Annotated in this window: 53 protein-coding genes (2 of these 53 only partly in view); 40 read left to right on the top strand and 13 right to left on the bottom strand. The window is 71.8% G+C overall.

The window, feature by feature from the left end:
* A protein-coding gene (locus D1J51_RS06950) for a hypothetical protein (RefSeq protein ID WP_119074454.1) crosses the window boundary here: on the top strand, positions 1-1,460 show its 3' portion. Its footprint begins 112 nt before the window's first position; only the last 1,460 of its 1,572 coding nucleotides appear in the window; its start codon lies beyond the left edge, outside the window; the stop codon is at positions 1,458-1,460.
* Positions 1,461-1,498: 38 nt separating this feature from the next.
* Entirely contained in the window at positions 1,499-1,771 is a 273-nt protein-coding gene (locus D1J51_RS06945) for a DUF3039 domain-containing protein (protein ID WP_119074453.1), read from the top strand.
* A 25-nt stretch (positions 1,772-1,796) separates the two neighbouring features.
* Here the strand turns inward: D1J51_RS06945 and D1J51_RS06940 are convergent, their stop codons facing one another.
* Together D1J51_RS06940 and D1J51_RS06935 are read right to left on the bottom strand one after the other, a co-directional pair.
* A complete protein-coding gene (locus D1J51_RS06940; protein ID WP_119074452.1) occupies positions 1,797-2,546 on the bottom strand; it encodes a DUF3592 domain-containing protein in 750 nt (249 codons plus the stop codon).
* Positions 2,543-3,928, bottom strand: a complete 1,386-nt coding sequence (locus D1J51_RS06935; RefSeq protein ID WP_119074451.1) for a nicotinate phosphoribosyltransferase — start codon at positions 3,926-3,928, stop codon at positions 2,543-2,545. The genes D1J51_RS06940 and D1J51_RS06935 overlap by 4 nt, the downstream gene beginning before the upstream one ends.
* A 129-nt stretch (positions 3,929-4,057) precedes the next feature.
* On the opposite strand from D1J51_RS06935, the gene D1J51_RS06930 reads away from it, so the two are divergent.
* Genes D1J51_RS06930 through D1J51_RS06885 form a run of 10 tightly spaced genes read left to right on the top strand, consistent with a single transcriptional unit; the run spans position 4,058 to position 14,053 of the window.
* Positions 4,058-4,903: a GntR family transcriptional regulator gene (locus D1J51_RS06930; RefSeq protein WP_119074450.1), complete on the top strand. Its 846-nt coding sequence runs from the start codon at positions 4,058-4,060 to the stop codon at positions 4,901-4,903.
* Positions 4,821-5,882 (top strand): BMP family lipoprotein, encoded by a 1,062-nt coding sequence (locus tag D1J51_RS06925; RefSeq protein WP_119074449.1) that lies wholly within the window; start codon positions 4,821-4,823, stop codon positions 5,880-5,882. Before D1J51_RS06930 ends, D1J51_RS06925 begins: the two co-directional genes overlap by 83 nt.
* Positions 5,883-5,917: 35 nt before the next feature.
* Positions 5,918-7,471, top strand: coding sequence for an ABC transporter ATP-binding protein (locus tag D1J51_RS06920; RefSeq protein ID WP_119074448.1), 1,554 nt, complete (start codon positions 5,918-5,920; stop codon positions 7,469-7,471).
* The gene (locus D1J51_RS06915; RefSeq protein WP_240423008.1) at positions 7,468-8,598 is read left to right on the top strand and encodes an ABC transporter permease; all 1,131 of its coding nucleotides are present in this window, start codon (positions 7,468-7,470) and stop codon (positions 8,596-8,598) included. Before D1J51_RS06920 ends, D1J51_RS06915 begins: the two co-directional genes overlap by 4 nt.
* Complete coding sequence (locus D1J51_RS06910; protein ID WP_119074447.1) at positions 8,595-9,497, top strand: ABC transporter permease; 903 nt, start codon at positions 8,595-8,597, stop codon at positions 9,495-9,497. Before D1J51_RS06915 ends, D1J51_RS06910 begins: the two co-directional genes overlap by 4 nt.
* A gap of 12 nt (positions 9,498-9,509) precedes the next feature.
* Positions 9,510-10,091 (top strand): cysteine hydrolase family protein, encoded by a 582-nt coding sequence (locus D1J51_RS06905; RefSeq protein ID WP_240423006.1) that lies wholly within the window; start codon positions 9,510-9,512, stop codon positions 10,089-10,091.
* Positions 10,088-11,023: a carbohydrate kinase family protein gene (locus tag D1J51_RS06900; protein WP_119074445.1), complete on the top strand. Its 936-nt coding sequence runs from the start codon at positions 10,088-10,090 to the stop codon at positions 11,021-11,023. The genes D1J51_RS06905 and D1J51_RS06900 overlap by 4 nt, the downstream gene beginning before the upstream one ends.
* The gene (locus tag D1J51_RS06895) at positions 11,020-11,757 is read left to right on the top strand and encodes a nucleoside phosphorylase (RefSeq protein ID WP_119074444.1); all 738 of its coding nucleotides are present in this window, start codon (positions 11,020-11,022) and stop codon (positions 11,755-11,757) included. Before D1J51_RS06900 ends, D1J51_RS06895 begins: the two co-directional genes overlap by 4 nt.
* A gap of 53 nt (positions 11,758-11,810) precedes the next feature.
* Positions 11,811-12,599: a sugar isomerase domain-containing protein gene (locus D1J51_RS06890; protein WP_119074443.1), complete on the top strand. Its 789-nt coding sequence runs from the start codon at positions 11,811-11,813 to the stop codon at positions 12,597-12,599.
* Positions 12,599-14,053, top strand: a complete 1,455-nt coding sequence (locus tag D1J51_RS06885; protein ID WP_240423004.1) for an aldehyde dehydrogenase family protein — start codon at positions 12,599-12,601, stop codon at positions 14,051-14,053. The genes D1J51_RS06890 and D1J51_RS06885 overlap by 1 nt, the downstream gene beginning before the upstream one ends.
* 18 nt (positions 14,054-14,071) lie before the next feature.
* Here D1J51_RS06885 and D1J51_RS06880 read toward each other — a convergent pair whose 3' ends face one another.
* From D1J51_RS06880 to D1J51_RS06870, 3 genes are read right to left on the bottom strand one after another with little or no spacing between them, the layout of a single operon-like run.
* A complete protein-coding gene (locus D1J51_RS06880; RefSeq protein WP_119074442.1) occupies positions 14,072-17,539 on the bottom strand; it encodes an error-prone DNA polymerase in 3,468 nt (1,155 codons plus the stop codon).
* Complete coding sequence (locus D1J51_RS06875) at positions 17,539-19,170, bottom strand: DNA polymerase Y family protein (RefSeq protein WP_119074441.1); 1,632 nt, start codon at positions 19,168-19,170, stop codon at positions 17,539-17,541. Before D1J51_RS06875 ends, D1J51_RS06880 begins: the two co-directional genes overlap by 1 nt.
* A complete protein-coding gene (locus D1J51_RS06870) occupies positions 19,167-19,817 on the bottom strand; it encodes a hypothetical protein (protein ID WP_119074440.1) in 651 nt (216 codons plus the stop codon). Before D1J51_RS06870 ends, D1J51_RS06875 begins: the two co-directional genes overlap by 4 nt.
* Before the next feature lie 98 nt (positions 19,818-19,915).
* On the opposite strand from D1J51_RS06870, the gene D1J51_RS06865 reads away from it, so the two are divergent.
* Together D1J51_RS06865 and D1J51_RS06860 are read left to right on the top strand one after the other, a co-directional pair.
* Positions 19,916-20,239 (top strand): DUF2469 domain-containing protein, encoded by a 324-nt coding sequence (locus D1J51_RS06865; protein ID WP_119074439.1) that lies wholly within the window; start codon positions 19,916-19,918, stop codon positions 20,237-20,239.
* A 129-nt stretch (positions 20,240-20,368) separates the two neighbouring features.
* Positions 20,369-20,926, top strand: a complete 558-nt coding sequence (locus D1J51_RS06860; RefSeq protein ID WP_119074438.1) for a M23 family metallopeptidase — start codon at positions 20,369-20,371, stop codon at positions 20,924-20,926.
* A gap of 7 nt (positions 20,927-20,933) precedes the next feature.
* On the opposite strand, the gene D1J51_RS06855 is transcribed toward D1J51_RS06860, so the two are convergent.
* From D1J51_RS06855 to D1J51_RS06840, 4 genes are read right to left on the bottom strand one after another with little or no spacing between them, the layout of a single operon-like run.
* Positions 20,934-21,854 (bottom strand): tyrosine recombinase XerC, encoded by a 921-nt coding sequence (locus D1J51_RS06855; RefSeq protein WP_119074437.1) that lies wholly within the window; start codon positions 21,852-21,854, stop codon positions 20,934-20,936.
* A 4-nt stretch (positions 21,855-21,858) separates the two neighbouring features.
* Positions 21,859-23,157 carry a DNA-processing protein DprA gene (dprA, locus tag D1J51_RS06850; RefSeq protein WP_119074436.1) on the bottom strand — a complete coding sequence of 433 codons (1,299 nt, stop codon included), beginning with the start codon at positions 23,155-23,157 and terminating at the stop codon, positions 21,859-21,861.
* Positions 23,154-24,710, bottom strand: coding sequence for a YifB family Mg chelatase-like AAA ATPase (locus tag D1J51_RS06845; RefSeq protein WP_119074435.1), 1,557 nt, complete (start codon positions 24,708-24,710; stop codon positions 23,154-23,156). Before D1J51_RS06845 ends, dprA begins: the two co-directional genes overlap by 4 nt.
* A complete protein-coding gene (locus D1J51_RS06840; protein ID WP_119074434.1) occupies positions 24,707-25,090 on the bottom strand; it encodes a YraN family protein in 384 nt (127 codons plus the stop codon). Before D1J51_RS06840 ends, D1J51_RS06845 begins: the two co-directional genes overlap by 4 nt.
* 408 nt (positions 25,091-25,498) lie before the next feature.
* Between D1J51_RS06840 and rpsB the strand changes: the two genes are divergently transcribed.
* The 8 genes from rpsB to D1J51_RS06800 all read left to right on the top strand — a co-directional run bounded on the left by rpsB (position 25,499) and on the right by D1J51_RS06800 (position 31,241).
* Positions 25,499-26,392, top strand: coding sequence for a 30S ribosomal protein S2 (gene rpsB, locus D1J51_RS06835; protein ID WP_119074433.1), 894 nt, complete (start codon positions 25,499-25,501; stop codon positions 26,390-26,392).
* A 49-nt stretch (positions 26,393-26,441) separates the two neighbouring features.
* Entirely contained in the window at positions 26,442-27,272 is an 831-nt protein-coding gene (tsf, locus tag D1J51_RS06830; RefSeq protein ID WP_119074432.1) for a translation elongation factor Ts, read from the top strand.
* Positions 27,273-27,374: 102 nt separating this feature from the next.
* Entirely contained in the window at positions 27,375-28,094 is a 720-nt protein-coding gene (gene pyrH / locus D1J51_RS06825) for a UMP kinase (protein ID WP_119074431.1), read from the top strand.
* 104 nt (positions 28,095-28,198) lie between these two features.
* Positions 28,199-28,717: a ribosome recycling factor gene (frr, locus tag D1J51_RS06820; protein ID WP_371414080.1), complete on the top strand. Its 519-nt coding sequence runs from the start codon at positions 28,199-28,201 to the stop codon at positions 28,715-28,717.
* A gap of 4 nt (positions 28,718-28,721) precedes the next feature.
* Complete coding sequence (locus tag D1J51_RS06815) at positions 28,722-29,639, top strand: phosphatidate cytidylyltransferase (protein ID WP_119074429.1); 918 nt, start codon at positions 28,722-28,724, stop codon at positions 29,637-29,639.
* Between the two features lie 44 nt (positions 29,640-29,683).
* Positions 29,684-30,238, top strand: coding sequence for a DivIVA domain-containing protein (locus D1J51_RS06810; protein WP_240423002.1), 555 nt, complete (start codon positions 29,684-29,686; stop codon positions 30,236-30,238).
* Positions 30,239-30,310: 72 nt separating this feature from the next.
* Positions 30,311-30,937, top strand: a complete 627-nt coding sequence (locus D1J51_RS06805) for an aggregation-promoting factor C-terminal-like domain-containing protein (protein ID WP_240423000.1) — start codon at positions 30,311-30,313, stop codon at positions 30,935-30,937.
* 7 nt (positions 30,938-30,944) lie between these two features.
* Positions 30,945-31,241, top strand: a complete 297-nt coding sequence (locus D1J51_RS06800) for an ATP/GTP-binding protein (RefSeq protein ID WP_119074427.1) — start codon at positions 30,945-30,947, stop codon at positions 31,239-31,241.
* Here the strand turns inward: D1J51_RS06800 and D1J51_RS06795 are convergent.
* Together D1J51_RS06795 and D1J51_RS06790 are read right to left on the bottom strand one after the other, a co-directional pair.
* Entirely contained in the window at positions 31,238-31,762 is a 525-nt protein-coding gene (locus D1J51_RS06795; RefSeq protein ID WP_119074426.1) for a ribonuclease H family protein, read from the bottom strand. The two genes, D1J51_RS06800 and D1J51_RS06795, sit on opposite strands and share 4 nt — an antisense overlap.
* Positions 31,759-34,617, bottom strand: a complete 2,859-nt coding sequence (locus tag D1J51_RS06790; protein ID WP_240422998.1) for a hypothetical protein — start codon at positions 34,615-34,617, stop codon at positions 31,759-31,761. Before D1J51_RS06790 ends, D1J51_RS06795 begins: the two co-directional genes overlap by 4 nt.
* Before the next feature lie 265 nt (positions 34,618-34,882).
* On the opposite strand from D1J51_RS06790, the gene D1J51_RS06785 reads away from it, so the two are divergent.
* From D1J51_RS06785 to D1J51_RS06725, 13 genes are all read left to right on the top strand, one after another.
* Positions 34,883-36,808, top strand: a complete 1,926-nt coding sequence (locus tag D1J51_RS06785) for a DUF8094 domain-containing protein (RefSeq protein ID WP_119074425.1) — start codon at positions 34,883-34,885, stop codon at positions 36,806-36,808.
* 2 nt (positions 36,809-36,810) lie between these two features.
* On the top strand, positions 36,811-37,782 hold the full coding sequence (locus D1J51_RS06780; protein WP_119074424.1) for a tetratricopeptide repeat protein: 972 nt from the start codon (positions 36,811-36,813) through the stop codon (positions 37,780-37,782).
* An 8-nt stretch (positions 37,783-37,790) separates the two neighbouring features.
* Positions 37,791-38,993, top strand: coding sequence for a cysteine desulfurase family protein (locus D1J51_RS06775; RefSeq protein WP_240422996.1), 1,203 nt, complete (start codon positions 37,791-37,793; stop codon positions 38,991-38,993).
* 10 nt (positions 38,994-39,003) lie between these two features.
* Positions 39,004-40,170, top strand: a complete 1,167-nt coding sequence (gene mnmA, locus D1J51_RS06770) for a tRNA 2-thiouridine(34) synthase MnmA (RefSeq protein ID WP_240422994.1) — start codon at positions 39,004-39,006, stop codon at positions 40,168-40,170.
* On the top strand, positions 40,167-42,533 hold the full coding sequence (gene ligA, locus D1J51_RS06765) for an NAD-dependent DNA ligase LigA (protein WP_119074496.1): 2,367 nt from the start codon (positions 40,167-40,169) through the stop codon (positions 42,531-42,533). The genes mnmA and ligA overlap by 4 nt, the downstream gene beginning before the upstream one ends.
* Positions 42,534-42,679: 146 nt before the next feature.
* Positions 42,680-43,348 (top strand): DNA-3-methyladenine glycosylase I, encoded by a 669-nt coding sequence (locus tag D1J51_RS06760; RefSeq protein ID WP_119074422.1) that lies wholly within the window; start codon positions 42,680-42,682, stop codon positions 43,346-43,348.
* 47 nt (positions 43,349-43,395) lie between these two features.
* Positions 43,396-43,731 carry an Asp-tRNA(Asn)/Glu-tRNA(Gln) amidotransferase subunit GatC gene (gene gatC, locus D1J51_RS06755; protein ID WP_119074421.1) on the top strand — a complete coding sequence of 112 codons (336 nt, stop codon included), beginning with the start codon at positions 43,396-43,398 and terminating at the stop codon, positions 43,729-43,731.
* A 10-nt stretch (positions 43,732-43,741) separates the two neighbouring features.
* A complete protein-coding gene (gatA, locus tag D1J51_RS06750; protein ID WP_119074420.1) occupies positions 43,742-45,262 on the top strand; it encodes an Asp-tRNA(Asn)/Glu-tRNA(Gln) amidotransferase subunit GatA in 1,521 nt (506 codons plus the stop codon).
* Complete coding sequence (gene gatB / locus D1J51_RS06745; RefSeq protein WP_119074419.1) at positions 45,262-46,773, top strand: Asp-tRNA(Asn)/Glu-tRNA(Gln) amidotransferase subunit GatB; 1,512 nt, start codon at positions 45,262-45,264, stop codon at positions 46,771-46,773. Before gatA ends, gatB begins: the two co-directional genes overlap by 1 nt.
* Positions 46,774-46,848: 75 nt before the next feature.
* Positions 46,849-47,178, top strand: coding sequence for a putative quinol monooxygenase (locus tag D1J51_RS06740; RefSeq protein ID WP_119074418.1), 330 nt, complete (start codon positions 46,849-46,851; stop codon positions 47,176-47,178).
* A gap of 469 nt (positions 47,179-47,647) precedes the next feature.
* Positions 47,648-49,399 (top strand): ABC transporter ATP-binding protein, encoded by a 1,752-nt coding sequence (locus tag D1J51_RS06735; RefSeq protein WP_119074417.1) that lies wholly within the window; start codon positions 47,648-47,650, stop codon positions 49,397-49,399.
* Positions 49,389-50,177: an energy-coupling factor transporter transmembrane component T gene (locus D1J51_RS06730; protein WP_240422992.1), complete on the top strand. Its 789-nt coding sequence runs from the start codon at positions 49,389-49,391 to the stop codon at positions 50,175-50,177. Before D1J51_RS06735 ends, D1J51_RS06730 begins: the two co-directional genes overlap by 11 nt.
* Positions 50,174-50,734, top strand: coding sequence for an ECF transporter S component (locus tag D1J51_RS06725; protein WP_119074415.1), 561 nt, complete (start codon positions 50,174-50,176; stop codon positions 50,732-50,734). Before D1J51_RS06730 ends, D1J51_RS06725 begins: the two co-directional genes overlap by 4 nt.
* Before the next feature lie 43 nt (positions 50,735-50,777).
* On the opposite strand, the gene D1J51_RS06720 is transcribed toward D1J51_RS06725, so the two are convergent.
* Positions 50,778-51,227, bottom strand: coding sequence for a MarR family winged helix-turn-helix transcriptional regulator (locus D1J51_RS06720; protein ID WP_205547788.1), 450 nt, complete (start codon positions 51,225-51,227; stop codon positions 50,778-50,780).
* Between the two features lie 74 nt (positions 51,228-51,301).
* On the opposite strand from D1J51_RS06720, the gene D1J51_RS06715 reads away from it, so the two are divergent.
* The 5 genes from D1J51_RS06715 to ruvC all read left to right on the top strand — a co-directional run bounded on the left by D1J51_RS06715 (position 51,302) and on the right by ruvC (position 55,758).
* Positions 51,302-51,670, top strand: a complete 369-nt coding sequence (locus D1J51_RS06715) for a VOC family protein (protein WP_119074414.1) — start codon at positions 51,302-51,304, stop codon at positions 51,668-51,670.
* A 183-nt stretch (positions 51,671-51,853) separates the two neighbouring features.
* Positions 51,854-53,776, top strand: coding sequence for a threonine--tRNA ligase (gene thrS, locus D1J51_RS06710; protein ID WP_240423016.1), 1,923 nt, complete (start codon positions 51,854-51,856; stop codon positions 53,774-53,776).
* Positions 53,777-53,779: 3 nt separating this feature from the next.
* On the top strand, positions 53,780-54,349 hold the full coding sequence (locus D1J51_RS06705; RefSeq protein WP_119074412.1) for an HIT family protein: 570 nt from the start codon (positions 53,780-53,782) through the stop codon (positions 54,347-54,349).
* 36 nt (positions 54,350-54,385) lie between these two features.
* The gene (locus D1J51_RS06700) at positions 54,386-55,153 is read left to right on the top strand and encodes a YebC/PmpR family DNA-binding transcriptional regulator (RefSeq protein WP_119074411.1); all 768 of its coding nucleotides are present in this window, start codon (positions 54,386-54,388) and stop codon (positions 55,151-55,153) included.
* 2 nt (positions 55,154-55,155) lie between these two features.
* Positions 55,156-55,758 carry a crossover junction endodeoxyribonuclease RuvC gene (gene ruvC, locus D1J51_RS06695; RefSeq protein ID WP_119074410.1) on the top strand — a complete coding sequence of 201 codons (603 nt, stop codon included), beginning with the start codon at positions 55,156-55,158 and terminating at the stop codon, positions 55,756-55,758.
* An 11-nt stretch (positions 55,759-55,769) separates the two neighbouring features.
* Here the strand turns inward: ruvC and D1J51_RS06690 are convergent, their stop codons facing one another.
* A protein-coding gene (locus D1J51_RS06690; protein ID WP_119074409.1) for a trimeric intracellular cation channel family protein crosses the window boundary here: on the bottom strand, positions 55,770-56,089 show its end. The gene runs 469 nt beyond the window's last position; the window shows 320 of its 789 coding nt (coding positions 470-789); its start codon lies off the right edge, out of view; the stop codon is at positions 55,770-55,772.

Genomic DNA, 56,089 nt, shown 5'->3' with positions numbered 1-56,089 from the left:
CCGCGCTGCTCGCCTACCTGCCGGCGCGGCTCATCCCGGCCGGCGAGGATCGCGCGCTCGTCGACACGCTCATCGGTGCGATCCTGCTCGCGGCGGTCTTCGTGGTGCCCTTCTTCGAGAATCGGCGCCACCTCGAGCCGCGGCAGTTCGCGCAGCTCCCCACGAGCCCGGGCGCGATCGCCTTCGGACTGCTCGTCACATCGGTCGTGAGCTGGCCGTTCCTGCTGCTCGCGGTGTGGCTCGTCTCGCTCGGCGCGCTGCGACCCGAGTGGCGCGAACCGGGGTGGATCGCCCCGGCCGCGCTCGCTCTCGCCGCGGTGCTCGCGCTCTGCAGCGCCAGAGTGATGTCGGCGCTCTCCAAGCTGCTGGCCGGCCAGCGCTTCGCGGGAGCCCTGCACACCGCGGGGGCGGTGCTGTTCGTCGCGTTTCTGCCGGTCGCGGTGTTCGCCGGAGCGACGGCGTTCGGCCCCGACGGGCGCGACGCCGCGGCCGCCGCGGCCGACGCAGCCGCCTGGACCCCCTTCGGGGCTCCCTTCGCCGCGCTCTCCCTCGCCGCGTCCGGCGACGTGGACGGCGCCATCGTGCATCTTCTCGTCGTTGGGGGCGCGATCCTGCTCCTCGTGGCGCTCTGGATCCCGATCACGTGGGTGTCCAATCAGCGCGTGGCGCGTCCCGCGGATCCGGCCGTCGCGCGCGCCGGGCTCGGCTGGTTCGAGCGCTTCCCCGCCCGCCCCTCCCAGGTGATCGCGGCGCGCGAGCTCACCTACTGGGGGCGGGATCCCCGCTACCGCGTCGCGCTGTTCGCGATCCCGATCGCTCCGATCGTGATGCTGCTCGCCTTCTGGGTCGCGGGAGCCGACCTGCGCACGCTGTCGCTCGTGCCGCTGCCGATCATCCTGCTGCTGCTCGGCTGGTCCCAGCACAACGACGTCTCCATGGACTCCACCGCCATCTGGGAGCACGTGGCGAGCGGCATCCCGGGGCGTGCGGATCGCGCCGGGCGTCTCGCCCCGGTGATGCTGATCGGCGTGCCGCTCGCGCTCATCGGGTCGAGCATCACCGTCACGGTGCTGGGGGACTGGCGGGTGCTGCCCGCCGTGATCGGCATGAACGTGGCGGTGCTGCTCGTGGCGAGCGCCGTGTCGAGCGTCTTCTCGGCGCTGATGCCCTACCCCGCGACACGGCCGGGCGACAGCCCCTTCGTGCAGCCCCAGTGGTCGGGTTCGGGATCGGGCCTCGCGCAGACGCTCTCGATGCTGATCTCGCTCGTGCTCGCCGTGCCGCCCGTGTGGTTCTCGGTCACCGCCCTCATCGATGTCGAGTTCGTGCAGAACGTCTGGGCGCTGCTCTTCGGCGTCGGCTACGGTGCGGTCGCGCTGCTGCTCGGCGTGCTCATCGGCGGGTGGATCTTCGACCGCAGCGGGCCCGAGCTGATCGCGGTGACGCAGGTGTTCGACTGACCCCGGCCCCGGCGCGGCGCCGGGGTTACAATGGGCGCATGGGTATCTTCACGCGAAGCGATTCCGGATCCGCCGGGGGAGCCGATGTGCTCGACCGCGAACTCGAGAAGCTGCTCGAGGAAGAGCAGATCGAGGAGGGCGACCACGAGCGCTTCTCGCACTACGTGCCGAAGGACAAGATCCTCGAGTCCGCGGTGACGGGCAAGCCGGTGCGCGCGCTCTGCGGCAAGAAGTGGACGCCCTCGCGCGACCCCGAGAAGTTTCCGGTCTGCCCCGACTGCAAGCGGATCTACGAGCGCATGAAGAAGTAGCGCCGGGCGGTGCCCGGCCGGTTCGTCAGCGCGCCGCCTTCTTCGTCCTCGCCAGGTTCACGTGGATCGACGAGCGTCGGCCCGGGTGATCGGGGTCGTAGCGGATCTCGTACCCGTCGCCGATGCGCGGCATGACGCGTTCCTGGAAGCGGATGGAGGCCCGATGCCACCGCGTCCGGCCGGTGCGATCCTCGTAGCGCAGGGTGACCCTCCAGCGATCGATCCCGGCGACTGTCTCGACGTCGACCTTCGTCGCAACGGCATCGGCCGGAGCGCCGTGGGTCCTGGACCAGGCCCGACGTTCCGCACGCGTGGCGAGCGCGCGGCGGGTGATGGGGCGGATCACCAGGGCGAGCGCACCGAGCGCCGTGAGCAGCACGGGCAGCGCCAGGGATCCCGAACCCACGAGGGCGGCGAACGAACCGAGGCCGAGACCGAGCGCCGCCCAGCCGAATGCGGAGAAGATGCACCAGGCCGGGCCGGTGCGGCTCCTGGCGCGAGCGTAGCCGTCGACCGCACCGGCGACGATGATCAGCAACGGGAGGACGATCAGCGAGACCCGCGCGATCTGCTGCACCGTCTCCGAGGTGCCGTCGGTGCCGACGAGCCAGTCGGCCCCGGCCCAGCGCACCCACCGGCCGCCGCCGAGAACGCGCGCGTTCGACCAGCCGGTCACCAGCGATCCCGCGAACGTCGCGCACCACAGCACGGTCGATGTCGCGCGCAGGGTGCGGGCGTTCCTCCACCACCGCAGTTCGGGATCCACCGTGCTCATGACGTACTCCGTTGCGCCCGCCGGTACTCGGTCGGGATCGCCGGGTCGCCGCGGGTGAGCCGCATCGCGACGGGCGGGAGCTCGCGCACGCGCAGCGCGTGCCGCTCGCGGGCGGCCGCGATGCCCTCGGCGCCCGTGTGCCCCGGCTGCACCGAGCCGGCGACGACCAGCGGGGCGAGCACCGGGCGGGCGCTCCCGCACTCCGCGCCGGTGCCCTCCGCGCCGGTGCTCTCCGCGCCGGTGCCCGCCGCGCCCCCGGGCTCTCCGCCGGGGCCGTCGCCCAGGAGCATCAGTTCCGCGGTCGCGACGCCGCGTGCGCTGTACTCGCGGCGCACGCTCTTGCGACCGCCGACCGAGACCTTGTCGGCCGACTTCTTCGCCACCGACACCCAGCGGCCGGCGTCGTCCTCGCGGGCGACGAGCTTGTAGACCATGCCCATCGTGGGCGATCCGGATCCGACGACCACCGAGGTCCCCACGCCGAAGCTGTCCACCGGCGACGCCGCGAGCGCCGCGACGGTGTACTCGTCGAGGTCGTTGGTCACGGTGATGCGGGTGCGGGTCGCGCCGAGCTCGTCGAGCAGCCGCCGCACGCGCGCGACGACCACGGGCAGGTCGCCCGAGTCGATGCGCACCGCGCCGAGCCCCGTGCCCGCGACCTCGACGGCCGTGCGCACGCCCTGCTCGATGTCGTAGGTGTCGACGAGCAGCGTGGTGCCGGTGCCGAGCGCCGCGACCTGGGCCTCGAAGGCCTCGCGCTCGCTGTCGTGCAGCAGGGTGAAGCTGTGCGCCGCGGTGCCCATCGTGGGGATGCCGTAGCTGCGGCCCGCCTCGAGGTTGGAGGTGGCGCTGAAGCCCGCGATGTAGGCGGCGCGGGCGGCGGCGACGGCACTGCGTTCGCCGGTGCGGCGGGATCCCATCTCGGCGAGCGGCTTGCCGTTCGCGGCGTGCGCCATGCGGGAGGCCGCCGTGGCGACGGCGGAGTCGGCGTTGAGGATGCTGAGGGCGAGCGTCTCGAGCAGCACCCCCTCGGCGAAGCTCGCCTCGACCGTGATGAGCGGCGAGCCGGGGAAGAAGACCTCGCCCTCCGGATATCCCCAGATGTCGCCGCTGAAGCGGAAATCAGCGAGCCAGTCGAGGGCGGCGTCGCTCACGACGCCCCGCTCGCGCAGGAAGCCGAGCTCGGCCTCGGTGAAGCGGAAGCGCTCGATCGCCTCGAGCAGCCGGCCGGTGCCGGCGACAACGCCGTAGCGCCTCGCGCCCGTGAGGCGTCGCGCGAAGAGCTCGAAGACGCTGCGCCGGTGAGCGGTGCCGGCCTGGAGCGCGGCGTCGACCATCGTGAGCTCGTAGTGGTCGGTGAGGAGGGCCGTCGAGGTGTGCACGTCGTCAGCCTAGCCGGTCGGGTGCCGCTGAACGGGGACCGAGAGAATGCGAGATCTTCCTCCGGCGGCGACGATCTTGTGCCTATACTTGACCGGACAACAGGATAAGATGCGGAATAGAGGGCAGTGATGCGATTCGATCTCGACACCGAGCGGGGTGCGCAGCCGCTGTACATGCAATTGGCCAATGCGCTCGAAGCCCACATCGCGGATCAGCAGCTGTCGCCCGGCACCCAGCTGCCGAGCGAGCCGATGCTCGCAGCCGAGAACGGCCTCTCCCGCGCCACGATCCTCAAGGCGTTCGAGCTTCTCGTCGACAGAGGACTCGTCTCACGCCGGCGCGGCAAGGGCACCTTCGTGCGCGCGCGCCCGATGGAGCGCAAGCTGCCCGAGCTCACGAGCTTCAGCGAGCACATCGACAGCCTGGGCCTCGTTCCGGGCAACATCCTGCTCGACTACGCGGAGTTCGCCCCCGGTGCGCAGGATCGACCCGGCTCGCCCTTCCCCGAGGACGTCGGTCTGGTCGTGCTCGAGCGGTTGCGCAGCGTGGGCGGCAGCGCGGTCGGCCTGCAGCGGCTCATCGTGCCCGACTACATCGCCGCCCGGGTCGGACTCGACGAGTGGCGCGCGGCGCAGCTCGACTTCTCGTTCTACGGCGCCCTCCGTGCCGCCGGTCTCTCCCTCGCTGAGGGCGAGGAGACGCTGCGCGCAATCAACGCGGAGCCCGACGAGGCCGAGCACCTCGGCGTCGACCCGGGGACCGCGCTCATCGAGGTAGACCGCCGCTCCCACGACGCCTCGGGGCAGCTCCTTGAGCACGTGCGTGCCCGTTATCTCGGCACTCACTACCTCTACCGCGTCACCCTCAACAACCCATCCAACGGAGGATCTCATGAAACGAACCCGAGCACTGCTCGTCGTGCCGGCGGCGGCTACGCTCCTCGCGCTCACAGCCTGCTCGACGGGCGCGGCTGACAGCAGCGGTAAAGACGGGGGCAGGGTCGCCCTCGTCATCGCGCAGGGCGGCCTCGGCGACCAGTCCTACAACGATCTCGCGAACGCGGGCTTCGAGAGGGCGCTCGCCGACACCGGTCTCCAGGGCAGCACGATCGAGTCCGACGACGTCGTCGGTCAGGGCGAGCAGCTGTTGCGCCGCGCCGGCCAGTCGGGGGTCGACCTCGTCATCGACCTGGAGTTCTCACACAACCAGATCATCAGTCAGGTCGCAGCGGACTTCCCGGAGAGCGACTGGGTGATCGTCAACGCGGAGGCCAAGGGCGACAACGTGGCCTCGGTACTCTTCCAGGAGCAGGAGGGCTCCTATCTCGCGGGCGCCCTCGCGGCGATGCAGACGACGAACACCGAGGATCCGAGGATCAACGCGGACAAGGTGATCGGGGTGATCGGCGGTACCTCGGGCGTGGGCATCGACAAGTTCCTCGTCGGCTTCATCCAGGGCGCGAAGGACATCGATCCCGAGGTCGAGGTGCTGACCGCGTACTCCAACGACTTCGCGGACCCGGCCAAGGGCCAGCAACTCGCGCAGTCGATGTTCGAGCGGGGAGCCGACATCGTGTACTCGGTGGCGGGCGGCACCGGTGCCGGGGTGATCCAGGCCGCCGATGAGTCGAACCGCTACGCCATCGGCGTGGATGACAATCAGGACGGCGTCGCGCCGGGCTCGGTGCTCACGAGCGTGCTGAAGCGCACGGACCTCGCCGTCGAGACGGTGATCGGCGACTACGCGAAAGGCTCCTTCCCCGGCGGCAAGACGCTCACCTTCGGCCTCAAGGAGGACGCGGTGGGGCTGACCGACTTCGAGTTCACGAAGGACGCCATTCCGCAGGCCACGCTCGACCGGATCGAGGAGCTGAGGCAGGGCATCATCGACGGCAGCATCGACGTGTGGAACGTGGTGAGCGACGGCTACCCCGACTTCTACCAGGGCGGCTAGGCCGGCACGGACGCGTCGGAAGAGCTGAACAGGTGATGGAAGACGTGACCCAGGCGGAGCGCGACTCCCCGCCCCGGATCGAGGCGCGCGGGATCGCGAGGTCCTTCGGGCCGGTGCGCGCGAACCGCGACGTGTCGCTCGTCGCGCACCGCGGAAGAGTGCTCGCGGTCATCGGGGAGAACGGCGCGGGCAAGAGCACGCTGATGAGAATGCTCTACGGCCTCGACCAGCCCGACGACGGCGAGATCCTGGTCGACGGCGCGCCCGTGCGCTTCGCCGGCCCGCGCGACGCGATCAGGCGCGGGATCGGCCTCGTGCAGCAGGAACTCGCCATCGTGCCCGACCTCACGCTGCTCGAGAACCTCGTGCTGGGCCATGAGCCCTCCGACTTCGGCCGCATCGACTGGCGCCGGGCGCGCGAGGAGGCCGAGCGGCTCGCGCGGTCGGTCGGCACCGACATCGACTGGGGCCTCCGGGCCGCGCACGCGCCGATCGCGATCCAGCAGCAGATCGAGATACTGCGCTTGATCGGCAGGGGCGCCGACGTGCTCATCCTCGACGAGCCCACGGCCGTGCTCGCGCCGGCCCAGGCCACTCAGCTGCTCGGCCTGCTCCGACGGCTCGCCGACGACGGGCGGACGGTCGTGTTCATCAGCCACAAGCTCGGCGAGGTGATGCGGGTCGCCGATGAGATCACGGTGCTGCGGGCGGGGGTGACCCAGCCGGCCATCCCGAGCGGCGAGGCCTCGGTCGAGATGCTCGCCCGCCTCATCATGGGCGGGGAGCCCCTGCCCGCGGACGCGCCGAGGCCCGGGGAGCCCGGCGACGTGGTGCTCGAGTGCCGCGGCCTCGCCGCGCGGGACGACCGGGGGGTGGAGCGCCTGTCGGGCATCGACCTCGACGTGCGCTCGGGGGAGATCCTGGGCGTCGCCGCGGTCACCGGCAACGGCCAGGAGGAGCTCGCCGAGGCCCTCATCGGGCTGCGGAAGCCCGAGCGGGGCACGATCAGGCTGCGCGGGGAGCGGCTCGCGAGACCCTCCGTCCGCGCGCGGCGGCGCGCCGGGTTCGGCTACGTGAGCGCCGACCGCAAGCAGGAGGGCCTCGCGCTCGAGCTGTCGATCGCCGAGAACGCCATCGCCACGCCCGCCCTGGCGAAGCTCTCTCGCCTCGGCTGGCTCGTGCGCTCCCGGGTGCGGGCCGCGGTCTCCGATGTGCTGCAGTCGGGCGCCGTGCGCTACGGCTCAGATCGGGATCCGATGTCGAGCCTCTCCGGCGGCAACCAGCAGCGCGTGGTGATCGCCCGCGAGCTGCGGGAGAAACCCTCTGTGCTCATCGCGAGCCAGCCGACCCGCGGCGTCGACATCCGCGGGATCGGCTTCATCCACGAGCAGCTGCGCGAGGCGCGCGACGCGGGCGGCGCCGTCTTGCTGTTCAGCGAGGAGCTCGACGAGATCCAGGCGCTCGCCGACCGCGTCGTGGTGCTGCATCAGGGCCGCGTCGTCGGCGAGCTCGGGCGCGGCGCCGATCGCGTCGAGCTCGGCAAGCTCATGCTCGGCACCGGCACCGGGCGGCGGGAGGGAGAAGGGTGACCTTCCAGCAGGCGCCCGAGACGGGCGCGAACACGAGCTACGTACCCGTCCCCGTGCAGCAGCGCGGAATGCCCTGGCGGCGTATCGGCCGGTCGGCGTGGCGCATCGCAGTGCCGGTGGCGATCGCGCTCCTCGTCGGCGCCGTCGCGCTCCTGATCGGCGGCGAGAGCCCCGTCGAGATCTACGGCATGCTCGCGCAGGAGGCCTTCGGCGACGCGGCGAGGATCAACGCGACCCTCACCGCGGCCACCCCGCTGCTCTTCACGGGCCTCGCGGCGGCGATCGCCTTCCGTGCCGGCGTGTTCAACGTCGGCGTGGAGGGGAGCTTCGCCTTCGCGGGACTCGCCGCCTCCGTGGTGGGCGCCGGAATGACGGATGCGCCGCCCGCCGTCGCGATCGCCGCCTGCCTCGTCGCGGGCGGCCTCGCGGGCGCGCTCGTGGCGCTGATCCCGGCGGCGCTGCGCACCTGGCTCGGCGTGGACGAGGTCGTCTCGACCCTCATGTTCAATTTCATCGTCGCGGGCGTGACGGCCTGGCTCGTGCAGTCGTTCTTCCTGGCCCCCGGCCAGGCGAATTCGGCGACCGCCTACATCGCGACCCCGGCCGAGCTCCCGCTGCTCGCCCCTCCCGGTCAGCTCAGCGCGGGCTTCCTCATCGCGATCGCCCTCGTCATCGTCTACGCGGTCTGGACCAGGCGCACTCAGCTCGGCTTCGAGTTCGACGCGGTCGGCCGGACGCCGCGCTTCTCGGCGGCGCAGGGGCTCCGCGTTCGCCCGGTCCTGATGACGGCCATGCTCGCCTCGGGCGCGATCGGCGGCATCGGGGGAGCCGTGCACACCCTCGGCCTGGTCCACCGCTTCTCGGTCGGCTTCTCGGCGAACTTCGGGTTCACCGGCATCGCGATCGCGCTGCTCGCGCGTTTCAATCCGATCGGGATCGTGATCGGCGCGGTCGCCTTCGGTGCGCTCGCAGCCGCCGGCGCGACCGTGCAGCTCTTCGTGAACATCCCCATCCAGCTCATCGACATCCTGCAGGGCGCCGTCATGATGCTCGCGGTCGCGCAGTTCGCCATTCCGCGGTTGCGCAGGCGCAGGAGGTCCGCGGAGAACACGGAGGCGAGCGCATGATCGACAGCATCATCAACTCGACGCTATTGCTGGCGGTGCCGCTCGTGCTCGCCGCGCTGGGCGGCGCGATCCACCGCCGTGCGGGCGTGGTCAACATCGGCCTCGAGGGGCAGATGCTGGTCGGGGCGTTCCTCGGCATCCTCGCGAGCGCGGCGACCGGCAACTGGCTCGTCGGCGTGCTCGCGGGCGGTCTCGGCGGGGCGCTCGCCGGACTCGTCATGAGCCTGGTGATCACGCGGCTCTCGGCCAACGAGATCATCGTGGGGCTCGGCTTCAACATCGTCGCGCTCGGGATCGTCGGCTTCGTGCTCCGCGCGGTCTTTGGGGTCTCGGGCACACTGCGATTCCCCGATCAGCCCCGGATCCCGCGCATCTCGATCCCGGGTGTCGACGGGATCCCGGTCCTGGGAGCGATGCTGAGCGGAAAGGACGCGCTGTTCTGGCTCGCCGCGCTGCTCGTGCCGTTCCTGGCCTGGGCCTTCGCCAACACCCGGTGGGGCGTCCGCACCCGCGCGACGGGCGTGAGCGAGCGGGCGAGCGCGTCGCTCGGCGTCCGCACGCTCGGTCTCCGCGACACCGCGGGGATGCTGGCCGGCCTGCTCGCCGGCCTGGGCGGCGTCGCGCTCTCGCTGGGCGTGAGCGGTCTCTTCAACGAGAACATGATCGCCGGGCGCGGCTTCGTCGCGCTCGCGGCCTTCTACTTCGGCCGCTCCAAGCCGTTGGCGACGGCGCTCGCGTGCCTGCTCTTCTCCTTCTTCGACGCGCTGCAGATCCGACTCCAGACGAGCGGCGGATTCTCCGCGGACCTGATCCAGACCCTCCCGTACATCGCCGTCGTCGCGGTACTCGCCTGGGCAGGCTTTACCGGCCTGCGCAGGCGGGCGCGCGTGACCGCCTGACCCCTGAACACCGTGAAGGACACCATGTCGTACTCCCGCCGCCCCGACACCGCGCTGCTGCTCGTGGACGTGATCAACTCCTTCTACGATCCCGGTCACGCCAACTACTACCCCGAGGTCGAGGAGACGCTGCCGGCGCTCGCGTCGCTGCGCGACGCCGCGCGGGCCCGCGACGCGCTGCTCGTGCACGTCGTCGAACGGCACTATCGGGGGCTCGACGACTACGAGTTCGCGAAACTCCCGCGCCACCACCAGGACGGAGCGCGAGACGCGGCGTTCTTCCCCGGGTTCGAACCCGTCGACCGCGACCGGGAGATCGTCGTGCCGAAGCGCCGCTACTCGGGCTTCTACGCGACCGACCTCGACCTCCTCCTGCGGGAGCAGAGGATCACGCGGGTCGTCGTCGCCGGGGTGAAGACCAACGTGTGTATCCGGGCGACCGTGCAGGACGCGTTCGCGGGCGGTTTCGACGTCGTCGTGCCGCGCGAGGCGACGAACTCCAACCGCCCGCACCTCGCCGAGGCGAGCCTCGAGGACATCGGGCGCTACTTCGGCCGGGTCGTGCCGCTCGCAGAGGCCGAGGAGATGCTGTGACGGAGCATCTCCCGACCCTGGTGGTGAGCGGTTACGCGAGCGTGGACTACGCCATGCAGCTCGCGCCGTTCGAGGGACACCACGCGACGACGACAGTGCGCTCCCGCGCGGACGAGTGGCCGAGGTACGGCGGGATCGCCCACGTCACCCGCGCGGCGGCCCGCGCCGCGGGAGGCGCCGTGCGGGTCGCCGCGCTCTCGTGGGTCGGAGGCGACGCCGAGGGGGAGGCGTGGGTGCGCGCGGTGGAGACCGGCGGGGCCGACACCTCGGGCGTCGCGCGCTCGGGCTCGCGCAGCCCGAGCGCCCACCTCCTCTACCCCGAGGGCCAGGGGGCCATCTGCCTCTTCGACCCCGGGGACTGCCACGCCGACCGGCTCACCGCGGCGCAGCGCGAGCTGCTCGCCACCGCGGACGCCGCGGTCGTGACGGTCGGGCCGGAGGAGACCACCCGGGAGCTGCTCACCGCGATCCCGGCCGGCGCCCCCGTCTTCTGGATCGTCAAGCAGGATCCCGCCTCGCTCACCGCCGAACTCGTCGCCGAGCTCGCCTCCCGGGCGCGTCTCGTGACCCTGAGCGAGGGCGAGCGCGGATACCTCGAGACCGTCGCCGCGGCAGCGGCGCCCGGAGCCTACGTCGTCGTGACGCGCGGATCGGAGGGGGCCGAGCTGCTCCGCGTCGGCCCCGGATGCGAACTCACCGGCGTGGGGTCGGTTCCCGCACAGCCGGTGACGGGCGTCGACACGACCGGGGCCGGCGACACCTTCTCCGGCACTCTGGTGGCGCTCCTCGCGGCCGGGGGCGATCCCGAACCGGAGGAGATGCTCGCGCACCTCGCCGCGGCATCCGATGCCACCGCGCGGATGCTCTCCGAGAGACGCCCCGATCCCGACCTGCAGACCGATCACCAGCGAGACGAGAAGAGGAACGCATGACAACGCCGAGAGAGGCCTGGTACCTGCACTGCACGCCCGACCAGGTGGGGGAGGACGCCATCGTCGTCGGCGACCGGGGCCGGGTGCTGCTCGCGACCGAGCTGCTCGACGATGCGGTACTGCTCAACGAGGACCGCGGTCTCACAACGGCGACGGGGAGCCACCGTGGCCGGCGAGTCACGGTCAGCGCCTTCGGCATGGGGGCTCCCGTCGCGGCCGTGGTCGTGGAGGAGCTCGCCTCCATCGGGGTCCGACGCGTGCTCCGCCTCGGGACCGTCATGACTGCGGGTCCCAGCGAGCTCGGCGACCTCGTCGTCGCGCACGGCGCGATCCGGAACGAGGGAACCTCCGCGGGCTACCTGCCCATCGGATACCCGGCGGTGCCCGACTTCGAGCTGACCGCGCGGGTGGAGGCCGCCGCCCGGGCGACGGGCCGGCCGGTGCGCACGGGCATCTACGAGACCGCGGACGGCTTCTACACCGACCTCATGCGCCGAGAGGACCCCGAGAGACAGGCCGAGCTCGTGGCCAGGCGCCGCCTGCAGCACGTCGTGGGCGCCGACATGGAGACGAGCGCCGTGCTCGTCGTCGCTCGCGCCCTCGGGATCGCGGCAGCCTCGCTCTGCCTCGCGAGCGTGAGCGGCAGCGACTACTCCAAGCTCGACGCCGAGCCCCGCCGCGAGGCGGAGCTCGACCTGCTCCGGGCAGGCCTCGAGGCGCTCGCCGCCGAGTGACCCGCGCCGGCAACACCATCCACCGGGCAACCGCACAGGAAGAAGAGAGAACCATGAGCATCGCAACGGGATACTTCGACGACGTGATCGCCAAGCTCGCGCGGGTGCGCGACACCCAGGGCGAGGCTATCGGGCGGGCCGCGCAGATCTGCGCGGACACCATCGCCCGAGACGGACTCGTCTTCACCTTCGGCACGGGCCACGGCGGCTTCGCCGCGCTCGAGATGTTCCCCCGCACCGGGGGCGTGACGGGCTTCCGCCCCATCGTGGAGAGCTCCATCGCGCTCATGCACCACGTGCTCGGCGATCAGGGCACCGCCCAGTACCGCTTCCTGCACACGCGGGAGGGCTACGGCACGGCGATCCTGCGATCCCACCAGCTCAAGGAGGACGACGCGCTCATCCTCTTCTCGCACTCCGGCATCAACGCCGTGATCCTCGACATGGCGGTCGAGTTCAAGGAGCGCGGGCTCAAGGTCATCGCGGTGACCTCGGTGCCGCACTCCTCGCAGGTCGAGAGCCGCCATTCCTGCGGCAAGCGCCTCTACGAGATCGCCGACGTCACGATCGACACCGGAATCCCGCTCGAGGACGCCTCGCAGTTCATCGACGGCCTCGAGTTCCCCGTCGGACCGACCTCGACGTCGGTCGCGATCGCGGTCGGGCACGCGATCAACGCCTCGACCACCGCCGAGCTCGTGGCCCGCGGGGTCGAGCCGATGATCATGGTGAACACCAACTCGAACCGCACGACGTTCGCGCATCAGCAGAACGACCGCAACTACGCCGAGCTGTGGCGCCGCCTCCGCTCGCGCGAGTTCTCCGCCCCCGAGGTGCGGTGATGACGGGGCTGGAGCGCGGCGTCTGCATCGGGGGCGAGTGGGTCGCCGCTCTGAGCGGTGAGACGGCCGAGGTGCGGGATCCGGCGACCGGCGAACTCGTCGGGACGAGCGCCGTCGCGGGCGCGGGCGACGTGGATCGCGCCGTCGAGGCCGGGCATGCCGGATCCGCCCGCTGGGCGGCGCTGACCGCCGACGAGCGCTGCGAGATCCTGCTGCGAGCGGCGGCCCTCATCGACGAGCGCATCGAGCGCATCGCCGAGCTGCTCACGCGCGAGCAGGGGAAGACGGTGGTGGACAGCCGCAAGGAGATCACCTTCGGGGCGCGGGTGATCCGGTACTACGCCGAGCAGGGCCGCCGCGTCGCCGGCTCGATACGGCCCGCGGCGAGACGCGACATCCGCTCGCTCGTCACCTGGGAGCCCCTGGGCGTCGTCGCGGCGATCGTCCCCTGGAACTATCCCGTCGACCTCTACGCGTGGAAGGTCGGGCCCGCGCTCGCGGCGGGCAACGCCGTGATCGTCAAGCCGCCGATCGAGACGCCGCTCGCGGTGGCGGAGATCGTACGGTGCCTCTTCGATGCGGGCCTGCCCGAGGGTGTGCTCTCGGATCTTCCCGGCGCGTTCGAGGCCGGTTCGCGGCTCTCCGAGCACCCGGGCATCGCGGCGATCACGGCGACGGCGTCGACGGCGACCGGGCAGGCGATCATGCGCTCGGCGGCCTCGACCCTGAAACGGGTCACCCTGGAGCTCGGCGGGCATTCGCCGTTCGTCGTGCTCGACGACGCCGACGTCGCGGAGGCCGCCGCCGCGGCCGCGCGCCGATCCTTCTCGAATGCGGGCCAGATCTGCATCGCCGTGAACCGCATCCTCGTCGACGAGCGCGTGGCGGACGATTTCGTCGAGGCCGTGGCCGCCGAGGCGCGGGCGATCCGGCTCGGGCACGGCTTCGACCCCGGCGTCACGGGAGGCCCCGTGACGACCGCGGCGGTCATCGAGAAGTCGCGGCGGCACATCGACGAGGCGCTCGCCTCCGGAGCCCGCCTGCGGGCGGGCGGCGGAGGAGCAGAGGTCGACGCCCGGCTCGATCCCTCGCTGTTCTTCGAGCCGACCGTGCTCGACGGCGTGCCCGCCGACGCGCTCGTGATGCGCGAGGAGACCTTCGGCCCGCTCGTCGCCGTGCATCGCTTCGGGGCGGGCGACGACGTGGCGGAACTCGCGAACCGCGGGGACTACGGGCTGGCGGCGTACGTGTTCGGCGGCGATCTCGATCGGGCGTGGGGGATCGCCGAGCGGCTGCACGTGGGCGGCGTCGGCGTGAACGTCAACGACGTGTCCGAACTCCAGGCGCCCTTCGGAGGGTGGAAGATGTCGGGCTTCGGGCGTGAGCTCGGGCCCGAGGGCCTGCAGGGGATGATGCAGCAGCGGCACGTCAGGATCCGCCGGCGAGCGGTCTGATCCGGCCCACTCGCCCGCTCAGCGGAAGTCCCGCGATGCGACGCCCGCCGGGGAGGCGAGCGGCTCGAAGGCCTCGGCGATGACGTTGACCACCCCGTCGGGGGAGCGCTCAAGCAGGCCGCGGATCACGAGCGCGGGGGAGGATCGCGCCACGAGCCGGTTGCGCAGCCAGACATCCCGCCAGGTGACGACGTTGACGCTGCCGGCCTCGTCCTCCAGGGTGATGAACACGATGCCGCCGGCGGTGCCGGGGCGCTGCCGGTGCGTCACGAGACCCGCGACCTCCACGAGCGCGCCGGGCCGGTTGCGGCGCACCAGGTCGGAGCGCACCACGCCCCGGGCGTCGAGCGCGTCGCGCAGCAGCGCGAGCGGGTGCGCGTCGAGCGGGATCCCGGTCGTCCACAGGTCGAGCGCGGTCTGCTCGGCCGGATTGAGCATCGGGAGCAGGGGCGGCTGCACGTGCACGGCGATGCCCGGCAGGAAGCGCTCGCGGTTGTCCGCCGCGGGCGCAGCCGCCCAGAGCGCCTCGCGCCGGCCGATCCCGAGGCTCTCGCAGGCCCCCGCGGCGGCCAGAGCCTCGATGCGGCCGCGATCCAGATCCGCCCTGCGCGCGAGATCCGCGAGGTCCGCGAAGGGGCCCCGCGCGCGGGCCCGGGCGATGCGTTCCGCAGCCTCGGCCTCGATGCCCCGGACGCCGGTGAGCCCGAGCCGCACCGCGAACGCGCCGTCACGGCGGTGGAGGCCGCTCCCATCGGGGGCCTCCGGGTCGAAGCGGCCGACAGGGGGCTGCGGATCCGCGAGGCAGGCGTCCGCGCCGGTGGCCCGCCCTCGAGCCGGGGCCGCCTCGCCCGACAGCGTCTCGAGGCCGGCCTGCGCGGCCGAGTGCTGCACGTCGGGCTGGCGCACCTCGACGCCGTGCCGCCGCGCGTCCTGCACGAGTTCGCGGGACGAGTAGAAGCCCATGGGCTGGGAGCGCAGCAACCCCGCGAGGAAGGCGGCGGGGTAGTGCAGTTTGAACCAGGAGCTCACGTAGACGAGCAGCGCGAAGCTGATCGAGTGGCTCTCTGCGAAGCCGAAGTCGGCGAAGGACTTGATCTGCGTGTAGAGGCGGGCGGCCTCCTCGCCCACGATCCCGTTCTTCTCCATGCCGGCGAAGAGCTTCGCCTCGAGGCTCTCGATCCGCTCCTCGCCCCGCTTCGAGCCCATGGAACGGCGCAGCAGGTCGGCGTCCTCGGCGCTGCAGCCGCCGATCGTCGTGGCCATCTGCATGAGCTGCTCCTGGAAGATCGGCACGCCCAGGGTGCGCGCGAGCACCGGCTCGAGCATCGGATGCGGGTAGGTGACGGCCTCCCCCTCCCTGCGCCGCAGGTACGGGTGCACCGCGCCGCCCTGGATGGGGCCGGGGCGGATGAGCGCGATCTCGATGACGAGGTCGTAGAAGCAGCGGGGCTTCAGCCGCGGCAGGGTGTTCAGCTGCGCGCGGCTCTCGACCTGGAACACGCCGACGGCGTCGGCTCGGCACAGCATGTCGTAGACGCCGGGTTCCTCGCCGGGGATCGTGTCCAGATCCCAGCGCTCGCCCGTGCCCGCCTCGACGATGTCCATCGTCTTCTGCAGGGCGCTGAGCATGCCGAGGCCGAGCAGGTCGAACTTGACGAGCCCCATCGTCTCGCAGCTGTCCTTGTCCCACTGCAGCACGGTGCGGCCGTCCATGCGTGCGTGCTCGATGGGGCAGACCTCCCCGACGGGGCGATCGGTCAGCACCATGCCGCCCGAGTGGATGCCGAGGTGCCGCGGGGCTCTCATGAACTGCCCGGCCAGCTGCTGCACGGGGGCGGGGATGGGGCTGTCGGGATCGTCGTCGATGCCGCTCCACCGCTCCAGGCCCCTGGTCCACGCGCGCTGCTGCCCCGGGCCGTAGCCGAGCGCCTTGGCGGCGTCGCGGATCGCGGCCTTCGGGCGGTAGCTGATGACGTTCGCGACCTGCGCCGCGTTGAGCCTGCCGTACTTCCCGTAGACGTACTGGATGATCTCCTCGCGCCGCTCGGAGTCGAAGTCGACGTCGATGTCGGGCTCCTCGTCGCGCATGCTCGACAGGAAGCGCTCGAAGGGGAGATCGTAGAAGATCGCGTCGACGGCCGTGATGCCCAGCACGTAGCAGACGGCCGAGTTCGCGGCCGACCCGCGGCCCTGGCACAGGATGCCGAGGTCTCGCGCCTTCCGCACCAGGTCGTGCACGATGAGGAAGTAGCCGGGGAAGTCCTTCTGCGCGATGACCTTGAGCTCCCGCTCGATCCTGGCGCGGTTGCGCTCGGGGAGCGGCGCCCCGTAGCGGTGCTCGGCGCCCTCCCACACGAGCCTGCGCAGCCAGCTCATCTGCGTGTGGCCCTCGGGCACGTCGAGCCTCGGGAGCTTCGGGCGGGCGGCTCTGAGCGGGAAGGCGAGCTCTCGGGCGAGGGGCACCGTGCGCGCGACCGCGTCGGGATAGCGGGCGAAGCGCCGGAGCATCGCGCCGCCGCTGCGCAGGTGCGCCGCGCCCGAGGCAGGCAGGTGGGGATCGAGCTCATCGAGACTGCGCCTGGCCCGCACCGCGGCCATGGACTCGGCCAGGGGAGCGTCCTCGCGGGTCGCGTAGTGCACGTTGCCCGTGACGATCGCGGGGAGGCCGCGGGCGGCGGCGAGAGCTGCGAGGCGGGCGTTGCGGGGATCGTCGTCGGGGTGCCCGTGGTGCGTGAGCTCGACGTGCACGCTGTCGGCGCCGAAGAGCGCGGTGAGGCGGTCGAGCTCCGCGAGGGCCCGGGCCTCGCCGTCGGCCGCGTTGTCGGCGGACGCCAGCGCGCGGCGCAGGCCGCCCTTGCGGCACCCCGTGAGGATCACCCACTCGTCCTTCCCCGCCTCGGCGAGCGCCTCCAGGTCGTAGACGGGTCGCCCCTTCTCGCCCCCGGCCAGCTGCGCCTGCGTGATCGCTCCCGCGAGCCGGTGGTAGCCCTGCGCTCCGCGCGCGAGCACCAGCAGGTGCGTGCCCATCGGGTCGGCCGCCCCGAGCTGCGGCGCATCGAGCCCGAGCGAGAGCTCGGCGCCGTAGACCGTGAGGGGCGGAGAGCGATCCCCGCCTTCCTCCGGGCCCCTCCCTGCCTGCGCCTCTGCGGCCTCCGCGAAGCGCGCCGCTCCGTAGAAGCCGTCGTGATCGGTGAGCGCGATTCCGGTGAGGCCCAGCCGGGAGGCCTCGGCGACGAGGTGCTCGGGCGAGGAGGCGCCGTCGAGGAAGCTGTAGTGGGAGTGGACGTGCAGCTCGGCGTAGGGCGTGTTCGGAGTCGGAGTCGGCGGTCCGGATGGCCCGGGCTCGTAGGAGGAGCCGGGATCCCGCGCCTCGGGGGCGGCTTCGAGGCCGGCTTCGCGGGCGGACTGCAGAGCCTCCTCCGGTGCGCGGCCCGAGAGTCGCCGCTCGAACTCCTGCCAGGGCAGCGGCGAGTTCTGCCAGCGCATCAGTCGTACCTCCCTTCGGCGTACCACCGATCGCCCTCGTGCAGCAGCATCCAGGCGTCGCCGTCGGCGAGCTGCAGCTGCAGCCTGAAGCGCTCCGGCGCGCCCCGCCACCACTGCTCGCGGACGGGCCAGGGGAGGGACCAGTCGCTCACCGGGGCGCGGAAGGAGGTGCTCCCCACCCGCAGCCTCGCCGGCCGGGCGGTGAGCAGGTCCTCATCGTCGATGCCCACGAGGCGCCCCGAGCCGTCGCAGAGCTCGGCCGGGATCGGCTCGGGGAACACGAGGCTGGGGGTCGGCCCCGGCACCGCTCCCGGCCAGGGACCGGCGGCGGAGCCGCGCGATCCGCGGGGCCGGGCCCGGCCCGTGCTCCAGGGCACGAAGCGCTGACGCTCGGCGAGGAGGCGGCCCCCGGCGAGCTCCGCCGTGCCGACGCCGGTGTGCCCGAGCCGACTCTGCACTCTGCTGAGGTGGTGGTGCACGCGCGCGTCGGGCTCCGTGGCCCACAGCCCGGGTTCGTGCGCCGAGACGCGGTCGGTGTGCGCGGGCGCCAGGCGCACGCGGGCGATCCCGGCACCCTCCCGCCCGTCCTCCCGGGCCGCGGGCCCCGCCGGCATCGCGGAGAGCTGCCAGCGGACGCGGTTGACCGCGTCCGCCGCGGTGAAGCGGTGCGGATGGGACCATACCCGCTCGTGCCGCACGCCGATGTCGTCGGTGAGTTCGACGCGCAGCGCGGTGCAGACGAGGCGATCCTCGGCGAGCCCGGAGACGAAGCGCTCGGCGAGCGCCATGCAGGCGAAGGCGAGCTGCTCCGCGCTGTCGACCGGCGGCTCGAGGGAGAGCTCCACCGCGAGCTCCCGCACCGGGGCGCGGGGCCGGATCTCGGAGCCGTGCCGGGGGCCCGCGACCGAAGCCCGGCGGTGCGCGGCGACCCCCTCGGGCCCGAAGCGCTGCCGCACCGCGTCCTCGGGCAGCGCGGCCAGCGCGCCCAGCGTGCGGATGCCGAGGCCATGGAGCACCTCGGTGAGGGCCGGCTCCGCGGCGCGCCCGACCGGGAGCCCGCTGAGGAAGGCCGCTGCGACCCCCGCAGGTACGATGCGCGCGCCACCGCTCGGGGCCGTGACTCCCGGATCGGTCGAGGCCGCGCGAGCGGCCTGCTCCGCCGCGAACCGGCCGTCGGCGATCCCGACCCTCGCCTCGTGCAGCCCGAGATCCGCTGCGAGGCTCAGGATCGCCTCGGCGGCTGCCTCCTCGCCCCCGTAGTACCGGGCCGGACCCCGGGCGCGCATGGTGCAGAGCCCCGGCCGGGTCGGCTCGACGCCCGGCGTGAGGCGCTCGAGCGAGGCGAGCACGGGGGCGAAGCGGCGCTCGTCGACCTCCGGGTCGTGCGGGCGGACCGCGAGCGTCGGGCAGCGGGACTGCGCTTCGCTCTCGCGCAGTCCCGCGCGCACCCCCTCCGCCCGCGCTGCGGCCGAGCACGCGACCACGCGCCGATTCGCGATCAGCGCGATGGCGGGCGTGCCGGGAAGCTCCTCCGCCGTGCTCTCGAGCTCGCGAAGGTGGGCGTGCACCGGCCAGTCGGGCACCCAGACCACCATGATCCGCTCGACGGCTCTGGCCAGAACGCTGCTCATCGGGGCACCAGTCTGCGCACCTCGGGGACGGCGGGATCCGCCACTGCGCCGCCCGCGAAGCGCACCGTGTGCCGTCTCGTGCCGCGGCGGTCCTGGGACTGCACGGTGAGCTCCCGCCCCTCGAGCAGACCGTGCCCCTCGCCGAGCCCCCGCCACCGCGACGCCGTGACGCGCAGCGTGCTCTCGGAACGGGGCCAGTCGCCCACCGCGACGAGCGCCGATCCGTGCTCGCGGAGTCGAGCCGAGATCCGCTCGACCTCGCCGGGTCCGGCGTGGGACCGGGGGCGCAGCAGGACCACCGCGAGCACCTCGCTCAGCGACCCCGCGATGCCCAGCGCATCCGCGCCCGGCCGGGGCACGAGCACGCAGCGGTCGAGCGCGATCCCGAGGGCGGCGGCGGCCTCAGCGCCGAAGGCGGGGCAGCCGATCACGCCGCACCAGGACCCCGCCGATGAGGCCTCGGCCAGCAGGGCGAGGGCGAGCTGCTGGGAGCCCAGCACCGCGTAGCTCGCGCCGCGGCGCAGCGCGCCCCCGGGGAGCAGCGGCCGTAGACCGGGGGCGATGGGCAGCGCGCGATCGTCGAGCCGCAGCGGCTGCATCTCGGCGATGCGCTGCTGCAGCGAGTGGACGGTCGCGGCGGAGTTCATGCAGCAATATTCGAACATGTGTTCGAATAAGTCAATCTCGATCTCTGCGAGCGCGCCGCGCCCGGAGCCCTGCGCGAAGACGGCGTAGGATGGGGGAGATGAACGAGGACGAGCTAGACGATTACGAACGCGAGGCCGAGCTGTCGCTGTTTCGCGAGTACCGCGACATCGCCAGCCAGTTCCGCTACGTCGTCGAGACCGAGCGCCGCTTCTACCTGGCGAACGAGGTGGACCTCAAGCGGCAGGACGCCGGCAGCGACTTCTACTTCGAGCTCTCGATGACCGATGTCTGGGTGTGGGACGTCTACCGCGCCGACCGCTTCGTCAAGTCCGTGCGGGTGCTCACCTTCAAGGACGTCAACGTCGAGGAGCTCTCGGCCCGCGAGTTCTCCCTGCCGCAGGAGCTGGCGCTCGACGAGTAGCAGACGGGGGCGCTCCAGCCGTCGAGATGCCTCCGCTCACAACCGTCACTCCAGGCGGTCCGTCACGACTTCTCCACAGATTCGTCGAGAGCCCCCGAGGCGCGGGCGATTCCCTGCGAGAGTCGAGGCATGACCTCACCGCACACGCTGCTGATCGCCCCATTGCTGGCGGTGCTCCCGCTGCTCACCAACGCGGGCGGGGGAGCGGCGCCTCACCCAGACCTTCCTCAGCGCCCCCTCCAGTCCCCGGCGGCCCGGGGCTCCGGTGGCCCGCCTGCCGCGGCCCCGCTGTGGGTGCCGCCGCTCGGCGTGCCGCTCGACGTCTCGGGCCCGTATCGTGCGCCCCCGAACCGATACGGGGCGGGCCACCGCGGCATCGACCTCGTGGCGCGTCCGGGCGGCGCGGTCATCGCCCCCGCGGGGGGAAGCGTGTCGTTCGTGGGGTCGGTGGTGGACCGGGAGGTGGTCTCGATCCGCATCGACGGGCGCACGGTCTACTCGCTGGAGCCCGTGAGCAGCGAGCTCGCGGTCGGCGCCGCCGTGGTGAGCGGGGAGACGATCGGCGGGGTGGCGGGCGGCGGGCACTGCGAGGAGGAGTGCGTTCATCTGGGGGTGCGCGTGGACGGCGAGTACGTCAATCCGCTGCGCTACTTCCTGCGCCGCCCCGTGCTGCTGCCCCTCGAGTGAGGGGCGGTCAGGCGCGGGGGTGTGCCTGCCGGTAGCTCTCCGCGAGCCGCTCGGCCGAGACGTGGGTGTAGACCTGCGTGCTGGAAAGGCTCGAATGCCCGAGCATCTCCTGCACCACGCGCAGATCGGCGCCGCCGTTCAGCAGGTGCGTCGCCGCCGTGTGCCGGAAGGTGTGCGGCCCGCGGGGTCCGCCGCCGGGCTCCCGCTCCAGCTCGCGCGACACCAGGCGATACACCGCGTTCGGGCCGAGCCGGCCCCCACGGTTGCCGAGGAAGAGCGGGACCTCTTCGGGGCGCTCGGCCCGCGCCGCGAGGGCGGCACGGGCGCCGTCCAGGTAGCGCTCGATCGCGCGCGCCGCGGGCGCGCCCAGCGGTACGACGCGCTCCTTGCCGCCCTTGCCGAGCACCCGCACCGTCCGCTCCCTGCGGTCGAGTCCGGTGAGCGGAAGCGAGCAGAGCTCCGATACGCGCAGAGCGGTCGCGTACAGCAGCTCGAGCACGGCGTGATCGCGCAGTTGCGCGGGATCCCCGCTCTCCGCACGCCGCGCCGCGCGATCGAGGATGCGCGCCATCTGCTCGTCCGCGAGCACTCGGGGCAGCTCGCGGGGCGCCCTCGGGGATCGCAGCCGTGAGGCCGGGTTGCCGGGGACCAGGCGGCGCAGCTCGAGCCAGCCGCCGAACGACTTCAGCGTGGCGACGTTGCGGGCCAGCGTGCTGGGGGCGAGGCCGCGCTGCTGGCGGTCCCAGAGCCACGCGCGCATGAGTTCGAGGTCGCAGTCGGCGACCGTCGCGGCGCCCGCCGCGCCGCGCTCGGCGAAGGACGAGAAATCGTGCAGATCGCGCCGGTACGCGCGTGCCGTGTGCTCGGAGTAGCCGTACTCGAAGCGGACGGCCTCGAGGAAGGCCTCGATCGCCGCCTCCAGTCGCATGCTCTCATTCTCGTCGCAGCATCACCCATCGGCTCTCGCCCGCCCCCGGCGTTTCGCGACGGGCGGCGGCGCCGAGCAACTCGAGTTCGGCGAGCGCGGCCCGGGTCTCGCCGAGTTCGAGACCGGCGAGACGCGCGATGTCGGAGCTCCCGCGGCTCCCGCGCAGCGGCAGCGCGTCGAGCACGCGCCGGTGCAGGGCGGGTGGACGGGCGCCCGAAGCGCAACCGGGATCCGAGCCGGAATCGAACAGGGCGGGGTGCTCGGAGAGGCCGAGGAATTCGCGCGCCTCCGCGCTGTTCGTCACGAGCGTCGCCCCGTACTCGCGAACCAGGCGGTGACACCCGGCCGATGCGACGCTCGTGACCGGTCCGGGAACGGTTCCGAGCGGCCGGCCCAGTTCGGCGGCGTGCCCCGCCGTGTTGAGGGATCCCGAGCGGACGCCGGCCTCGGGGACGAGGGTGGCGCGCGCCAGCGCGGCGATCGAGCGATTCCGCTGCAAGAATCTCCAACGAGTCGGTGCTGAGCCGGGCACCATCTCCGAGCAGACGGCGCCCGATTCCGCGATGCGCTCCAGCAGCGACCCGTGAGAACGCGGATAGGGTACGTCGGCCCCGCCGGCGAGGACCGCGACGGTGGGCGATCCGAGGGCGAGCGCGGTGCGGTGGGCGACCGCGTCGATGCCGTAGGCGGCTCCCGAGACGATGGTGATCCCCGCCGAGCACACGCCCTCGACGATCTCTGCGGTGATGTGCGAGCCGTACCCGGTGCAGGCGCGGGCTCCGACGACCGCGAGCGAGGAGCTCGCGAGGAGAGCCGCGCTGCCCCGCACCCAGAGCAGCAGCGGGGCGTGATCGCCCAGATCGTCCAGTGCGGAGGGCCAGCGCTCGGATTCCGGGGTCACCACGCGCATGCCCGATGCGATGCCGCGGTCGAGATCGCCGACCGTGGCCGCGCGGTCGAGGCGCAGCCCCCACCGCTTGAACGCCCTCCCGAGCTCGGCCGGGTCGAGCTCGGTGCCGGCCGCGGCGCGCACGAGGTCGCGGACGCGCGCGAGCGGGGCCCGGGAGGCGAGGAGGTCGAGGGCTGGCGCGGCGCCGAGGACCGAGATCAGGGCTCCGGCTACGGCGTCGCCGGGTTCGACGAGCCGCGCCCACACGATCCGGGCCAGCAGGGTGTCGGCGGGGGACGACTCGTCGGGACGCGCCGGTTCGCTCGGCAGGCTCCGACCGGCGGCGGGGAGCAGGCGGACGAGCCGGTCGCGCAGATCCCCGTCGGCGCGGATGCGCACGTCGCCCCGGCTCATGCGCTCCCGCCTTCCCTCAGCACGAGCGCTCGCGCGACCTCGTTCCTGCCGGGCCGCTCGAGCCCGGCGAGATCGGCGATGCTCCAGGCGACCCGCAGCACGCGGTCGTAGCCGCGCAGGGTCAGCGAGCCCCGGGCGAGCGCGCGGTCGATCACCGCCGTGTCCGCGCGCGGCAGTCGCATTCCGGGCCCGCGCAGCCAGTTGCCCGGTACCTCGGAGTTGACACTCCACGGGGTCGTCCTGAGGCGTTCCGCCGCGAGCTCGCGAGCGGCGGTGACCCGGCGGCGCAGCTCGCGACTCGGCGGGGCCGGGATACCCGATCCGTGCTGCAGAACACTCGACACGCGCCGAATCGTGAGCCGGAGATCGATGCGGTCGCTGAGCGGTCCCGAGATGCGCTGCAGGTACTTCACCCGCATGCTGGGAGAACAGCGGCACGCGTTCGCGGCATCGGGGGAGTCCGCGTTACCGCACGGGCAGGGGTTGGAGGCGAGCACGAGCTGGACGCGCGCGGGAAGCATCGTGCGCAGGCGAGCGCGGTGGATCTCGATCCGGCCGGATTCGAGCGGCTGCCGCAGCGCGTCGAGCACGCTGCGGGGGAACTCGGGAGCCTCGTCGAGGAACAGCACTCCGTGGCAGGCCCGGGTGATCGATCCCGGCCGCACCCCGCCGTGGTCGCCCGACCCGATGATGGACGCGGCCGAGGCCGTGTGGTGCGGGGACTCGATGGGCGGGCGTCGCACCAGACGGGTGAGCGGAACGCCGCCGAGCGCCGCGATGCTGCTCGCGGTGAGCGACTCGTCGGCCGTGAGGTCGGGCAGGATCGAGGGCAGCCGCGAGGCGAGCAGCGTCTTGCCGGCCCCCGGCGGGCCGAGCAGCGAGAGATGATGCCGTCCCGCTGCCGCGACGATGAGCGCCTCCACCGCCTCCGGCTGGCCCACGACATCCGACATGTCGAGCTGCGGGCTGCCGGTGGGCGGGGCGACGTGCCGACGGTCGGTCTCGTCGAGCGCCACGATCGGCGGCGCCTCGAACGCTCCTCGGTACCAGGCCACCGCGCTCGCGAGGTCGGGCACCGCGATGACCTCGATCCCGGGCACCAGCGCGGCCTCGGTGCCGCAGGAGGCGGGCACCATGACCCGGCGGAAGCCGAGTGACCGCGCGGCGAGGCTTGCGGAGAGCAGCCCGGCGGGTCGCCGCAGTTCGCCGTCGAGCCCCAGTTCGCCGAGGTGGGCGACGCCGGGCAGGCGTTCCGGCGGGAGGTGCTTCGACGCGGCCAGCGCCGCGAGCGCGATGGCCAGGTCGAAGCCCGAACCGTGCTTCGGCAGGGAGGCAGGGCTCAGATTGATGGTCAGGAAGCGATCGCTCAGAGGCAGTCCCACCTGCGCGGTGGCGGTACGCACCCGGAGCTTGGCCTCGGCCAGCGCCGTGTCGGGCAGGCCGATGATGGCCATCCCCGGCAGTTGTCGGGAGACCGCCGCCTCCACCGTGACGGCAGTGCCCTCGAGGCCGGTGAGCGCGATCGAGGCCGCGCGGCAGACCGCGGCGCTCACAGGATGCCCCGCAGATGGTCGATGCGGGGAGCGGCGTCGTGATGCACCGTGATGCCGACGGCGTCCACCCGCAGACCGAGGGCGTGCGAGTCGTGGACGCGCGCCCAGTCGAGCAGCAGCCGTTTGAGGCGCCCGGCTTTCCGCGTGGTGATCGCCTCGAGGGGATGGCCGTATCCTGATCCGCTGCGCGTCTTCACCTCGACCGCGACGAGCGTTCCGCGGTCCTCGACGACCAGATCGAGCTCTCCGTGACGCGTGCGCCAGTTGCGGTCGATGATGCGGTAGCCGCGCTCCTCGAGATAGCGCGCTGCGATCGCCTCGCCGCGGGAGCCGAGTCGCTGATTGTGCGTTGCTGCGGGGTTCGCTGAGCCGGTGTTCATGGGGCACCTCCTGGCCGCCCATCTTGGACGGCTCGGTGCGGCGCACGGAAGCGGTCGCGGTGGCGATGTGGAGAGGTTCTCCGGTTCAGGCTCTGAAGTGCGCCATCTGAGCGGCGTTCGCGAGCGCTGCCGGGCTCCGGTGGATCCGGGGCGCTCGACCGGGGTCTCCGTCGCTCGGATCCCCGGATGCCGGGCCGTCGGGAGTGCTACACTGGTCCTCGCACCTCGCAAGAGGTGACTTCGCGTGCCCGCTCATCGGCGCACCGTCATCGGTCCTCGCTCGCGCAGATCGCAGATCAGCGCGGAACGGGGCGGCGGAATCCGAGGGCACCAGGATCTGGTCGCTACCGCGACCGATGACAACCGCAAACGCGCGCCCGCAGAGGCGTGCAGAACAGGAGAACGGCAATGGCCGTCGTCACCATGCGCCAGCTGCTCGACAGCGGCGTCCACTTCGGACACCAGACCCGTCGCTGGAACCCGAAGATGAAGCGCTTCATCTTCACCGAGCGCTCGGGCATCTACATCATCGACCTCCAGCAGTCGCTCGGCTACATCGACGCCGCCTACGAGTTCGTGAAGCAGACCGTCTCCCGCGGCGGCACCATCCTCTTCGTCGGCACCAAGAAGCAGGCCCAGGAGACGATCGCCGAGCAGTCTCAGCGCGTCAACCAGCCGTACGTGAACCAGCGCTGGCTCGGCGGCCTCCTGACCAATTTCCAGACCGTGACCGGCCGCCTGGAGCGCATGAAGGAGCTCGAGCAGCTCGATTTCGACGGCACCACGAGCGGCTTCACCAAGAAGGAGCTGCTGCTCAAGAAGCGCGAGCTCGAGAAGCTGCAGAAGTCGCTCGGCGGCATCCGCAACATGTCCAAGACCCCGTCGGCCCTCTGGGTGGTCGACACCAAGAAGGAGCACCTCGCGATCGACGAGGCCAAGAAGCTCGGGATTCCGGTGATCGCGATCCTCGACACCAACTGCGATCCCGATGAGGTGACCTACCCGATCCCGGGCAACGACGACGCGATCCGCTCGGTCGCCCTGCTCACCCGCGTGATCGCGGATGCGGCCGCCGAGGGCCTCATGGAGCGCCACCAGAAGCCCGCCGAGGGCGCCGAGACCGCTGCGGAGCCCCTCGCCGAGTGGGAGGTCGAGCTGCTGAACGCCGACCAGAAGGCCGAGGAGGCTCCCGCGTCCGAGGCCCCGGAGGCCGCCGAGCCCGCGTCCGAGCCCGCCGAGGCCCCGGAGGCCGCCGAGTCCGCCGAGACCCCGGTTGCCGCCGAGGCTCCGGCCGCCGAGTAATCCGGTTCTTCCCGAATCCCACTCACGACACTCACATAAGGAGTCACACATGGCTGCAGTAAGCATGGCCGCTGTGAAGGAACTGCGCGAGCGCCTCGGCGCCGGCATGGTCGACTGCAAGAACGCGCTCACCGAGGCGGAGGGTGACATCGAGCGGGCGATCGAGATCCTGCGCCTCAAGGGACTGAAGGGCGTCGCGAAGCGCGGCGATCGCGAGGCGAGCGAGGGCCTCGTCGCGGTCAGGCAGAGCGCGGGCGCCGCCACGATGATCGAGCTCGTCTGCGAGACCGACTTCGTCGCGAAGAACGAGAAGTTCATCGCGCTCGCCGATCGCGTGCTCGAGGCGATCGTGGCCGCGAACGCGAAGAGCCTCGAGGAGGCGCTCGCAGCCCCCGCGGAGGGGAAGACCGTCGCCGAGGTGATCACCGACGAGGCCGCCGTCATCGGCGAACGCATCGAGCTGCGCAAGGTGTCGCGCGTCGAGGCCCCCTCGACCTCCGTCTACCTGCACCAGACCTCGAAGGATCTGCCCCCGCAGATCGGCGTGATCGTGGGCTACGAGGGCGACGACGCCGATGCTGCGCTCAGCATCGCGCGCCACATCTCCTTCGCCGACCCGCTCTACCTCGACCGCGAGGACGTTCCCGGGGCCGACGTTGAGAAGGAGCGCGCGCTCGTCACCGAGATCTCGAAGAACGAGGGCAAGCCCGAGGCCGCACTGCCGAAGATCGTCGAGGGCCGCCTCACGGCGTTCTTCAAGCAGGTCGCGCTGAACGAGCAGGTGCACGCCCTCGACGCCGACAAGCGCGAGGTCAAGAAGGTCGCCGAGGCCGCCGGCATCGCCGTCACCGGCTTCGCGCGCAGCAAGGTCGGCGCCTAAGCGCCGCGTCGGGCCCGGATCGTGATGCGATCCGGGCCCTTCTGCTGCCCACTATCATTGCCTCAGTCGACACCCGACACCGCACACCCACGAAGGAGCACCATGACCGAGACCGCCGATCGCAAGCGCCGAGTTCTGCTGAAGCTCTCGGGTGAGGCCTTCGGGGGCGGCACCCTCGGCGTGAACCCCGACGTGGTGAGCCAGATCGCGCGCGAGATCGCGGCGGCGATGGAGCACGCCGAGGTCGCGGTCGTGGTGGGCGGCGGCAACTTCTTCCGGGGCGCCGAGCTCTCCCAGCGCGGCATGGACCGCGCGCGCGCCGACTACATGGGCATGCTGGGCACCGTGATGAACGCGCTCGCGCTGCAGGACTTCCTCGAGCAGGCCGGCGTCGGCAGCCGCGTGCAGTCGGCCATCACCATGACGCAGGTCGCCGAGACCTACATCCCGCTGCGGGCGATCCGCCATCTCGAGAAGGGCCGCGTGGTGATCTTCGGCGCCGGCGCCGGCCTGCCCTACTTCTCCACCGACACCGTCGCCGCGCAGCGCGCGCTCGAGATCCACGCCGACGAGGTGCTCGTGGCCAAGAACGGCGTCGACGGCGTGTACACGGCCGATCCCAACCGGGATCCCGACGCCACGCTCATCGAAGAGATCGCCTACGGCGATGCGCTGGTGCGCGGCCTCAGGGTGGTCGACTCGACCGCGTTCAGCCTGTGCATGGACAACGGCATGCCCATGCGCGTCTTCGGCATGGAGCCCGAGGGCAACGTGACGGCGGCCATCAGGGGCGAGCGGCTCGGCACGCTGGTGCATCGCTGAGCGTCACCGCCCGCGACCGCTAAGCTTGATGCACGAGCGATACCAGTAGGTTTCAGAAGGAGTACACCGTGATCGAAGAGGTCTTCGTCGACGTCAAGGACCGCATGACCAGGGCGGTCGAGGCTGCGAAGGAGAGCTTCGCCACGGTGCGCACGGGGCGCGCCAACCCGTCTCTGCTGCAGAATCTGCAGGTCGACTACTACGGCACTCCGACTCCGCTGGCCCAGCTGGCGTCGGTGCAGAATCAGGACGCCCGCAGCCTCATCGTCACGCCGTACGACAAGGGGGCGATGAAGGGCATCGAGCAGGCGATTCGCGACATGCCGAACCTCGGGGCCAATCCCTCGAACGACGGCAATGTGATCCGCGTCTCGCTCCCCGAGCTCACCGAGGAGCGCCGCAAGGAGTTCGTCAAGATCGTCAAGGGGCGCGCCGAGGATGCGCGCGTGGCGATCCGCAACGTGCGTCGCAGCGGCAAGGACGATCTCGACGCGCTGAAGAGCGAGATCGGCGAGGACGAGGTGGCGCGCGCCGAGAAGGAGCTCGAGGCCGTGACCAAGCAGTTCATCGACCAGGTCGACGATGCGCTGAAGCGCAAAGAGGCCGAACTGCTGGAGGTCTAACCTCATGCCGGGTCCGGAGCGCCGCGACGAGATCCGGAGCGCCCTCGAGTCCACGCGCGCACAGTTCGAGGCGACGAACGCGCGCATCGAGGCGCGCGCCGGGCGCAACCTGTTCTTCGCGGTGCTCTCCGGTCTCGTGTTCGCCGCCGTGTTCCTCGTGAGCCTGCTGCTCGTGAAGCAGCTCTTCGTGCTGCTGGTCGTGGCGCTCGTGTCGATCGCCCTGGTCGAGCTGGCGGCTGCGTTCCGCGTGGCCGGCCGCCGCGTTCCGCGCGTCGGAGTGGTGCTCGGCGGGCTCGTGGTGGTCGGAGGGGCCTTCTTCTGGGGCGCCGAGGGCATGCTGCTCGGGCTGTTCGCGGGGTCGGCGCTGCTGACCGTGTGGCGCCTCGTCGAGGGGCTGGTGCCCGCCTGGGAGACTCCTCGCCGCACCCTCGTGCGCGATGTGTTCTCGGGTCTCTTCACGCTGGTCTACGTCGCCTTTCTCGCCTCCTTCGCCGTGCTGCTCGTCACGCAGCAGCGCGGCGAGTGGTGGGTCTTCGCGCTGGTGCTCGTGGTCGTCTCCGTCGACGTCGGGGCCTACGCGGCGGGCGTCACCCTGGGCCGGCACAAGATGACGCCGAGGATCAGTCCCAACAAGACCTGGGAGGGCTTCGCGGGCGCCGCGATCGCGGCGATGGCGGCGGGCGCGGCGGTGGCGGTGCTGGCACTGCAACAGCCGTGGTGGGTGGGGATCGTGCTCGGCGTCGTGGTGCTGCTCACGGCGACGGGGGGCGATCTCACCGAGTCGCTCATCAAGCGCAACCTCGGGGTGAAGGATATGAGCTCCTGGATTCCGGGCCACGGCGGGTTTCTCGACCGGCTCGACTCGCTGCTCCCCTCGGCCGTCGGCGTCTACGGCGTCGCGCTCGCGCTGGGGGCGGTCTGATGGCCTCTCAGGCTCGCCGGTCGCGGACGCGGCAGAATGGTGCGGTGCCCAATTCCTTTCCCCTCGCGAGCGGTGCGCAGCGGGGCTACCATCCCGAGCAGGTCGATGATTTCCTCGCCCTCGCCCGCACCGCATACGAGGGGGCGGGCGCGGCGTCCGCTCCGATGACGGCGGAGGACGTGAGGCGCGCGGCGTTCGGGGTGAAGCGGGGCGGGTACGCCACGCGGTACGTGGACGCGGCGCTCGACCGCCTCGAGGAGGTCTTCTTCGAGCGCGAGCGCCGCGCGCGGCTTCGCGCCGAGGGCGAGGACGCGTGGTGGGAGGAGACCCGTCAGCTGCTCTCGGAGGTGCGGGGACGCATTCAGCGGCAGAAGGGCAAGCGCTTCAGGCGACGCGGGATCTTCGCGACGGGCTATCGGCGTTCGCAGGTCGACGCGTTTCTGGATCGCATCTCCGAGATGTTCGAGCGGCGGGAGCTCGGCCTCAAACCCGCCGAGGTGCGGGACGTCGTGTTCCACTCGGAGTGGCGCGGATACGACGAGGATCAGGTGGACGCTCTGCTCGATTCGGTCGTGGAGCTGATCCTCGCGACTCGCTGACGGCGCCGCGGGTTTCGCCGCGACGTTGAGTGCTGCGCCGATCTGAGATAGAATCGTTATATTGTGTCTGCTGTGAATATCAACTCCGTCTCACGCTGGTCTCGATTCAGGGCTCCGGTCGCGGTGGTCGCCGTCGCCGGAATCCTCGGGGTGGCGGTGGTCGCTCCGTTCGCCATGCCCCCGGCGGAGGCCGATGCCCAGACGCTCGCCTTCCAGCAGCGCATCCACCAGCAGTTCACGCCGAACCCGTCCCCCGAGGCGGACCTCGTGTTCACCGAGGTTCCGGTGGACATCTCGAGCGAGGAGCGTCAGCGGATCGAGGCCGAGAAGGCCGCGGAGGATGCGAAGAAGAAGGCCGCGGAGGAGGCCTCGTCGAAGCAGCCGCCCTCGAGCCCCGCGGCCCCGCCCAGGTACACGGGCGGGGGGTCGCCGGCCGAGTGGATGGCCGCCGCCGGGATCGCGGAGAGCGACTGGGGGTACGTCGACTTCATCGCCTCCAAGGAGAGCGGCTGGAACCCGAACGCGACCAACGCCAGCTCGGGAGCCTGTGGGCTCATCCAGGCGCTGCCGTGCAGCAAGGTGCCGGGCAGCGGCTACAATCCCGTGGACAACCTCCGCTGGGCCAATGGCTACGCGGTCGACCGCTACGGCAGCTGGGCTGCGGCCTACGCGTTCTGGACCGCGAACAGCTGGTGGTAGTCGGGCCATGGCGCGCCATCGCCGGGTCAACAAGTATCAGCGCGCCGCGGCCGCCCCGCCGAGCGATGTGACGCGCCTGGCGTACGGCGGCGCCCGCAGGGAGACCCGCCGCGGCGTCGAGTGGTTCGTGCGCGACATTCCCGCGCACCGAGCCGAGAAGAGCTACCGCTGCCCGGCCTGCGGAACGGACGTGCCGGCCGGCCAGGCGCACGTGGTCGCCTGGAGCGCCGATCACCTCTTCGGCGACGAGGCCGCCGTGCGGGATCGACGCCACTACCACGCCTACTGCTGGAGCTCGTCCTAGAACAGCGTCGGCGGAGCCGGTCGATGCGGACTGACCTCCGGGGTGGGAGCCGATGACCCCGCGAGGCCGGGGCCGCCGTCGGGCCGTCGGCCGGCCTGGAAAGCCGTGGCTGCGGCGCGTGCGCGCAGATCCGCCGCCTCGTTGAGCGGGTGGCCCGCGTGCCCCTTGACCCACTCGAACCGAACGTCGCGCCCCGTCAGCGCCGCGTCCAGCTGCTCCAGCAGCTCGCGGTTGAGCACTGGCCTGCCGTCGGCCTTGCGCCAGCCCCGCCGCTTCCAGCCGGGCATCCACCGCGTCACCGAGTTGATGACGTACTGGCTGTCGCAGAGGATCCGCAGCGGCTCGTCGGCGCGCGCCGCAGTCGCGTGGAGCAGGTCGAGCACCGCCATCAGCTCGCCCTGATTGTTGGTGGCGCGCGGCCACCCCCCGGCCCGCCACTGCTGCTCGTCGACCACCCACGCCCAGCCGGCGGGGCCGGGGTTGCCGAGCGCCGACCCGTCCGCCGCCGCGGTGAGCGTCACGACCGCGTCCCGTCACTCGGCGCGTCATCGGCGTTCACGGCCTCCGCGACCGGCTGATCCACGAGGCGACCGGCGACGGTGCTCATCTTCTGCGCGTTCGTGATGACCTCGCCGAGGCTCTCGAAGTAGCGCGCCACGGCGCCGCGCTCGACCTTGAGCTGGGTCATGCGGTCCTCCGCGGCGGCGAGCACCTTGGTGGCACGGTCCTCGGCGGCGGCGAATGTGGTCTGCGCCCGGCGATCGGCCTCGAGCACGATCTCGGCCGCCTGCCGCTCGGCTGCCGCCCGCGTGCTCCGGGCGTCCTGCGCGGCTTCCGAGGTGATGCGATCGTACTCGGCTCGCGCGAGTTCGAGCTGTGCGCGCAGCTCCTCCAGTTCGGCCCGGGTGGCCTCGATCTCGCGCCTGCCCGCCTCCGCCGCCTCATGCTGACGAGCGGAGAGCTCCTGCTCCAGCTGTTCCCTCCGCTGCGCGGAGGAGGTGTCGAACTCGATCGTGTCGGCCTCGACCCGCTGCTGCAGCTCGCGGGCGGCGTCCTCCGCGTCGGCGCGCAGCCGGGCGAGGCGCGCCTCCTCGGCCGCGCGGTACTCCGCCAGCTCGGCGACCGTGTCGGCGCGCAGCAGATCGGTCTCCTCGACGACGGAGGCGCGCTTGGCCTCGACCTCGCGGGCGACGGCCGCGGCCTGGGTCTCGCGCTCGCGGCGCAGGTCCTCCTCGTGCTGCTCGCGCTCGGCGGCGACGGCACGCTCGTGCTCCTCCTGCTCCCGCTCGATGTCGGCCGCGAGCTTCGCTCGCTCGCGATCCATCTGCAGCTCGAGCGCTTCCCGCTCGAGCCCCAGCGACTCGGCGATCTCATCGCGTTGAATGCGCAGGCGCTCCTCCTCGGCCGACCGCTCGTCGTCGATGCGCCGCTGGTGCTCGCGCAGCTGGGCGGCGAGGCGCTCCTCGTGCACCGTCGACTCGTCGGCGATCCGGGCGCCGTGGGCGTCGAGCTCCCGGGCGAGCCGATCGTCCTGGTCCCGTCGCTCCGTCGCGAGCTGCTCGTCGTGGGAGGCGCGCTCGGCGTCGATTCGAGAGCGGTGCTCCTCCCACTCGGCGATGAGGCGATCCTGGTGGGCTGCGAGCTCGCCGCCGAGGCGGGCGTCGTGCGCCTGCCGCTCCGCGGTCAGGGCGGTCTCGTGCGCGGCGCGCTCCCCGGCGATCGCGGTCTCGTGCGTTCGGCGCTCCTCCGCGATCCTCGCCTCGTGCGTTTCGCGTTCGGCGGCGATGCGGGCCTCGTGCTCCTCGAGCTGCGCGGCGAGCCGGGCCTCCTGACCCTCCCGCCGAGCGGCGAGCTCGGTCTCGTGCGCCTCGCGTTCGGCGGCGAGGGCCGCGTCGTGCGCCTGCCGCTCCGCGGTCAGGGCGGTCTCGTGCGCGGTGCGCTCATCCGTGATGGCGCGCTCATGGGCCCCGCGCTCGCGGGCCAGGCGCGACACGTGGGCCTCGAGTTCGGCGGAGAGCCGGTTCTCCTGCGCCTCCTGCGCGTCCCTGAGCCGGGCGTGGTGCGACACGATCTCGGCCCGGAGGGACTCGTCGTGCGCGGTGCGCTCCTCCGAGATCGCGTGCTCGTGCGCCTCGCGCTCCGCGGCGATGCTCTCGTCGTGCGCCCGGCGCTCCTCCCGCAGCCGCTGCTCCTCCCGCTCCCGGGTCGCGCTCAGCTCGCCGGTGGCGCGCTCGTGCAGCTCCGCGCGCTCCTGCGCGGCGAGTTCGCCCGCCCGCTCCCGCTCGCGCGCGCCCTGAGCGGCGAGCGTGGCGAGCTCCGCCCGCTGCGCCTCCATCGCCCGTGCGACGGAGGCCTCGTGCTCCTGCCGCTCCTGCGCGACGCGGTCGGCGTGCGCGCGCTGCTCGGTGGCGATGCGGCGCTCGTGCTGCTCGCGCTCGGCGGCGATGGAGGCCTCGTGCTCCTGCCGCTCCTGCGCGACGCGCCCGCGCAGCGTCTCCATCTCGGTGGTCAGCTCGCGGCGCTGGGCCTCGACGCCGGCCTCCAGCTCGCGCAGGCGCTCGGTGTAGCGCTCCTCGAGCTCGGCCTCCTCCCGCTGGCGCTTCGCCTCGAACTCGGCTCGCGCCCGCTCTCCCTCGCGGATCAGCCGGGCTCGCTCGAGCTCGGCCTCTCGCTCGCTCTCGGCCTTCTGCCTGGCGAACGTCTCGGCGTGCAGCTCGGTCTCGGAGCGCAGCTCGTTCGCGAGCGTGCGCGCCTCGGAGAGCAGCCGTTCGGCCTCCGCCCGGGCTCCGGCGAGCTCGGCCTGGGCGTCGCGGTGGGCGGTCTCGCGCTCGGCCGTGGCCTCGCGTTCGGCGGAGCTGCGCTCGAGTGCGGCTGTCCGCCGCGCCTCGTCGAGCAGCCGCTCGCGCTCGGCATTCGCCGCCGCGGTCTGCTCGGCGAGGTCGTTGCGCGCCCCGGAGACGACGACCTCGGCCTGCTCCGAGGCCGAGGCGAGCAGCTCGTCGGCGCGGAGCTGCGCCTGTGTGAGCACGCGCTTGGCCTCCTCCTCCGAGGAGTGCCGCAGCTTCTCGGCGTCGAGGTCGGCCTGCGCCATGAGGCGCTGGGCGTGGTCCTCGGCGACCTGCAGGCTCTTCTCGACCCGCAGTCCGAGCCCGGAGTAACCGCTCGCACCGAGCTCGGCGACCTGCTCCTGCAGCTCCGAGATGAGCTGTCGCTGCTCCTGCCCCGTCTGCGTCGCCTGCTGGTGCGCCTGCTGCAGGGATTCGAGGTGCGACTGGAGCGTGTTGATGTGGCTCGTGAGAGCGGTCATGCGCTCGTCGACCTCGTCGCGGTTGTAACCGCGGAACGCAGGGGAGAACGGCTGGGCGGATTCGGACACTGTGCCTCCGGAATCTGAACGAGGTCACCACGGCCGCGGTGGATTCGTCGGACGGCCGAAGAGGTAGAGAACCACGATACCGTACTTCGCCGACGGCGTACCGGAGAACGCGGATCGGCTCTTCCGAGGCCGCGATCGGCCGCGATCGGCCGCGACGGGCCGCGATTCCGGGCTCGAATCGGATGCGTATCGATGTCGCATCAGGAAAGCTCCGGTACCGTTGAACTGGTCTTCCATTCATTCCCCCGACATCAAAGGAGCCCCCGTGCGATACCTGCTTGCGATTGCGGCGCTGGTGCTCTCCGGAGTCCTGCTGCTGCTGGGCATCGGCCAGCGCACCTTTCTCGCAGGCCCATCGGAGATCAGCTTCCCGGTCGACACAAAGTCGGAGACCGGGTACGCGGTCGTCGACGGGGCGGAGCTCGGCAAGGTGAGCGGCCAGGCGAACGTGGTGGTGAAGGGCAAGGGGGCCTTCGTCGCGACGGGCGCGACGCGCGATGTGCTGGGGTGGGTCGAGCCGTTCCGGCACGCCGAGCTCACGGTCGACGCGAAGCAGGATCGCGTGCTGAGCGCGATGGTCGCTCCGGCCGTCGTGGACGCGCCGCCCGGCGGTGAGGCCAAGGAGCCGGAGCCCCTCGACCCGCGGGGGAGCGATCTGTGGTTGGAGGAGCGAGTGATCGACGACGCCGGAAGCGGAGCCGAGACGGGGACGCTGCGCGTGCCCGTCTCGTTGGCCGCGGATCAGTCGGTGCTGATCGCCTCGGACGGCCGAAGCCCGATGCCCGAAGACGTCTCCCTGGTCTGGGCGCAGGATCGCAACACCCCGTGGGCCGGGCCTCTGCTGGTCGCCGGAGGCCTCCTCGCCCTGGTCGGCGGCGTGCTGTACCTGCTCGCGATCGATCACGACCGCCGCGGTCTCGGGCCGCGTCGCGGTCGCCGCGGACCGCTGCAGGGCATCCGCAACGCGTTCCGCCGTCGCGGCCGCCGCCGCGGGGAGGGCGCGCAGCCGGGCGCCGGGGAGGGCACCGCACGGATGCGCGCGACGCGTCGCGCGACGCGTCGTTCGCGCGCCGCCGCGATCCCGGCGCTCGGAGTCGCCGTCGCGCTCGGACTCAGCGGCTGCACGGCGGGCTACTGGCCGCAGTTCGGCTCGGAGCCGGTCGAGAAGGCTCCGCAGGAGCAGTCCTCGGCGATCGCACCGGTGCCCGTCACCGATCAGCAGCTGCAGCGGATCGTGGGGGACGTGGCCGCGGTCGCGGCCCAGGGGGACGATGCGCTCGACGCCCAGGCGCTCGGGAAGCGCTTCACGGGCGACGCGCTCGCGCAGCGCACCGCCAACTACACCATTCGCGCGGCGATGTCGGACTACGGAGTCGTGCCGCCGCGCATCACCGACCAGGAACTCGACTACGAGCTCGTGCAGAGCACCGAGTCCTGGCCGCGCACCCTCTTCGTGACCGTCGCGTCGAAGTCGGGCAAGGCGGACGCCGCCGGCGATCCGTCACCCCCCGCCGCCCAGGGAGAGACGCAGCAACCGCAGGCCGACGCTCAGACCGACGAGAAGACCGCCTCGCCGTCGCTGGCGCTCATCCTGACGCAGGAGACGCCCCAGCAGAACTATCAGGTGTCGCGGGTCATCGCGCTGCGCGGCGGGATCTCGATGCCGCAGGCGGCCCCGGCCGAGGAGGGCACCGCGCTGCTCGCCAACGACATCGAGTCGCTGGTGCTGCCTCCCGGCGAGGTCGGAGCCGCATTCGCGGCGGTGCTGCAGGATGGCGCCGACTCGCCGCAGGGGAAGGCCTTCGACCTCGCGAACGAGCCGCTGCTGAAGAACTACGGTCAGGCCAGGGCGGCCGCTCAGCAGCAGCAGTCGGACGATAAGGGGCAGACGATGGCCTTCTCCGCCACGGCGCGCCAGGGAGACGCGCAGACCGTCGCGCTCTCCACGGGCGTGGGCGGTGCGCTCGTCGCCACGACCGTGATCGAGGAGCAGATCGTCGACGCGGCCGGGGGGCGGTACAAGCCGCAGGCCCAGGATGCGGTGACGGCGCTCTCGGGGCTCGAGGGCGAGCAGGAGAAGCTGGTGCAGGAGGTCTCGCACCAACTGCTGTTCTACGTGCCCAGCAAGACGGACGGATCGAAGATCCAGCTGCTCGGCGTCACGAGCGAGCTGGTGGGAGTGAGGAATTGAGCATGAGCCAGCAGATGCCCGAACGGATCCCCGGCGGCGGAGTCGACCTGAGCCACCTCGCCGCGCGCGGCTCGTCGGCAGCCGATCCGGCGAACGGGCGCGACGGCGCGGCGGGTCAAGCCGCCCCGGGCGGGCGGACCGTCGACGTTCCGTCGCTCGTGCTCGACGTGACCGACGCCACCTTCGAGCAGATCGCCCAGCTCTCGGCCGTCGTGCCGGTGGTGTTCGACCTGTGGGCGGAGTGGTGCCAGCCGTGCAAGACGCTGAGCCCGGTGATCGAGAAGGTGACGCGCGAGCTCGACGGGCGCGTGCTGCTCGCGAAGGTCGACGTCGACGCGAACCCGGCTCTGGCGCAGGCGTTCCAGGCGCAGTCGATCCCCACCGTCGTCGCCCTCGTGGGCGGCCGCCCCGTTCCGCTGTTCCAGGGCGCGGTGCCCGAGGCTCAGGTGCGCGAGGTGTTCGCCCAGCTCGTCCAGCTCGCGGAGCAGCAGGGCGTCACCGGCCGCGTGAGCGCCACCGACGACGCGGGCGAGCCGGTCGAGGAGCCGGCCGAACCGCCGATCCCGCCGGCCCACGTGGCCGCGGTCGAGGCCGCGGAGCGCGGCGATTACGCCGCCGCCGTGAGCGAGTGGGAGGCCGTGCTCGTGAAGGCCCCGGCCGATGCCGAGGCCCGGGCCGCGCTCGTGCAGATGAAGCTGCTGCAGCGGCTCGAGGGCGGCGTCGCGGACGAGATCCGCGAAGCCGCGGCGGCGGACCCGGGCGACGTGGCGGCCCAGCTGCGGGTGGCCGATCTCGACGTGGCCGGCGGGCACGTCGAGGACGCGTTCCTGCGCCTGCTCGACCTCTTCGCCTCGAGCGACGCGGACGACCGCACCGCGGTGCGGGAGCGTCTGCTCGAGCTCTTCGAGGTGGTCGGGGCGACGGATCCGCGGGTGGTCGCGGCCCGAGGTCGTCTCGCGAACCTGCTGTACTGAGGGATCCGATGCCCGGCGGTGCCGTGCGCGCCTACCTCGATCACGCGGCGACGTCTCCGATGCCCGAGGAGGTGCTCGAGGCCTACGCGCTCGCGCTGCGGAGCGTCGGCAACCCGGCCTCGACGCACGGCCACGGCCAGCGGGCGAGCGAGCTGCTCGAGGAGGCGCGCGAGCGTATCGCGCGAGCGCTCGGCTGCGATCACGCCGAGCTGATCCTCACCGGCGGCGGCACCGAGTCGATCAATCTCGCGCTCAAGGGCGTGTACTGGGCCGGGCGGGGGAGCGGATCGCGGGACACGATCCTCGTCGCCGAGGGCGAGCACCACGCGACGGTCGAGTCGGTCGAGTGGCTGCGCGACGCGCAGGGCGCCCGGGTGCGCTGGCTGCCCATCGACCGAGACGGGCTGCTGCGCCCCGAGACGCTCGCCGCCGCCCTCGCGGAGGAGGGCCCGGATCGCGTCGCGCTCGTCTCCTTCCTCTGGGCCAGCAACGAGGTGGGCACGGTGCAACGGGTGTCCGAGCTCTGCGGGATCGCCGCCGCGGCGGGCGTGCCGGCGCACGTCGACGCCGTCTCGGCACTGGGGCAGGTGCCCATCGATTTCGCCGCTTCGGGCGCCGCGGCCCTCTCCGTGTCGGCGCACAAGATCGGAGGCCCGGCGGGGGTCGGCGCGCTGGTGCTCGGGAGGCGCACGCGCGCGGATCCGCTGCTGCACGGGGGGACGCAGCAGCGCGCGCGATCCGGCACCCAGGACGTCGCCGGGGCGATCGCGTTCGCCGCCGCGCTGAACGTCGCGCTCGAGCCCGACGGCGGGCCCCGTCCGGAGCGGATCGAGCGCCTCGCCCGGCTCCGCGACCGGCTCATCGCGGGCGTGCGCGGGATCGACCGGGGCGCCGTGCTGCGGGGCGCGGATCCGGAGGCTCCCGGCGCCCGTCTGCCGGGCAACGCCCACTTCACGTTCCCGGGATGCCAGGGCGACTCGCTCGTGCTGCTGCTCGACGCGGCCGGCGTCTCGGTGTCGGTGGGCTCGGCGTGTCAGGCGGGCGTCGCCGAGACGTCGCACGTGCTGCTGGCGATGGGGCTGCCGGAGCGCGAGGCCGCGGGCGCGCTGCGGTTCACCCTCGGGCCCGAAACCGCCGACGAGGAGGTCGACGCGCTGCTCGGCGCGCTGCCCGGGGCGCTGCGACGCGCCCGCGCGGCGGGGCTCGCGTAGACTGGGGCGGGTGAAGGTTCTGGCGGCGATGAGCGGGGGCGTCGACTCCGCGGTGGCTGCCGCGCGCTCGGTCGAGGCGGGCCACGACGTCGTCGGAGTGCATCTCGCGCTGAGCCGCATGCCAGGCACGCTGCGCACCGGATCCCGCGGCTGCTGCACCATCGAGGACGCGATGGACGCGCGCCGCGCCGCGAACCTGCTGGGCATCCCGTTCTACGTGTGGGATCTCAGCGAGCGCTTCAAGGGGGACGTGGTCGACGACTTCATCGCCGAGTACGCCGCCGGCCGCACGCCCAACCCGTGCATGCGCTGCAACGAGAAGATCAAGTTCGCCGCCCTGCTCGACAAGGCGATCGCGCTCGGCTTCGACGCGGTGGCGACGGGGCACTACGCGACGCTCGTGGACGGTCCGAACGGCCGCGAGCTGCACCGCGCGAGCGCCTGGGCGAAGGACCAGTCCTATGTGCTCGGGGTGCTCACGGAGCACCAGCTGGCCCACTGCTACTTCCCGCTCGGAGACACCCCCTCGAAGGAGCTGATCCGTGCCGAGGCGGCGGAGCGGGGGCTGCAGGTGGCGCGAAAGCCCGACAGTCACGACATCTGCTTCATCCCGGACGGCGACACGCGCGGCTGGCTGTCGGAGCACCTGCCGCGGGAGCCGGGCGAGATCCTCGACGAGTCGGGCGTCGTCGTCGGCCGGCACGACGGAGCGCACGGATACACGGTGGGTCAGCGTCGCGGCCTGCAACTGGGGCGGCCCGCGCCCGATGGGCAGCCCCGCTACGTGCTCTCGATCCGGCCCGTCTCGAATCAGGTCGTCGTCGGCCCGCGCGAGAGCCTCGCGATGTCGCGCATCGCCGGCGGCCGCTTCAGCTGGGCGGGGGATCCCGGCCTCGACGCGAGCGAGCGATTCGACTGCGAGGTGCAGATCCGGGCGCACGCCGATCCCGTGCCGGCCCGCGCCCGGCTCGAGCCGATCCGCGAGGGGGAGCGCACCGAGCAGCACCGCGTCGGGGCGACCCACGAGATCGTGGTGGACGTCGACCTGGCTCGCGCCGAACCGCTCTCGGGCGTGGCCCCGGGGCAGACGGCCGTGCTCTACACCGGCACCCGGGTGCTCGGCCAGTTCACGATCGACCGGGCGGTACCGGCGGCGGATCCTAGACTGGAGTGGTGAACACGACTCCGGAGATCCCGACCGATTTCGCGGCCGCGCGCGCCGAGGCCGAGCGGCTCACCGCCGAGATCGAGCGTCTGCGCACCGCCTACTACTCGGAGGCCGTGAGCCTCGTCTCGGATGCCGAGTACGACGAGATGTTCCGCCGGCTCGAAGCCATCGAGCGCGAGTTCCCCGAGCTCGCGGGGCAGGACAGCCCCACCCGCGAGGTGGGCGCGGCCGTGGTGTCGGCGGGCTTCCCCGAGCACGAGCACGCCGAGCGCATGCTGAGCCTCGACAACGTGTTCTCGCTCGACGAGTTCCGGGAGTGGGCCGAGAAGGCGCGGATCGCCGCCGGGCGCGAGGTGCGCTGGCTCACGGAGCTCAAGATCGACGGACTCGCGATCAGCCTCGCCTACCGGCACGGCGTGCTCGAGACCGCGACGACGCGCGGCGACGGCAGGGTGGGGGAGGACATCACGGAGAACGTCGAGCTCATACCGGTGATCCCCCGCCGGCTGACGGGCGACGGCATCCCCGAGTTCTTCGAGGCGCGCGGCGAGGTGTTCCTGAGCAGCGAGGACTTCGAGGCGCTCAACGAGCGCCAGCATCAGCTGCAGGCCGAATTCGTCGCCGAGCAGTCGGCGAGGGGGCGGTCCGAGGATCAGATCCCCGTGCGCTACCCGGAGTTCGCGAACGCCCGCAACACGGCGGCCGGCAGCCTGCGGCAGCGGGCGGAGAAGAAGACCCCGGCCGAGCTCGGGCTGATGCGGGATCGGCTGTTGCGGCTCTCGCTCTACGTGCACGGCATCGGCGCGTGGTCGCACCCCGCCTTCGAGAACCAGAGCGACGCGTACCGCCTGCTCGGGGAGTGGGGGCTGCCCGTCTCGCCGCACTCGCGGGTCTTCGGCTCCGTCGACGAGGTGGTCGCGTTCATCGAGGATCGCGGCGAGCACCGGCACGACGTCGAGCACGAGATCGACGGCATCGTGGTGAAGGTCGACGAGCTGGCGCTGCACGCCGAGCTGGGGGAGACGAGCCGGGCCCCGCGCTGGGCCATCGCCTACAAGTACCCGCCCGAGGAGGTGCACACCGAGCTGCTCGACATCCGCGTCGGGGTCGGGCGCACCGGCCGGGCGACGCCGTACGCAGTGATGGCCCCGGTGAAGGTCGCCGGGTCGACCGTGCGCCAGGCCACGCTGCACAACCAGCAGGTCGTCAAGGCGAAGGGCGTGCTCATCGGCGACACGGTGGTGCTGCGGAAGGCCGGCGACGTGATCCCCGAGGTGCTCGGCGCCGTGGTCGAGCTGCGCGACGGCGGCGAGATCGAGTGGCAGATGCCCGAGCTGTGCCCCGAGTGCGGGGCGGCGCTGCGTCCCATGAAGGAGGGCGACATCGACCTCCGGTGCCCCAATGCGCGCGCCTGCCCGGCCCAGGTGCGCGGCCGGGTCGAGCACATCGGGTCGCGCGGCGCCCTCGACATCGAGGTGCTCGGCGAGATCACCGCGGCGGCGCTCACCCAGCCGGAGGTGCCCGCGGAGCCTCCGCTCGAGACCGAGGCAGGGCTGTTCGAGCTGACGCTCGAGCAGCTCGTGCCCATCACGGTGGTCGTGCGCGACAGCGAGACGGGGGAGCCCGCGATCGACGAGGAGACGGGGGAGCCTCGTCGGCGCTCGCCGTTCCAGCGGGTCGTCCTCGAGTATCCGCCCGAGGCCGAGGGGCTCGACGCGGCCGCGCGCCGGAAGTCGGGGTTCCGCAAGAACCACCGCGCGATCCTGCCCTCGAAGGACGCCGAGACGTTCCTCGCCGAACTCGAGAGGGCGAAGACCAAGCCGCTGTGGCGATTGCTCGTGGCGCTGAACATCCGCCACGTCGGGCCCGTCGCGGCCCGCGCGCTGGCCGACTGGTTCGGCTCGCTCGACGCCATCCGCGCCGCCTCCATCGAGGAGCTGTCGGAGGTCGAGGGCGTCGGCGGCATCATCGCCGAGTCGCTCACGGAGTGGTTCGAGGTCGACTGGCACCGGGAGATCGTGGATCGCTGGGCCGCGGCGGGCGTGCGGTGGGTCACGCCCGGACACCCGGGACCCGGTACGGCGGTGGCCGGGGGCGGGGTGCTCACGGGGCTCACGGTGGTCGCGACCGGCGCACTCGAGGGCTTCACCCGGGACGGGGCGAAGGAGGCCATCATCCAGGCCGGCGGCAAGGCCGCGTCGAGCGTCTCGAAGAAGACCGATTACGTGGCGGCCGGCCCGGGAGCGGGCTCGAAGCTGACCAAGGCGGAGGAGCTCGGCATTCCCGTGCTCGACGCCGAGCAGTTCGCGGTGCTCGTCACGGCGGGCCCCGTCGCACTCGGCCTGGGCGCGGCCGAGGGGGAGGCCGACTGACGACGTCGTGCACAGATGTGGGTGAGTACGAGTTATCCACAGTTTCTGATTTCCGTCTCATTTCCGCCGGATGTGTGATTAGCCTGAGAAACGACGCCGGAGGCGATGCTCCGGCAGATCACCCGCCGCCCTGGGAAGGACCGAAGATGCCGCACAAGACCGCCGATCCCGTCAGCGACGACGCTCGACTCGGAGCCGACGCGCCCGCGCGAGCATCCTGGGCGACCCAGGATCCACTGCTGACCGAGTACTACGACACGGAGTGGGGGATGCCGGTCTTCGGCGACACGGAGGTGTTCGAGCGGTTGAGCCTGGAGGCGTTCCAGTCCGGGCTGTCCTGGCTCACGGTGCTGCGCAAGCGGGAGGCGTTCCGCGCGGCGTTCGACGGCTTCGCCCTCGAGCGGGTTGCGGCATACGGCGAGGCCGAGGTCGAGCGGCTCCTCGCCGACGCCGGAATCATCCGCAATCGGCTCAAGATCGCGGCGACGGTGCGCAACGCGCGGGTCGCTCTGCAGCTGCGCGACCGAGAGGGCGTCGGGATCGCCGAACTGGTCTGGTCGTACATGCCGGCTCGGTCGCCCGCGCCCGAGCACGACGAGCAGGTGCCCAGCGCCTCGTCCGAGTCCCGCGCGCTCGCGAAGGAACTGAAGCGCCACGGCTTCTCCTTCGTGGGGCCGACGACCGTGTACGCACTGATGACCGCAATCGGCATCGTCGACGCGCATCTGGTGTCGAGCCATCGCAGAGGCTGCTCCGGGCTGTGGAACGTCGATGGATCCCGCACCGCGAAGGCCCTGCCCTTCGCGCCTCGATAGGATGGTGTGGTTCACCGACCCCACTCCCGATCTCACGATGGAGCAGCATGCCTGAAACCCCTGCGGCAGAACGCGGCGAGGCGAGCGGCGAGATCACGGCCGACACCGTGCAGCATCTCGCCGGACTCGCTCGGATCGCCCTCACCGAAGACGAGATCGAGTCGCTCACGAGCGAGCTCGACTCGATCCTCGCCAGCATCGCCAAGGTCAGCGAGGTGGCCCGCGAGGACGTCCCGGCGACGAGCCACCCGATCCCGCTGGACGACGTGACGAGGCCCGACGAGATCGCCGACGTGCTCACGCGCGAGCAGGCGCTCGCGAACGCGCCGGAGCAGACCGACGGCATGTTCCGCGTCTCGTCGATCCTCGGCGAAGAGCAGTAGGGGGCGGCAGATGACCGAGTTGATCCACCTGACCGCGGCGGAGCTCGCCGCCGGACTCGTCGCGGGCGACGTATCCTCCGAAGAGGCGACGCGGGCGCATCTCGACCGCATCGCCGCCGTCGACGGCGAATTGAACGCCTTCCTCGCGACCGACGCCGAGGCCTCCCTCGGCGCGGCGCGGGCGATCGACGAGCGCCGGGCCGCGGGCGAGGCGCTCGGCGCTCTCGCGGGCGTACCGCTCGCCATCAAGGATGTGCTCGTGACGACGGACATGCCATCGACCTCGGGATCGCGGATCCTCGAGGGCTACCGCTCGCCCTACGATGCGACCGCGGTGGCGAAGGCGCGGGCGGCCGGCCTCGTGAGCATCGGCAAGACCAACATGGACGAGTTCGCCATGGGCTCCTCCACGGAGAACTCGGCCTACGGCCCCGTGCGCAACCAGTGGGCCGTAGGCCGCGTGCCAGGCGGCTCGGGCGGCGGCTCCGCCGTCGCCGTGGGAGCCTTCGAAGCACCGCTCGCGCTCGGCTCCGACACGGGCGGCTCGATCCGGCAGCCTGCCGCGCTCACGGGCACCGTGGGCGCCAAGCCCACTTACGGGGGCGTGAGCCGCTACGGCGCGATCGCCCTCGCCTCGTCGCTCGACCAGATCGGCCCCTGCGCCCGCACGGTGCTCGACACGGCCCTGCTGCACGACGTGATCGCCGGCCACGACCGCCACGATTCCACCTCGCTCGACTTCGCGTGGCCGTCGATGGCCGAGGCGGCTCGGGGCGGGGCCGATCCCGCATCCCTCAGGGGCCTGCGCGTCGGTGTGGTGAAGCAGCTCATGATCGAGGGGGTGCAGCCGGGGGTCAGGTCCCGCTTCGAGGAGGCGCTCGCGCTGCTCGCCGCGCAGGGTGCCGAGATCGTCGAGATCGACGCGCCGCACTTCGAGTACGCGGTCGCGGCGTACTACCTCATCCTCCCCGCGGAGGCCTCGAGCAACCTCGCGAAGTACGACTCGGTGCGCTTCGGCCTGCGGGTGGTTCCCGAGGGCGTCGGCACCGTCGAGAGCGTGATGAGCGAGACCCGGGCCGCCGGCTTCGGCGCCGAGGTGAAGCGTCGCATCATCCTCGGCACCTACGCGCTCTCGGCGGGCTACTACGATGCCTACTACGGCAGTGCGCAGAAGGTACGCACGCTCATCCAGCGCGACTTCGCGGCCGCGTTCGCGCGGGTCGACGTGATCGCGTCGCCGACCGCGCCCACCACGGCCTGGCCGCTGGGCTCCCACGGTGGGGATCCGATGCAGGACTACCTCAACGACGCGACCACCATTCCCGCGAATCTCGCCGGGATCCCCGGTCTCAGCCTGCCCATCGGCACCGCGAGCGAGGACGGGCTGCCGGTCGGCCTGCAGCTCATGGCCCCCGCCTTCGAGGACGCCCGCCTCTACCGGGCCGGGGCGGCGGTAGAGAGTCTCATCACCGCGCGAGACGGGCGGGCGTTCTGGCAGCAGAGCCCGGTGTTCGAGGGAGGGGCCCGCTGATGGCCAGGACGAAGCTCATGGATTTCGACCGGGCGCTCGAGCTCTTCGAACCGGTGATCGGCCTCGAAGTGCACGTCGAGCTCAACACGAAGACGAAGATGTTCTCGCCCGCGCCCAACGCGTTCGGCTCCGAGCCGAACACCAACCTGGCCCCCGTGTGCCTCGGCCTGCCGGGTTCGCTGCCGGTGCTCAACGCGCAGGCCGTGCGCTACTCGATCAGCCTGGGCCTCGCACTGGGCTGCGAGATCGCCGAGGTGTCGGGCTTCGCGCGCAAGAACTACTTCTACCCCGATATGGCGAAGAACTATCAGATCTCGCAGTACGACGACCCGATCGCGTTCGAGGGATCCGTCGAGATCGAGCTCGCCTCTGGCCGCGCGTTGCACGTGCCGATCGAGCGCGCGCACATGGAGGAGGACGCCGGCAAGCTCACTCACGTGGGCGGTTCGACCGGCCGCATCCAGGGCGCCGAGTACTCGCTCGTCGACTACAACCGGGCCGGCGTACCGCTCGTGGAGATCGTGACCAAGCCGATCTTCGGCGGCGAGGCCGACACCCCCGAGATAGCGGCGGCGTACGTCGCGACGATCCGCGAGATCGTGATCGCGCTCGGCATCTCCGATGCGCGCATGGAGCGCGGCAACCTGCGCTGCGACGCGAACGTCTCGCTCCGACCGCGCGGCAACGAGGGCGCCGGCATGTCGGTGCTCGGCACCCGCACCGAGACGAAGAACGTGAACTCGCTGCGCTCGGTCGAGCGCGCGGTGCGCTACGAGATCCAGCGCCAGGCGGCGATCCTCGCCGAGGGCGGAGCGATCACGCAGGAGACGCGCCACTGGCATGAGGACACGGGCGAGACCTCGCCGGGCCGCCCGAAGAGCGACGCCGACGACTACCGCTACTTCCCGGAGCCGGACCTCGCTCCGCTCTCGCCCTCGCGCGAGCTGGTGGAGGAGCTGCGCGCCGCGCTGCCCGAGCACCCCACGCTGCGCCGTCGGCGGCTGAAGCAGGAGTGGCGGTTCTCGCCGCTCGAGTTCCAGGACGTCGTGAACGCGGGGCTCACCTCCACCATCGAGGCGACCGTCGCCGCCGGGGTAGCGCCCCAGACCGCGCGCAAGTGGTGGACGGGCGAGATCGCCCGCATCGCGAACGAGCGCTCGGTCGCCGCCGCGGATCTGATCACCCCTGAACAGGTCGCCTCCGTCGTCGAGCTGGTCGATGCGGGCACCCTCAACGACAAGCTGGCGCGGCAGGTCATCGCGGGCGTCATCGACGGCGAGGGCACGGCGCCCGAGATCGTGGCGGCGCGCGGCCTCGCGATCGTCTCCGACGACGGCGCGCTCATCGAGGCCGTCGACGCGGCGCTCGCCGAGCAGCCCGACGTGCTCGCGAAGATCCGGGACGGGAAGGTGCAGGCCGCCGGCGCCATCATCGGCGCCGTGATGAAGGCGATGCGCGGCCAGGCCGACGCCGCACGCGTGCGCGAGCTGGTGCTGGAGCGGGCTCGGTAGGCGTATGCGCGCGAGCCGGTCGCGACCCCGGCCCGGTGATCCGGCACCCATTCGGGGAAGAATTAGGATGAGGGCATGTACTTCATCGTCGTGAAATACCAGGTCAGGCCCGAGTACGCGGAGGTCTTCCTCGACCGTACCGCCGAGTTCACCGCGGCCACCCGAGCCGAGCCGGGCAATCTGTGGTTCGACTGGTACCGCAGCGCCGAGGATCCGAACGAGTATGTGCTGGTCGAGGCGTTCGCCGACGACGAGGCGGCGAGTGCGCATGTGAGCTCCGAGCACTTCCCGAAGGGTCTCGAGGCGATGCGGCCGATGCTCGTCAGCACGCCCAGGATCGTCTCTCGCAAGGTCGAGGGCTCGGGCTGGGACGAGATGGGCGAGCTCAGGATCGACGCGCGTTAGCGGCGCGAACGGAACGGGGGCTGGGACGGAGCGGTCAGAACGGCACAGGCTCCTCCTCAGTTCGCTGTCCCTGAGCCCGCTCTCCCTGAGCCCGCTGTCCCGTCCTGCCGCGCGCGGGAGAACTGGCGCTGCCGGCCCCGCATGCGCGATTCGGATGCGCTCTTCAGCCGCTTCGATGTCAGCGACGATCGTGTCGAGAGTGACCGTCCAGGGGCTCTGAGCGTCGAAGGTGATGGGCATGCGGCTATTCCAGCAGCGACCACCGACATTCGCGGTCCGGAACCGAGGCGCCGCGATCCAAAGAATCGCCTGCGGAGTTGTTGAGACCCCGACAGGGTGCTCGCTCCGCGGACGCTCCTCCGCGAGGCACGCGCCGCCCTTCCCGGACCCGTTCACCGGGCCACGTCGAGGTGTTGCCCTCCGATCGAAGTTAGGGTAGCCTTCCTTCAGCCTCCCAACTGGAAGATCGATGGCAGACTCCGAGAACTCCGAGCCGATCCTGCAGGTGTCCAACCTGAGCATCCGGCACCCCGACCGATCTCGGGCGACGCCCTCGGCAGTGTCGTTCGAGGCTCGTCGCGGCGAGGTGATCCTGATCCTCGGCCCCTCGGGCAGCGGCAAGTCGAGCCTCGCGATGGCGTTGGCCGGGATCATCCCGCAGTACGTCGCAGCCGAGCTGACCGGCGACATCCGTGTCGCTGGTCTTGAGACGGGCACCGTGCCGGTACCGCAGCTTGCCACCGTCGTCGCGAGTGTCTTTCAGGACGCGGACGCCCAGTTGATCGCTGAGACTGCGCTGGACGAAGTGAGTTTTGCGCCGGAGAACTTTCTCCTCGATCCGATCGAGATCGCGGATCGGGCCGAGGAGGCGCTGACGCTCGTCGGGCTGTGGGATCACCGAGACCGCGACCCCGAGACCTTCTCGGGCGGCGAGCGCCAACGTCTCGCCATCGCTGCGGCGTTCGCCCAGGATCCGGCACTGCTGGTGCTCGACGAGCCGACCGCCAATCTCGACTCGGTCGCCGCCGAGTCCGTGTATGACGCACTCGCTGCGCGGCTGGCGCGATCCGACCCGCCCGCAGTCGTTGTCGTCGAGCATTCGCTCGATCACGTCGTGGGGCTGGCCACCCGCGTCATGGTGATGGATGGTGCCGGAGCGGTGCGGTTCGACGGCACACCGCGTGAGGTGCTCGGCGACCGCGCAGCCGAGGTCGCAGCTCTCGGGGTCTGGCTCCCGACGGCAACGTCCGTGGCGCTGCGCGTCGCGGCGGCCGGTCATCCCGTGGCGGAGGTTCCCCTCGATGCCGTCGCGCTCGCGCGCCACCTCGACACGGTCGCCGAGCCGCTTCCGGTGCGACCCGCCGCGCGGGCGGTGGGCCGGGCGGAGACGGTCATGGAGGTTCGCTCGCTCCGCGTCGAACGCCAAGGCGCCACGCTCGTGCGCGACGCTTCCTTCCGGATCGCTCGCGGAAGCGTCGTCGCCGTCGTCGGCCGTTCGGGCGCCGGCAAGTCGTCCCTCCTCGCCGCGCTCGCCGGGGTCGTCCCGCCTCCGCGCGGCACGGTGACGTTGCACGCCGGCGACCGTCGCCTCGATATCGGTACCGCCCGCGTGCGCGAGATCGTCCAGCACGTGGGATTCGTCTTCCAGAACCCCGAGCACCAGTTCATCGAGCACAGCGTGACGGAGGAGCTCGCCTTCGGCCTGCGACGCTTCGCCGACATCCCGCCGGGCGTCGAAGCCGAAACCTGGGTTTCGGCCGAGGTGGAGCGGATGCTGGCTCGATTCGATCTCACCGACCTCGCCTCGGCGCACCCGTTCATGCTCTCCGGCGGTCAGAAGCGGCGCTTGTCGGTCGGCACGGCGCTCGCGGCAGACCCCGGCGTACTCGTGCTCGATGAGCCGACGTTCGGGCAGGACCGCGAGCGGGCCGACGAGCTCGTGACCCTGCTGCTCGAAGCGCAGCAGCGGGGCGTCACCATCATCCTGGCCACCCACGATCTGCAGCTCGCCGCGGCGCACGCGGATCAGGTGATCGTGATGGCCTCGGGCCGGGTCGCCGCCGATGGAGCGGTCGCGGCGACGCTCCTCGACGACGCCGTGATGACTGCGGCAGGGCTGGCCGTTCCCGCGCTCACCCGCACCCTGCGCGGGTCGATGCGGCACCCAGAACTGGCCGATGTCACTCGGATCGAGCACATCGAGGTGCGCGTTGGCGTCTGAGCCCCGGCCCTGGCTCGAGCGGGTGAATCCGCTCGCCAAGCTGCTGGCGACCCTCCCGATCATGGTGTTCCTGCTGCTCGGCCGCACGCGCATCCTGCCGCTCGCCGTGATCGCGATCTCGCTGGTCGTGTTGCATTCGGGCGCCCGGATGACGCGCGAACGCTTGCTGATGCTGTGGGCGGTGATGCCCGTGTTCGTCATCGCCGTCGCACTCGGATTCTCGCTGTGGCTGGATGCCGCCGGCCCCTTGTCCGGCACGGCGCTGTTCGGCATCGGCGCCTGGCAGGTCACCCTCGCCGACGTCGAGGAGGGGCTCGCGTTCGCGCTGCGCGTGGCCGCGGTGCTCGTCGTCGCGTGCGTGCCCGGGTTCACGAGCTCGCCGACCGACCTCGTGCGAGCCCTCGTGCAGAACGCGAGGGTCCCGTCCCGAATCGGGTACACCGGTCTCGTGTCGCTGCGATTCGTCCCCAGGTTCCGTCGGGAGCTGGGCAGCATCCAGACAGCTCAGCGTGTGCGCGGTGTCGATCACGGGCGCCCCCCGCTGGCCTGGGGGCGGGCAGCCGTGCGGTCGACCGTGCCGCTGCTGGCCGGTGCGATCCGGCACGCCGAGCGCGTGTCGATGTCGATGGATGCCCGCGGCTTCGGGGCGTCGGCTCAGCGCACCGAGCGCCGCCCGGTGCCGTTCCGTCCCAGCGACTGGGTCTTCGTCGTCCTCGCCCTCCTGCTCTCGGCGACGCTCGTCGTCGCCGTTGCCGTCACCCCGATCGGAGCACTATGAACACCTCGCTTTCCGCCTCGCGCATCTCGACCAGGGTGCTGCTGACGACCGCCGCGATCGGCGTCGTCGGCGGCATCGTGAACATTCCGAACGCCTACGCGTTCAACGCCGTGGCAGCGCTCGTGCCCTGGGCGACCGGGTTCCTCGCGGGGTTCTACGTGCTTCCGGGGTTCATCGCGCTGGCGCTGCTGCGCCGAGGGGGAGTGGGGCTCGGCGCCGAACTCGTCGCCGGACTCGTGGCGGTGCCGTTCGTCCCCGGCGGCATCGCGAGCATGATCCCGTTTCTCGCCCTCGGAATCCTGATGGAGGCCCCATTCCTCATGCGCCGCTATCGCGGCTGGGAGAGCTGGTTCTTCATCGTCGTGGGGGCGTTGATGGGCGTCGTCTACGGCTCGGTATGGATCCCGTTCTACGGCGACATCCCGGTCTGGCAGATGGTGATGATTCCGGTTTCGATGGCGGTCAGCGTCGTCGTCTTCGTCGTGATCGCACTGCTCATCGCCCGAGGCGTCGAACGTACGGGGGTCGTGCGCGGACTGCGCCGGGGGCACCGCTAGACCCGCGGTCGAACCCCGGCGACCGGGCGCGACGAGCGTCGGGTCACGGCGACGGGGCGAGGAGCGCGTCGCGGCAGCGGGCCAGGATCTCGTGCGTGCGCGAAACGTCTGATCGTGTCAGGCCGCTCGTCATACGATCCACGACGGCGGCGACCGCGGGGCGCGCGCGATCGAGGAGCGCTATCGCCTCGGCGGTGAGCTGAGCGGTTCGCTCTCCCTTGCGTCCGGGCTCCACGGCGCGCGCGACCAGGCCGCGCTCATCGAGCCCTTGCAGGAGGACGTTCATGGACTGGCGGGAGACGAAGGCCCGCCGGGCGAGATCGGAGGCGTTGATCCCCGCGGTATCGCGCAGCGCGGTGAGGCAGGCGTACTGCGGCACCGTCAGCCCGAGAGGGCGCAGCGTCTCGTTCATGCGCTGGTTGAGTATCGCCTGCGTCTCCTTCACCAGCAGCCCCAGAGCTTCCGGCCCGCTGGTCTCACTCGGCATCTTCATGTCAATAGTTTGACACAGACGCTCACTAGTGTCAGTATATTGACACACTCTTCCTCGTGCGAAAGGACGCCCTCATGACTTCTCTCGGCCTCGACTTCGTCTCCTTCCAGGTGCGCGACCGCGAAGCGTCCGCACGCTTCTACGAGGAGACGATCGGGTTGCGGCGCCTGCCGATCCCGAACCCGCACGCGGTCGCGTTCTCCGCCGGCCGGGCGACATTCGCGGTGCGGGACGCCCTCCCCGGCGTGGACCTCGACGCGCTCGGCCGGCTCGGCGCCGGCATCGCGGTCTGGCTGCACGTCGAGGACGCCGCCGGCGTGCACGCCCGGCTCCTGGCCGAGGGAGTGGAGATCGTGCAGGAGCCGTTCGAAGGGCCGTTCGGGCTCACGTTCTCCTTCCGCGATCCCGACGGCTACGCGGTCACGCTCCACGCGCGTGCGTGACGGCCCGCCTCGCCTGCGCTCGAGCACGCCCCACGGCCGATCGGACCGGCGCCCGAACGCCGCGGGCGGTGGGGCCGGGGCCCATTCGTTCCCGATAGAATCGACGGGTTGGTTTCCGATCCGAAGGAGTGTGCCCCCGTGGCCGATGGCTTCTCCCTGTTCACCGATCGCTCGATCGTCGCCATGCGCGTCAACGGCGAGCTGCGCGACCTCGCGGCGGAGGTGACGGAGACCGACACGGTCGAGCCGGTCGCGATCGGCTCGGAGGACGGGCTGAGCATCCTGCGCCACTCGGCGGCGCACGTGCTCGCGCAGGCGGTGCAGCGCATCGATCCCGAGACCCGGCTGGGCATCGGCCCGCCCATCGCCGACGGCTTCTACTACGACTTCGATCCGGCCGATCCCTTCACCCCCGAGGATCTGAGGGCGATCTCGGCCGAGATGCAGCGCATCGTGAAGCAGGGGCAGCGCTTCGTGCGCCGGGTCGTCACGGAGGACGAGGCGCGCGCGGAGCTCGCGAACGAGCCCTACAAGCTCGAGCTGATCGGCCTCAAGGGCGGCAGCGGCGCCGAGAACGAGAACGTCGAGGTCGGCGGCGCCGAGCTCACCATCTACGACAACGTCGACCCGAAGACCGGTGAGCTGCGCTGGAAGGACCTCTGCCGCGGCCCCCACCTGCCGAACACGCGCATGATCGCGGGCGGCTGGGCGCTGACGCGCTCGGCGGGCGCCTACTGGCGCGGCAGCGAGAAGAACCCGATGCTGCAGCGCATCTACGGCACCGCCTGGCCGACGAAGGACGAGCTGCGCGCCTACCAGACCCGCCTCGAGGAGGCCGCGAAGCGGGATCACCGCAGGCTCGGCCGGGAGCTCGACCTGTTCAGCTTCCCCGACGAGATCGGATCCGGGCTTTCGGTGTGGCATCCGAAGGGCGGGATCGTGCGGGGCGAGATGGAGCAGCACGCCCGCCGCAGGCACATCGAGGGCGGCTACACCTACGTCTACACGCCGCACATCTCGAAGGAGGACCTCTTCCTCCAGTCGAACCACCTCGTGACCTACCGCGAAGGGATGTTCCCCCCGATCCGCATGGACGAGGTGCTGGCCGACGACGGTCGGGTGGTGAAGCCGGGCCAGGACTACTACCTGAAGCCCATGAACTGCCCGATGCACATCCTCATCTACAAGGAGCGCGCCCGCAGCTACCGGGACCTGCCGATGCGGCTCGCCGAGAACGGCACCGTCTACCGCAACGAGCTCTCGGGCGCGCTGCACGGGCTCACGCGCGTCCGCGGCTTCACCCAGGACGATTCGCACCTCTTCGTGACCGAGGAGCAGCTGGAGACCGAGGTGACCCGGGTGCTCGAATTCGTCATCTCGATGCTGCGCGACTTCGGCCTCGACGACTTCGAGCTCGAGCTGTCGATGCGCGACGATGAGAAGGAGAAGTGGATCGGCGGCGACGAGTTCTGGGAGTACTCGACGGATGCCCTGCGCAACGTCGCGCGGGCGAGCGGGCTGAAGCTCACCGAGATGCCGGGCGAGGCCGCCTTCTACGGCCCGAAGATCGACCTGAAGACGCGGGACGCGATCGGGCGCACCTGGCAGCTGTCCACCGTGCAGGTCGATCCGAATCTGCCCGAGCGGTTCGGCCTCGAGTACACCGGCGCCGACGGCGAGAAGCATCGCCCCATCATGATCCACCGCGCCCTCTTCGGGTCGATCGAGCGCTTCTTCGCGATCCTGCTCGAGCACTACGCGGGGGCGTTCCCGGCGTGGCTCTCGCCCGTGCAGGTGGTCGGCGTGCCCGTCGCCGAGCAGTACGGCCAGCACCTCGACGGCGTGATCGCGAAGCTGCGCGAGCGCGGCGTGCGCGCCGAGGTGGACCACGGCGACGACCGCATGCCGAAGAAGATCCGCACGCACACGAAGGCCAAGGTGCCGTTCCAGCTGATCGCGGGCGAGGAGGATCGCGCCGCGGGCGCCGTCAGCTTCCGCTTCCGCGACGGCACGCAGATGAACGGCGTACCGGTGGACGAGGCGGTCGAGCGCATCGTTCGCTCCATCGAGGGGCGCGAGCAGGTGTCGACGGCGTGGACGGCCTAGTCGATGGGTCACGTTGAGGATCTCGGTAGCACCGCAGCCGTGGGTGCGCCCGACGACATGCAGCGCCTCTGGGTGCCGCACCGCATGGTCTACGTGGCCGATCACCACCAGCCCGACCGCTCCGACTGCCCGTTCTGCGCCGCGCCTCAGCGCGGCGACGAGGACGCGCTGATCGTGGCGCGCGGTCGCACCGCCTACGCGCTGCTCAACCTGTTCCCGTACAACAACGGGCACATGATGGTCTGCCCCTACCGCCATATCGCGAAGTACGACGAGGCCACACCGGCTGAGATCGCGGAGATCGGCGAGCTCACGCAGGTCGCCATGCGGGTGGCCCGCGAGGTGATGAACTGCGACGGCTTCAACATCGGCATGAACCAGGGCGAGGCCGCGGGCGCCGGGATCGCCGCCCACCTGCACCAGCACGTCGTGCCGCGGTGGGCCTCCGACGCCAACTTCTTCCCGATCGTCGCGAAGACCAAGGCGCTGCCGCAGCTGCTCGGCGACGTTCGCGAGGCGATCGCGGCGGCGTGGCCGGTGGACCCCGGACCGGCGGCCGAGCGCCTACAATGACCTACTGACTCTCAACGATCTAGAACAGGAGCTCCCGTGTCCGGACACTCCAAGTGGGCGACGACCAAGCACAAGAAGGCCGTCGTCGACGCGAAGCGCGCCAAGGCGTTCGCGAAGTACATCAAGAACATCGAGGTCGCCGCCCGGATCGGCGGCGCCGACATCGTGGGCAACCCGACGCTCGCGGACGCCGTGCACAAGGCGAAGAAGAACTCGGTCCCCGGCGACAACATCGACCGCGCCATCAAGCGCGGCGCGGGCCTGACGGGCGATGCCGTCGAGTACACCACGATCATGTACGAGGGCTACGGCCCGAACGGCGTGGCCCTGATGATCGAGTGCCTCACCGACAACAAGAACCGGGCAGCCGCAGAGGTGCGCACGGCGCTGAGCCGCAACGGCGGCACGCTCGCGGACCCCGGCAGCGTGGCCTACAACTTCGCGCGCAAGGGCGTCATCACCGTCCCCGCCGCGGAGACGACGGAGGACGACGTGCTCATGGCCGTGCTGGAGGCCGGTGCCGAGGAGGTCGGCGCCACCCCCAACGGCGAGGCGTTCGAGGTCGTCACCGAGGCCTCCGAGCTCGTCGCCGCTCGCACCGCGCTCGTCGAGGCGGGCATCGACTACGACTCGGCCGACGCCGAGTTCGTGCCCAATCTCAAGGTGGAGATCGACGCCGACACCGCGCGCAGGGTCTTCCGTATCATCGACGCGCTGGAGGACAGCGACGACGTGCAGAACGTGTTCTCCAACTTCGACCTGAGCGCCGAGGTGCAGGCCGAGCTCGAGGCGGACGAGTCGTAGATGTGAGGATCATCGGCATCGACCCCGGTCTGACCCGCTGCGGTATCGGCATCGTCACGGCCGACAGCGCTCGCAAGGTCACGTTCGAGCACGTGGAGGTGCTGAAGAGCTCCTCCGAGACCGCGCTGCCCGAGCGCATCCACCGGATCGGCTCGAGCATCGAGCGCCTGCTCGACGGGGAGAAGCCCGCGGGCGTCGCGCTCGAGCGCGTGTTCGCGCAGGACAACGTGGCGAGCGTCATGGGCGTCGCGCAGATCAGCGGTGTCGTCATGTACCTCGCCGAGGCGCGGGGGATTCCCGTGGCCCTCTACACGCCGAACGAGGTGAAGGCCCAGGTGACGGGCTACGGCTCCGCGGACAAGGCCCAGGTGACCGCGATGGTCACCCGCCTGCTCGGGCTCGCCGAGCCGCCGAAGTCCGCCGATGCGGCCGACGCGCTCGCCCTCGCGATCACGCACGCCTGGCACCTCGGCCGGGGCGGGGCGGCGAGCCGCATGGAGCGCTTCGGCCGCCCCGCCCGGGCGCCCGGAGGAGAAACCCCTGCGCAGCGGGCGTGGCGCGAAGCCGAGTCGAAACTCGGCCGGCGCCGCGGCGCCCGATCCTGAGCGCCCAGCGCTCAGCCTCCTCTCGGCGGCTTCCCGCCGCCTGCATGCCCGTCGTCCCCGTCCCGCTCGTCGTCCCCGGGCAGCGTGATCGCTCCGGTGTGCAGCGCCTCCTCGATCGCCTGCTCGACCTGCCTCTGGCGTCGCAATCGGATCCGGCTCAGCGCCCGCTGCTCGGGCAGGCTCCAGCCGAAGCGCACGGAGAGCAGCCGCACGGCGGCGGTGACGAGGACGCACACGATCCCCGCGATGAACACCTCGACGCCGAGGAGCTGCAGCACGACGAGCACCGTCACGCCGACGAGACTCGCGACGGCGTACAGCGAGCCCACGT

This window comes from Leucobacter sp. wl10, from assembly GCF_003569785.1.
Lineage (GTDB): Bacteria > Actinomycetota > Actinomycetes > Actinomycetales > Microbacteriaceae > Leucobacter.
This window is presented reverse-complemented; position numbering and strand designations above follow the sequence as displayed.

Excerpts from the sequence above, each read along its gene's own strand:
- D1J51_RS06945 (WP_119074453.1), top strand. The coding sequence starts at position 1,499 with ATGGGTATCTTCACGCGAAGCGATTCCGGATCCGCCGGGGGAGCCGAT.
- D1J51_RS06940 (WP_119074452.1), bottom strand. The coding sequence starts at position 2,546 with ATGAGCACGGTGGATCCCGAACTGCGGTGGTGGAGGAACGCCCGCACC.
- D1J51_RS06930 (WP_119074450.1), top strand. The coding sequence starts at position 4,058 with ATGCGATTCGATCTCGACACCGAGCGGGGTGCGCAGCCGCTGTACATG.
- D1J51_RS06925 (WP_119074449.1), top strand. The coding sequence starts at position 4,821 with ATGAAACGAACCCGAGCACTGCTCGTCGTGCCGGCGGCGGCTACGCTC.
- D1J51_RS06920 (WP_119074448.1), top strand. The coding sequence starts at position 5,918 with ATGGAAGACGTGACCCAGGCGGAGCGCGACTCCCCGCCCCGGATCGAG.
- D1J51_RS06910 (WP_119074447.1), top strand. The coding sequence starts at position 8,595 with ATGATCGACAGCATCATCAACTCGACGCTATTGCTGGCGGTGCCGCTC.
- D1J51_RS06895 (WP_119074444.1), top strand. The coding sequence starts at position 11,020 with ATGACAACGCCGAGAGAGGCCTGGTACCTGCACTGCACGCCCGACCAG.
- D1J51_RS06890 (WP_119074443.1), top strand. The coding sequence starts at position 11,811 with ATGAGCATCGCAACGGGATACTTCGACGACGTGATCGCCAAGCTCGCG.
- D1J51_RS06885 (WP_240423004.1), top strand. The coding sequence starts at position 12,599 with ATGACGGGGCTGGAGCGCGGCGTCTGCATCGGGGGCGAGTGGGTCGCC.
- D1J51_RS06880 (WP_119074442.1), bottom strand. The coding sequence starts at position 17,539 with ATGCGCTGGCAGAACTCGCCGCTGCCCTGGCAGGAGTTCGAGCGGCGA.
- D1J51_RS06875 (WP_119074441.1), bottom strand. The coding sequence starts at position 19,170 with ATGAGCAGCGTTCTGGCCAGAGCCGTCGAGCGGATCATGGTGGTCTGG.
- D1J51_RS06870 (WP_119074440.1), bottom strand. The coding sequence starts at position 19,817 with ATGAACTCCGCCGCGACCGTCCACTCGCTGCAGCAGCGCATCGCCGAG.
- D1J51_RS06865 (WP_119074439.1), top strand. The coding sequence starts at position 19,916 with ATGAACGAGGACGAGCTAGACGATTACGAACGCGAGGCCGAGCTGTCG.
- D1J51_RS06860 (WP_119074438.1), top strand. The coding sequence starts at position 20,369 with ATGACCTCACCGCACACGCTGCTGATCGCCCCATTGCTGGCGGTGCTC.
- D1J51_RS06855 (WP_119074437.1), bottom strand. The coding sequence starts at position 21,854 with ATGCGACTGGAGGCGGCGATCGAGGCCTTCCTCGAGGCCGTCCGCTTC.
- dprA (WP_119074436.1), bottom strand. The coding sequence starts at position 23,157 with ATGAGCCGGGGCGACGTGCGCATCCGCGCCGACGGGGATCTGCGCGAC.
- D1J51_RS06840 (WP_119074434.1), bottom strand. The coding sequence starts at position 25,090 with ATGAACACCGGCTCAGCGAACCCCGCAGCAACGCACAATCAGCGACTC.
- rpsB (WP_119074433.1), top strand. The coding sequence starts at position 25,499 with ATGGCCGTCGTCACCATGCGCCAGCTGCTCGACAGCGGCGTCCACTTC.
- tsf (WP_119074432.1), top strand. The coding sequence starts at position 26,442 with ATGGCTGCAGTAAGCATGGCCGCTGTGAAGGAACTGCGCGAGCGCCTC.
- pyrH (WP_119074431.1), top strand. The coding sequence starts at position 27,375 with ATGACCGAGACCGCCGATCGCAAGCGCCGAGTTCTGCTGAAGCTCTCG.
- frr (WP_371414080.1), top strand. The coding sequence starts at position 28,199 with ATGACCAGGGCGGTCGAGGCTGCGAAGGAGAGCTTCGCCACGGTGCGC.
- D1J51_RS06815 (WP_119074429.1), top strand. The coding sequence starts at position 28,722 with ATGCCGGGTCCGGAGCGCCGCGACGAGATCCGGAGCGCCCTCGAGTCC.
- D1J51_RS06800 (WP_119074427.1), top strand. The coding sequence starts at position 30,945 with ATGGCGCGCCATCGCCGGGTCAACAAGTATCAGCGCGCCGCGGCCGCC.
- D1J51_RS06780 (WP_119074424.1), top strand. The coding sequence starts at position 36,811 with ATGAGCCAGCAGATGCCCGAACGGATCCCCGGCGGCGGAGTCGACCTG.
- D1J51_RS06775 (WP_240422996.1), top strand. The coding sequence starts at position 37,791 with ATGCCCGGCGGTGCCGTGCGCGCCTACCTCGATCACGCGGCGACGTCT.
- D1J51_RS06760 (WP_119074422.1), top strand. The coding sequence starts at position 42,680 with ATGCCGCACAAGACCGCCGATCCCGTCAGCGACGACGCTCGACTCGGA.
- gatC (WP_119074421.1), top strand. The coding sequence starts at position 43,396 with ATGCCTGAAACCCCTGCGGCAGAACGCGGCGAGGCGAGCGGCGAGATC.
- gatA (WP_119074420.1), top strand. The coding sequence starts at position 43,742 with ATGACCGAGTTGATCCACCTGACCGCGGCGGAGCTCGCCGCCGGACTC.
- gatB (WP_119074419.1), top strand. The coding sequence starts at position 45,262 with ATGGCCAGGACGAAGCTCATGGATTTCGACCGGGCGCTCGAGCTCTTC.
- D1J51_RS06740 (WP_119074418.1), top strand. The coding sequence starts at position 46,849 with ATGTACTTCATCGTCGTGAAATACCAGGTCAGGCCCGAGTACGCGGAG.
- D1J51_RS06735 (WP_119074417.1), top strand. The coding sequence starts at position 47,648 with ATGGCAGACTCCGAGAACTCCGAGCCGATCCTGCAGGTGTCCAACCTG.
- D1J51_RS06725 (WP_119074415.1), top strand. The coding sequence starts at position 50,174 with ATGAACACCTCGCTTTCCGCCTCGCGCATCTCGACCAGGGTGCTGCTG.
- D1J51_RS06720 (WP_205547788.1), bottom strand. The coding sequence starts at position 51,227 with ATGAAGATGCCGAGTGAGACCAGCGGGCCGGAAGCTCTGGGGCTGCTG.
- D1J51_RS06715 (WP_119074414.1), top strand. The coding sequence starts at position 51,302 with ATGACTTCTCTCGGCCTCGACTTCGTCTCCTTCCAGGTGCGCGACCGC.
- thrS (WP_240423016.1), top strand. The coding sequence starts at position 51,854 with ATGCGCGTCAACGGCGAGCTGCGCGACCTCGCGGCGGAGGTGACGGAG.
- D1J51_RS06705 (WP_119074412.1), top strand. The coding sequence starts at position 53,780 with ATGGGTCACGTTGAGGATCTCGGTAGCACCGCAGCCGTGGGTGCGCCC.